Source organism: Rhizobium sp. P1_E6, assembly GCF_056405875.1.
Window position 1 is genome coordinate 54,774 of sequence record NZ_JBFUBG010000015.1, and the last position, 41,885, is coordinate 96,658.

Genomic DNA, 41,885 nt, shown 5'->3' on the forward strand with positions numbered 1-41,885 from the left:
TTGAGCCGGCCGATGCTGCCGACGCCACTTTCGCCACCGACAACCTGCTCGCCGGCAAGCTGATCGGCCAGTGGGCCAAGGAAACGCTTGGGGACAAGGTAAAGGACGCCAAGGTCGGCTTCCTCGACCTGACGCCGTCGCAGCCGACCGTCGACGTCCTGCGCGACCAGGGCTTCATGATGGGCTTCGGCATCGATCCGAAGGACCCGAACAAGATCGGCGATGAGGATGATCCGCGCGTCGTCGGCCATGACGTGACCAACGGCAATGAGGAAGGCGGCCGCAAGGCTATGGAAAACCTCCTCCAGAAGGATCCTGGTATCAACGTCATCCACACGATCAATGAACCGGCTGCCGTCGGTGCCTATCAGGCGCTGAAGGCCGTCGGCATGGAAAAGAACGTACTGATCGTATCGGTCGATGGCGGTTGCCCGGGTGTGAAGTCGGTCAAGGAAGGCGTTATCGGCGCCACCTCGCAGCAATATCCGCTGATGATGGCGGCACTCGGCGTCGAGGCGATCAAGAAGTTCGCCGATAGCGGTGAAAAGCCGAAGCCGACCGAAGGCAAGTCCTTCTTCGATACCGGCGTTTCGCTCGTCACCGACAAGCCGGTCTCCGGCGTCAAGTCGATCGACACCAAGGAAGGCACGGACAAGTGCTGGGGCTGAGCCCTGCCTGATTGACATCAGAATGGCCGGGGCTTGATCCCCGGCCTTTTTGGGCGGACGATACGTCGCCGCCCGCCAAACCGGCTCAGCAAAGACCGGAAGGATATCGGCGACGGCTTCCGCGTGGGTTCGGCGCGCGGATGCGAAGGAGGAACAATGACCGGAACACAGGAATTTGAACGCGTCCTCGACGACAGCGACAAGAGTGTTGCCTCGTTCGAGCACGAGAACGTCTCGCTGATCAAGCGCGCGCAGCATTTTCTGCACTCGACGCCGGCTGCCGTGCCGTTGATCGTGCTGGTGCTGGCAATCGTGATCTTCGGAATAGCGATCGGCGGACGTTTCTTCTCGTCCTATACGCTGACGCTGATCCTGCAGCAGATCGCTATCGTCGGCATTCTCGGAGCGGCCCAGACGCTGGTCATCCTGACCGCCGGCATCGATCTTTCGATCGGCGTCATCATGGTCATCTCGGCCGTCATCATGGGCAATGTCGCCATCACCTACGGCATACCGACACCGATCGCAGTGGTCGCCGGGCTTGTCGTCGGCGGGCTCTGCGGATTGCTGAACGGCTTCCTCATCGCCTATATGAAGCTGCCGCCCTTCATCGTCACGCTCGGCACCTGGAATATCGTCATGGCGACGAATTTCATCTATTCCGCCAATGAGACGATCCGCGACACCGACGTCGACGAACAGGCGCCACTGCTTCATCTTTTCGCCATAAGCTTCAAGCTCGGCAGCGCCGTGCTCACACTCGGCGTCATCGCCATGGTGCTGCTCGTCGTGCTGCTCTGGTATGTACTAAATCACACCGCATGGGGCCGGCATGTCTATGCCGTTGGCGACGATCCGGAGGCGGCCAAGCTCTCCGGCATCCAGACCAAGAAGGTGCTGCTGACCGTTTACGCCATATCAGGCGTCATTGCCGCCTTGGCCGCCTGGGTCTCGATCGGCCGCAATGGCTCGATCTCGCCGTCTTCGGCCGTCACGGACTTTAACCTCCAGGCGATCACCGCGACGGTGATTGGCGGCATTTCGCTGTTCGGCGGCCGCGGCTCCATTCTCGGCACGCTCTTCGGCGCGATGATCGTCGGCGTCGTGTCGATGGGCCTCAACATGCTCGGCGCCGACCCGCAATGGAAGGTTCTTTTGACTGGCGTGCTGATTATCGCCGCCGTTGCTATCGATCAGTGGATCAGAAAGGTTTCGGTATAATCATGGCTGTCGAACCCATTCTCACTGCACGGGGCCTCGTCAAGCGTTATGGACGCGTTACCGCGCTCGACAATGCCGATTTCGATCTCTATCCGGGCGAAATCCTTGCCGTCATCGGCGATAACGGCGCCGGCAAGTCCTCGCTCATCAAGGCGATATCGGGCGCGGTCACCCCCGATGATGGGGTGATCACCCTGGAAGGCCGGCAGGTGCAGTTCAGATCGCCGATGGAAGCGCGCGACGCCGGCATCGAGACCGTCTACCAGAACCTCGCCCTTTCGCCGGCGCTGTCGATCGCCGACAACATGTTCCTCGGCCGCGAGATTCGCAAACCGGGCATGCTCGGCTCCTTTTTCCGCATGCTGGACCGGCCGGCGATGGAAAAGCAGGCGCGCAACAAGCTTTCCGAGCTCGGCCTGATGACCATCCAGAATATCAATCAGGCGGTGGAAACGCTCTCCGGCGGTCAGCGCCAGGGCGTTGCCGTTGCCCGCGCCGCCGCTTTCGGTTCAAAAGTCATCATCATGGATGAGCCGACTGCCGCCCTCGGCGTGAAAGAAAGTCGCCGCGTGCTGGAGCTCATTCTCGATGTGCGTGCCCGCGGCATTCCGATCGTGCTCATCTCGCACAACATGCCGCATGTCTTCGAAGTCGCCGACCGTATCCATATCCATCGCCTCGGGCGCCGCTTGACGGTCATCGATCCCAAGGAATACACGATGTCCGATGCCGTCGCCTTCATGACCGGCGCCAAGGCAGTCCCTGCGGAGCCCGTTGCCGCATGAGTGCCCGGATTGACGACATTGTCGGCGAGGTGCTGAGCCGCGCCGGCGATTCCAGACGTTTCCTCATTGCCATCGCCGGTCCGCCCGGCGCTGGCAAATCCACCATGGCCGACAATGTGGCAAACGGCCTGAAGGCCAAGGGCGAGAGTGCCTCGGTGCTTCCCATGGATGGCTTCCATATGGACAACGCCGTTCTCATCGAGCGTGGTCTGCTGGCCCGCAAGGGCATTCCGGAAACCTTCGACGTGCGCGGCTTCCTCGATATCGTCAAAGCCGTGCGCCCCGCCGATCAGGAAGTCCTCGTTCCCGTCTTCGACCGCTCGCGCGAGCTTGCCATCGCCTCGGCCCGGCCGATCGATCCCAACGATCGCTTCATCATCATCGAAGGCAACTATCTGCTTTTTACCGAGGGCAAATGGGCCGAGCTCGACGGCATCTTCGATTACACGATCATGCTCGCCCCGCCCATGGAGGTTCTGGAGGAGCGTCTCTGGGATCGCTGGCGCGGCTATAAGCTGACTGAGGAAGAAGCGAGCGCCAAAGTCTACGGCAACGACCTGCCGAACGGCCGCCTGATCCTCGAAAATCGCCGTCCTGCCGATATGACATTGGAAATCGCGCTGGCCTGAACAGTTGTTTCCGGACCGGTCTTGATGCTATCGAGGCGAAACCCGCATCGCTTCGGAGGCTTCCATGCAATCGCTCACCATCCGCCGTCCTGACGACTGGCATCTGCATCTGCGCGACGGCGCCATGCTGGAAGGCGTGATTGGTGATACGAGCCGCATCTTCGCGCGCGCGATCATCATGCCGAACCTGGTGCCGCCGGTTGTCACGACAACGGATGCGGCAGCCTATCGCGACCGCATCATGAAGGCGCTTCCTGCCGGTCATCGCTTTCAGCCGCTGATGACGCTCTATCTGACCGAACATACGAGCGCTGATGACGTCGAGGAAGGCAAGAAGAGCGGCCTCATCACCGCCGTGAAACTCTATCCCGCCGGCGCCACGACGAATTCGCATGGCGGCGTGCGCGATATGGAAAAGGCGATGCCTGTGCTGGAACGCATGGCCAAGATCGGCCTGCCGCTCTGCGTCCATGGCGAGGTGACGACGCCTGATGTCGATATCTTCGATCGTGAAGCAGTCTTCATCGAGACGGTGCTGGACCCGCTGCGCAAGCGCCTGCCGGAACTGAAGGTGACGATGGAGCATGTCACCACCGCTGACGGGATCGATTACATCAAGTCGGCCAAGGCTAATCTCGCCGGTTCCATCACCACCCATCACCTGATCATCAACCGTAATGCCATCCTCGTCGGCGGCATTCGTCCGCATTATTACTGCCTGCCCGTCGCCAAGCGCGAGAACCACAGGCTGGCTCTCCGGGCTGCTGCGACGAGCGGTGACACCAGGTTCTTCCTCGGCACGGATTCTGCCCCGCATGTCGACCCACTCAAGGAATGCGCCTGCGGCTGCGCGGGGATCTATACCTCGATCAACACGATGAGCTGCCTTGCCCATGTGTTCGAGCAGGATGGCGCGCTCGACAGGCTGGAGGCCTTTGCCTCCCTGAATGGCCCTGCCTGGTATGGGCTAGCGCCCAACGAGGAACGCGTCACGCTGGAGCGGCAGGCTGAGCCCGTGACCTTCCCCGCCAGAATTGAAACCGGCGCCGGGCCGGTTACCGTCTTCGATCCCATGTTCCCACTGCATTGGCAGGTCAGGGCCTGAAAAAAAGACGTGTGTGCTTGAATATTTCTTCTTATGATTGCTGCAGAATGTTGAATTTGTAACATTCGGCCCGCGCAATCCATGATTTTTTAACGGAATGCATAAGACATTAGTCAGCAGTGACGAGATAGATTTTAGAACGTTATCGGCGCGGCAGGAGCCGCGGAGATCTAAAAGCATGATGCTTGACTACAATTCACTGCTGCTGGCGCTTGGCGTTTCAGCAACCTGCCTTGCCGTGACGCTCATGGGGAGCTGGATCGCGCGCCGGGCCGAGACATTTCTTCTCACCTGCACATTCGGCCTCGTTCTCGTCGTTGCCGGCATTTTTGCCTACGCCTTCTATGTGGAACAGCCCGGACGCATGCTTGGTGCTGGCAATTTCATGTTGTTTCATGCGGGGTTTGCGACCATCTGGGGCGCCGGCTATCAGTTCCGCACTGGCCGGATTCCGCTTTTCGGCATCGCCGTCCGCTCAATCGTCGCCATGGCGACTGCCGTTCCGCCGATGATCGCCGGGCTGGATGGCCTTGCTTTCATGGCTGATAACCTCGCCATCGCCTTCCTGCTCTTCACGACTGCCCGGCAATATTGGTTAGGCCGTGCCGAAGCACCTGCGCCGATCTCAGGCATTACCGCCCTCTACACATTGACGGCGATTTCCTTCGTGCTCTGCGCCGCTGTATTGATCTGGGATGGCAAGCTGGTGCTCGGAGCCGCGCCCAGCAATTGGGCGGAAGATCTGAGCCTTGCCATGTGCATTGCCGGCATGACCGGCATCGGCGCCCTGTCGCTGGCGCTGCATCAGTGGCGGCTTGCCGCCCGTCACCGCATCGACGCGATCACCGACCCGCTGACCGGCCTGCTGAACCGCCGCGCTCTGTTCGACCAGCACGGTACCCGCACCATGGGCGTTTCGACCGCGGTCATCGTCTTCGACATCGACCATTTCAAATCGGTGAACGACCGTTACGGCCATGCAGCCGGCGATCACGTCCTGAAGGTCTTTGCCGGCGAACTTTCGGCCAATTGCCGTAGCGGCGATACGGCCGCCCGCCTTGGTGGCGAGGAATTCGCTCTCGTGCTGAAGGAGATCATGCCCGGCCGCGCCGAGCTTGCCGCCGAGCGTATCCGCAAGGCCTTCGAGGACCGCGACATCTATATCGAAGACGAGGTTCTCAATTGCACCGTCAGTGCCGGCGTCGCCCCTGGCCGGTCCAAGCCACTGGATTTCGACGCCATGCTGGGCGAGGCGGATAAGGCGCTCTATGTCGCAAAAGGCGCCGGCCGAAATCGTGTCGAACTTGCCAGCCATCTGCATTCGGTGCCGTCAGGCGTCGTGCGCTCTGCCTCTTGATCCGTCTGCCGACCTTTCGTAAGCTGATCGTCGGCCGGATGCAGCCAGCCGCCCCGCGATGCGCAAGCATTATGGTGAATGCATCCAAATCCACCTTCACATCCTTGCTCCTGGCAAACGATGGCGAACGGGTCAGCAGACGCGGGCACTGATCTTCCTGTTTGCCGCCAACGGAAGGATGGATACATGCGCGATTTTCGCGATGCCAAGCTTATGGCAAAAACCCTGCGGCAGGCGCTTGCCGACCGCGATATTTCCCTTACCCACAGCGAAACGCTGGAGATTGTCGCCAAACAATTCGGCTTCGACCAGTGGAACATTCTCTCTGCTAAACTGGATGAGACCGAAGGCGCCCGATCTCCGATCGGCATAGAACCGCCGGTGCCGATCTTCCGCATTTTCTCGGTCGAGAAGGCCATGGAATTCTATTGCGGCTTCCTCGGCTTCACTCTGGATTGGGAACATCGCTTCGGTGAGAATTTTCCGCTTTATTGCCAGGTCTCGCGCGAGAACATGCAACTGCACTTGAGCGAACATTCGGGCGATGCAAGCCCCGGCGCTCGGGCTTTCGTGCGTGTGAAGGATATCGGCGCCTATCAGGCCGAGCTTGCCGCGAGGAACTACCGCTACATGAAACCGGGCATCGAGGAAGCGCCCTGGGGCCTGGAGATGGCCGTCATCGACCCCTTCAGCAACCGCATCACCTTCTGCCAGCAGAACTAGCGCAATTCCCGCAAATGCGGGAAGCAACGAAGGGGCGGAGTGTCATTCCCTCCGCCCTTTTCAGATGAGCATCAGCGCCCGGACAAATGCGATGGAAGCCAGCAGCGAGGCAATCGTACGCACATGGTTCCACCATGTCCAATCTTTGAGATAGGTCGTCCAGAGCTGCACCGCTTCCGGCCCGTTGCCGCTCACCTTTCCCAATGCATCGTTCATCGGCACGTTGAAGACGATGGTGGAGAGGAAGGATGCGGCGATATAGAGCGACACGCCGGCCAGCATCAGTGACGATGCGCCGCCGCGCCAGTTCGCGAAGGCCAATACCGCGATCACGATGCAGAGGATCGCGGTCGGCACGAAAAGCAGCATGAAGGGCGAGCGCACGATGGTCATGTTGATGGAATTCATCGCTGCGATGCCTTGCTCGGGCGGAATGCGCGCGAAGGCGGTCATGATGAAGGTCGAGAAGGCGAAGAAGATGCCGGCGACAAGACCGCTGCCAATGGCCGCAGCGACAAGGGAAATGACGAGAACGATCTGCATGGTCAGGCGCTCCATAGTCCGATTGCTGCGGTCTCCCGCGCATATTGGCTGAAATCGCTCGCCGGGCGGCCGAGAATGTCTGATACGCCACTCATAACCTGCGAATTGCGCCCGTCGAGCACCTCGCCGAAGAGCTCTTCCAGTAGCGCGATGACCGGCTCCGGCATTCCCGCGGCGGCGAGACCCTCCTTAAAATCCGTCATCGGGACCTGTTCATACTCGATCGACCGGCCCGAAGCGGCGGCGATTTCGGCCACGGCTTCGCGGAAGGTCAGGGCGCGAGGGCCGGTCAGCTCATAGATCTTGTTGCGATGCCTGATATCAGTCAAGGCTGCCACCGCCGCATCGGCGATGTCGCCGGCATCGATGAAGGGCTCCCTGATATTGCCGACGGGAAGCTGCAGCTTGCCGGAAAGCAATGGTTCCAGAAAAGCGCCTTCGCTGAAATTCTGGTTGAACCAGGAGGCGCGCAGGATCGTGTAGCCGATCCCGGATGTTTTGAGAGCTTCCTCGCTCTTTTGCGCACCCTCTTCGCCCCGGCCGGAAAGCAGCACGATATGCTGCAACCCGCATTCCCCTGCGAGCTTTGAAAGGGCTTCGATGGCCTCTGCCGCCCATGAGACGGCAAGGTCCGGCTGGAAGGCGACATAGGCGCTCGTTGCTCCCGTGAGCGCATTGCGCCAACTCGCGCGATCCTCCCAGTCGAAGGCCGGTATCGTGGAACGGGACGCCTTGCGCACGTTAAGTCCCAGCTTTTCCAGCCTGTCGGCAATGCGGCCACCGGTTTTGCCCGATCCGCCGATCAGAACGATTTCGGAATTCTGCATATCGAAACTCCTCTTCGATCAAAATAAGAGAGACTCTCTCATTTGCAAAATGAGATAAACTCTCTTATTTTCTTTGTCAACAGTCGAAGGAAGTGGAAGATGGCAGAAGAAGTGATCGCACGGCGCAGGCGCCAGCAGGAGTCGACCGGTCAGCCACGCCGCATCCCGAGCCAGCAGCGTGGCCGCGAGCGCTTCGAAAAAATCCTGACAGTCGCCTCCGAGCTCATCGAAAAGAAAGGCAGTGATGCTCTGAAGATGAGCGAGATCGTTGAAAAAGCTGAGCTTTCCTTCGGCGCCCTCTATCAGTATTTCCCGGACAAGACCTCGATCATCCGCACGCTAGCCGAGCGCTTCAACGAGCAGGGCCGACAATGCGTAGCCGACGAACTGGCCAAGGTGACGGACGCCGACAATCTGCGGACGGCTCTCTGCGTCATCGCCGATGAATATTATGCCTTCTTTCGCCGCGAGCCTGTGATGCGCGATATCTGGCACGCGACCCACACGGATAAGCTCCTCCAGGAAGTCGATGCCGAAGATATGGAATTCCACGCGCAGGCCCTGCTTTCAGTGCTAAAACAGCTATGGCCGGAGCGGACCGAGACGGAGCTTCTGGCCATCGCCCGGCTGACGATGCAGCTTCTTGCGGCCGCGGTCCGTTATGCCGTTTCGCTGGATGAGAAAGAGGGCGCGCAGGCGATCGCGCTCTTCAAGAAGATGCAGGTTGCGGATATCGGCCGCCTGCTCGGCTGACGGCCCTCTTCCATCTGGAAACCGGCCGCTCTTGCTGCTATTGCCGCTGGAACGTCAGCCGAAGGAGTAAGCCGCATGATCCAGACCACATTTCCCGACCGCGCCGTCATGGCAGAGCTGCTGGCAAAGATGCTCTGGGAGATCAAGGCGGTGCACTTCAGCCCCGAGACGCCCTACAAATATGCCTCCGGCATCATGAGCCCCGTTTATATCGACTGCCGCAAGCTTCTCTCCTTCCCGCGCGTCCGCTCCACGGTGATGGATTTTGCCGCCAGCACCCTCCTGCGCGATGCCGGTTTTGAGCAGTTCGATTGCATCGCCGGCGGCGAGACCGCAGGCATTCCCTTCGCAGCCCTGCTTGCCGATCGCCTCAGCCTGCCGATGATCTATGTCCGCAAAAAGCCGAAGGGCCATGGCCGCAATGCGCAGATCGAAGGCGACATGAAGGACGGCGCCCGCGTCCTCGTTATCGAGGATCTGACGACCGCGGGCGGCAGCATGTTCACCTTCATCGATGCCATCAGATCCGCCGGCGGTATCGTCGATCACGGCATCGCGCTCTTCTTCTACGGAATCTTCCCCGAGGCACATCAGCGCTTTGCCAATGGCAAGGTTCAGCTCCATTATATCGCCACATGGCGGGAGGTTCTGGCAATCGCCAGGCAGCAGAAGCTTTTCGATGACAAGACGCTGCACGAAGTCGAGGCCTTCCTCGATGCGCCGCTCGCCTGGTCGGCGAGGAATGGTGGCGTGAGTGAGCTTTCGCTCTAGCCTTTTGACAAAAGCTCGCTTAATCGATTGAAGAACGCGCAAGTCCTGTTGGGAGGAATTCGATGATTTTGTGCTGCGGCGAAGCCCTGATCGACATGCTGCCGAGGGACACGACCCTTGGCGAAAGGGGCTTTGCGCCCTATGCCGGCGGCGCGATCTTCAATACCGCGATTGCGCTCGGGCGCCTCGGCATACCCACGGCCTTCTTCACCGGCATTGCCGATGACATGATGGGCGAGATCCTGCTGGATACGCTGAAGGCAAGCAATGTCGATTACAGCCCTTGCGCCATCACCCCGCGCCCTTCGACCATCGCCTTCGTCAAGCTCGTCAACGGCCAGGCGACTTATGCCTTCTACGACGAGGGCACGGCTGGCCGCATGATCACGTCAGATGACCTGCCCGATCTCGGCGATGACTGCGAAGCCCTGCATTTCGGCGCGATCAGCCTCATCCCGAGCCCCTGCGGCGAAACCTATGAGGCGCTTCTCGACCGCGAAGCCGCTACGCGCGTCATCTCTCTCGACCCGAACATCCGCCCCGGTTTCATCAAGGATAAGCCGGCGCATATGGCCCGCATCAAGCGCATGGCCGCCAAGTCCGACATCGTCAAATTCTCCGACGAGGATCTCGAATGGTTCGGCCTGGAAGGCGACCATGATGCGCTTGCCGCCCACTGGCTGAACCACGGCGCCAAGCTCGTCGTCATCACCAAGGGCGCCGAAGGTGCCACCGGCTACACCAACGCGCGTAAGGTCACCGTACCGAGCGAGCGTGTGACTGTCGTCGACACGGTCGGCGCCGGCGACACTTTCGATGCCGGCATTCTCGCCTCGCTGAAGAAGGACAACCTGCTGACCAAGGCGCAGGTCGCCAATCTTGATGAGCAGGCCCTGCGCAACGCCCTGGCTCTTGGCGCCAAGGCGGCCGCGGTGACCGTCTCCCGCGCCGGCGCCAATCCGCCCTGGGCGAAAGAGATCGGCCTCTGAGCCTTAAGCGATCCGGTCGAGAAAAGCACGGACCTCGCGATTGAAGAGGTCCGGCTGCTGCAGCGGGGCGAAATGGCTGACACCGGGCAGCAGCACGAATTCCGCATCCGGGATCGTCCTTGCCAGATAGTCGGCATGCTCGGGCTTGATGAATTCGTCATGCTCACCGAGCACGATGGAGACCGGCACCTTGATGCCTGTCAGCTGCTCGGCCGAATAATTCGGCTCCGTCGCCATCATTTTCGAGACGTCGCCGACGAAAGCTTCGAACTGGTCAGGTGTCGCCGATAGGGCCTGATAATCCTTCCTGTGACGGCTGAAGCAACGGTCGATGACCGGCGTCGCCTTGAATTCCTTAGTGCCGGTGGAGTCCATGTTGCAGGCGAAGAAAAATACGCCGCAGACCCGGTCCGGCTGCTGGTCGGCCAGGATCAAGGACGTACAGGCGCCATCGCTCCAGCCGATGAAGGCCGCTTCTTCGATTCCGGTATGATCCATGACCGCAAGCACGTCCGAAGCCATCAGGTGATAGGTGTAGGGACGCTCGTCACGCGTGCTGCGGCCATGACCGCGGCTGTCGATCACCACGACCCGATGGCCGGCATCGACAAGCGCAGGAACCTGATAGCCCCAATTGCCGCTATTGCCGAGCCCGCCATGCAGAAGGATGACAGCGGGACCGGCGCCGTAACTCGCATACCAGACGCGGGCACCTTTGTTATCAACGAAGCCCTGCTCGTTCGAGGCCGGCAATGGCTGTGCCCCCTCGGCCTCGAATTTCACCAGCTCGTTATCCGTTGCAGTCATCAGCTCCTCCTCTGTCATTCTCTCTATAGACGACGAGATGCCCTGCAATTCGACAGGGTCAAACAAAAAAAGCCCACCCGTGTGACGGATGGGCTTCGATAGCAGCGAGATCGCCAGGATTACTTGGCGAGCTTTGCCAGCGCAGCGACAAGACCCTGCGTCGAGGAGTCGTGACCGGCAGCGCTTTCCTTGCCTTCGACGACGGGCAGCAGGCCGGTCGCCAGCTCCTTGCCGAGCTCGACGCCCCACTGGTCGAAGGAGTTGATGCGGAAGAGCACGCCTTCGACGAAAACGCGGTGCTCGTAGAGCGCGATCAGGCGGCCGAGCGCGTAGGGCGTCAGCTTGTCATAGACGAAGGTGATCGACGGGCGGTTGCCGTTGAAGACGCGGTGGGGCGCGATGAAATCGGCCTGCTTGTCTTCCATGCCCTTGTCGGTCAGCTGCTTCTTGGCCTCATCGAAGGTGCGGCCCTTCATGAGGGCTTCCGACTGGGCGAGAACGTTCGACATCAGCAGCTGGTGCTGATGGCGCAGCTCAGGCTCGAAGCCGTTGGCGGCGATCATGAATTCGGCCGGGATGATGCTCGTGCCCTGGTGGATGAGCTGGTAGAAGGCGTGTTGGCCATTGGTGCCGGGCTCGCCCCAGACGACCGGGCCGGAATTGCCTTCGACCGGCGTGCCGTCGATGGTGACGCCCTTGCCGTTCGATTCCATGTCGAGCTGCTGCAGATAGGCAGGGAAGCGGGACAGGCGCTGGTCATAGGGCAAGATGGCGCGTGTCGGGTAGCCCAGAACATTCCGGTGGTAGAAGCCGATGAGGCCGAGCAGGACAGGCAGGTTCTCGGCAATCGGCGCCTTGCGGAAATGATTGTCGATGGCATGTGCGCCATCGAGGAACTTGCCGAAATTTTCGGGGCCGACAGCGATCATCAGCGGCAGGCCGATTGCCGACCAGATCGAATACCGACCGCCGACCCAGTCCCAGAAACCGAAGACGCGTTCGCTTTCGATGCCGAAGGCGGAAACCTTCTCAAGCGCCGTCGAAACGGCGGCGAAGTGATGCTGAACGGCCGCCTCGCCGAGCGCGCCGGCGATGAACTTACGCGCCGTCTGCGCATTGGTCATCGTTTCGACGGTCGTGAAGGTCTTGGAGGCGACGATGAAGAGCGTCGTTTCCGGCTCAACCAGCTTCAGGATGTCGGCAATATGGGCGCCGTCGATGTTGGAGACGAAATGGGCGCGGGGGCCATCATGGAACGGTGCAAGCGCCAGCGTCGCCATGACAGGGCCGAGATCCGAACCGCCGATGCCGATATTGATGACATCGGTGATCTTCTTGCCGGTCGCACCCTTCAGCGCACCCGAGCGGACACCATCGGCAAACTTGCCCATGGCGGCGAGCACGGCGTTGACGTCAGGCATGACATCCTTGCCGTCCACCAGAACGGGTGTGTTGGAGCGGTTGCGCAGCGCCGTATGCAGCACGGCGCGATTTTCGGTAAAATTGATCGCCTTGCCGGAGAACATCTCATCGCGCTTCTCTGCAACACCGCCTTCTTCGGCGAGCTTCACCAGAAGCTTCAGGATCTCGTCGTTGACGGCCGTCTTGGAAAAATCCATCAGCAGGTCGTCAAGCGATGCGGAAAAGCGCGAGAAGCGCTGCGGATCATCAGCGAATGCGGCGCGCAGATCGGTGGCCTTGGTGGCTGCTGCGGTGCTCTTCAGTTGTTCGACGATGGCAGTCATGGGAGACTCCTTTGGAGGCGGAGAGGGTTGCGGAAACTATTCTCTTTCCGGCAGTCAAATCAAGTTCAGCCATCTGACGAAATATGAAAAAAGCCACCCGCGACAAGCGGATGGCCCTCAATTTCATGAGACCGTCAAATTCAGCCGCGCAGGTCCTTGCGCAGGATCTTGCCGACCGGGCTCTTCGGCAGCTCGGTGCGGAATTCGATGAAGCGCGGCCGCTTGTAATTGGTGAGATTGGCCGCGCAATGGGCCTTCACATCGGCTTCGGTGAGACCTGGGTCCTTGCGAACGATGAAGAGCTTCACCGCCTCGCCGGAATGCCCGTCCGGCACGCCGATCGCTGCCGCCTCCAGGATGCCGGGATGCATGGCGGCCACTTCCTCGATCTCGTTCGGATAGACGTTGAAGCCGGAGACGAGGATCATGTCCTTCTTGCGGTCGACGATCTTGGTGTAGCCGCGCTCGTCCATGAAGCCCATGTCGCCGCTGCGGAAATAGCCATCCGGCGTCATCACCCGCGCCGTCTCGTCGGGCTTGTTCCAGTAACCGGCCATGACCTGCGGGCCGCGGATGCAGATCTCGCCGATCTCGCCAAGCGGCAGCGAATTGCCGTCCTCGTCGCGGATGTCGAGTTCCGTCGAGGGAATGGGAAGGCCGATCGAGCCCGTGAATTCGGGGGAATCGAAACGGTTGGCGGTCGCCACCGGCGATGTCTCGGAGAGACCGTAACCTTCGGTAATATGCGAGCCCGTCACCTTCAGCCAGCGTTCCGCTACCGGCCGCTGCACGGCCATGCCGCCGCCGAGCGACATGACGAGCGAGGAGAAATCGAGCTTGGCGAAGTCGGCATTGTTGAGCAGCGCGTTGAACAGCGTATTCAGGCCGGGGAAAATGTGGATATCGGACTTCTGGAATTCCTGCACCAACCCCGGAATGTCGCGCGGATTGGCGATCAGCACATTACGGGCGCCGAGCGACATGCCCATCAGCGAATTCACCGTCAGCGCGAAGATATGGTAGAGCGGCAGCGCGCAGAGGAAGTTCAGGACTTCAGGCTGCTTCTTCTTGTCGAAGGCGGATTTCAGCCAGAGCTGCAGCTGCATCTTGTTGGCAAGCAGGTTCTGATGCGTCAGCACTGCCCCCTTGGCAATGCCGGTCGTCCCGCCCGTATATTGCAGGAAGGCGATGTCGCTGCCGGTGAGCGCAACAGGCGCGAGCGTCTTGCCCGCACCTTCGGACAGCACCTGCCGGAAGCTCTTATGCTGCGGAATGGACCAGGACGGGACCAGCTTCTTCACCCGGCGGACGATGAAGTTGACGATATGTCCCTTGGGGCCGAGCATTTCGCCGAGCGAGCTGACGACGACATGGCGCAGGTCGGTCTTGTTGATGACCTGTTCGACGGTGCGCGCGAAGTTTTCCAGAACGAAGATCGCCTTGGCACCGGAATCGTTGAGCTGGTGCTCGAGTTCGCGCGGCGTATAGAGCGGGTTGACGTTTACGACGACGAGACCGGCGCGCAGGATGCCATAGACCGCGACGGGGTTCTGCAGCACGTTCGGCATCATCACGGCGACCCGATCGCCCTTCTGCAGGCCGGCGCCCTGCAGCCAGGCGGCCACCTTGCGGGTCTGGCTTTCGAGCTCGCGATAACTCATCGACCTGCCCATGCTGGAAAAGGCTTTCCGGTCGGCAAAACGCGCGCAGCTCTTTTCCAGAAGATCCGGCAGCGATGTAAATTCCAGTGGGGGAATCTGGGCCGGAATGATGTCCGGATAGGTGGCAAGCCATGGTTTTTCCGATTTCGCACCACCAGGGTGGACGGAAATACTGTTCATTGTCTCTCTCTCCCATTCGGCTGCCAAAACCGGATGACACCGGTCGATCGGAAGATCCTCCATCCTCCGTCACGGCAGCTTATGCCATTGCTTGAGCGGTTCAAGCGGATTGAGGCTACAATAACCTTGACGTAAACGTCAATATCGCGAAGGCGGCATATGAACATGAGGCGATGGGGAACTTTGAAGCATAGGTCACGTTTTATTGGGGTGGATAAACCCACGACGAAACGATCAAAGGAGGTGCACAATGCTCAATCAGGATACTGACGCCACCCGCCGTGACCCGAATGTGAAGGATACGCCGACGTTGATCGCCAGCGACCGCGTTGAAGGCACCCGCGTCTATGGCGCCGATGGCAAGCACATCGGTTCCATCGAGCGCCTCATCCTCGGGAAGCAGGATGGCCGCGTGGCTTACGCGGTCCTGAGTTTCGGTGGCTTCCTCGGCATCGGCCACGAGCACTATCCGCTGCCATGGGCGAAGCTGAGCTACGACACCCAGTTGGACGGTTACCGCATTGATCTCACCAAGGAACAGATCGAAGGCGCGCCGAGCTACGCGGATGACGACGACACCTGGTACAACGATAATGGCCGCCGCGTTTACGATTATTATGGCGTGCCGCCCTACTGGATGTAACGTCGTCTGCGAGGACGAGCCGGATGGAGGCCCCGCGAGAGCGGGGCCTTTCAGTTTTTGCTCACGAGATCATTGGCGCAGCGCAGTATCGGTCCGACCGCGATGTCCTCGATCGACAGATGTTTCTCGGTCATGACGCGGAAGACATGGCTTTCACCGGGCATCAGCGTCACCAGCATCGAATCCACTACAGCCGCGGGATCGAGCCGATCCGCCATCAGGCAGAGATCCTTCAGAAAGCTCCGCGCAGTCACTGCGACATCCCAGCCATCGGCCGATCTCGTCAGGGATATGGCGAGTTCCGGTGAAGGAAGTTTCAGGTCGATATCCTCGACGAAATAATGGAAGGCGCGTTTATCCAGCATCTGGACGACGATGACTTCCTCATCCGCCGAACCTGATGTTGCGATATCCTCCGGCAGGGGAAATTCCTTCGCCTCGAAACGATCGCAGAGCAGCCGCCAGAATTCGAATTCCGCCAGCACCGTCCCATCAAGCCGCATCCGCTTGCCACTGATCTTCGAGCGCCAGAACAGCGTCTGCTCGTTGACAGCAATAGCCGAAAGGCCGCCGTCGCGCGGCTGGATCGTTAGCAGGCGTGGATGAAAAGCCTGCTGCATCGCATACCAGAGCGGCTTGCGCCGCCCGGCGGAATCGAGCGCTGCCCAGGAGGTGACCGGCCAGCAGTCATTGAACTGCCAGACGACAGCGCCCTTGCAGATGTCACGATGCGAACGCATGTGCTCGACCGCGAAGCGGATGGCGCGTGCCTGATTGAGCTGCGTTGCAAAATGCCAGTCGTCCATGCCCTGCGGCACAGGCAGATGCCCGGCAAGACCCTTGATCAGCTTGTCATTGCCCTGCGTCGCCTTCTGATGGTGGAAAACGCCGTGCGATTCCGGCGTCAGCGGTTCGTCATGCACACTTTCCTGAAGCGTCGCCCAGGCCGGCGGCGCCTGCCAGCCGAACTCGGAGCAGAAGCGCGGAATATAGTTGCGATAGACCTCGTAGCCGACGTCGTTCCAGACATCCCAGATATGCTTGCAGCCATGCCGGTCGTCATTCGGCTCGATCTCCATGGAACCGGAATAGGGGCTGCCCGGATAATAGGGCCGGTCAGGATCGAGTTCGGCACAAAGCGCCGGCAGCACATCGAGATAGTAGCCGAGGCCCCAGCTGACGCCGTCCTTGATGATCGGCCGCCAGCCCCATTCGTCGAAACCCCAGATATTCTCGTTGTTACCGTTCCAGATGATCAGAGATGCATGCGGCATCAGCCGCACGACATTGTCCCGCACCTCGGCGATCACCTCGCTGTGCAGCGGCTCTTCCTCCGGATAAGAGGCGCAGGCGAACAGGAAATCCTGCCAGACGAGCATGCCGGCCCGGTCGCAGGTCTCGTAGAATTCGTCCCGCTCGAAGATACCGCCGCCCCACACACGCAGCAGGTTGATATTGGCAGCCTTCGCCTCGTCGATGCGCGCTGCATAGCGCTCGGCCGTCACGCGCGAGGGAAAACAGTCATCCGGTATCCAATTGGCGCCGCAGGCAAAGATCGGCACCTCGTTGATAACGAAGGTGAAGGCCGAACCGTGTTCATCCGGGGATGTGTCGAGGCGCAGCGACCGGAAGCCGATCTGCTTCGAATAGCGATCGAGGATGTTCCCGCTCTCGTCCTGCAGCCGGATCTCCAGCGGATAAAGCGGCTGCGCACCGAGATGATGCGGCCACCAGAGCTGCGGCGAGGGGACGCGAACCTCGAAGGAAACCTCCTGCGCATCCGCTTCGACCGCGATCGTTTGCGTCACGCCGCCGATCTCGGCAACGAGCGTAGCGGGCGCCGTTTCGCCATGTTTCGCCAGCCGCGCATGCACCTTGACCAGACCATCGCCGCCCGCAAGCGTCGCCGAAACCCTTGTAGCGGCAAGCCGCACCCGATCCCAGCTCTCCAGCCGGACCGGCTTCCAGAGCCCTGCGGTCACCAGCGTCGGACCCCAGTCCCAGCCGAAGTTGCTGGCCATCTTCCGGACCAGGTTGCCCGGCCCGGGATAATTGTTCGGGCGGTAGCCGTAGTGCTGCTCCATCTCGGCGCCATAGGCATAGACGGAGCGGAAGGTGACGCTGAGTTCGTTTTCGCCCTTCCGCAACAGTGACGAAACATCGAAGCGGTAGGTGCGGTGCATGTTGAAGGTGCGGCCGATCTCCTCGCCGTTCAGGCGGATCGTCGCGATCGTGTCCATGCCCTCGAAGACGAGCTCCTGTATCCTGCCGTCATCGGGCGCGGCCTCGAAGCTTAGCCGATAGATCCAATCCGTCTTGCCGATCCAGTCGTTGGTGATCTCATTGATATCGAGGTAGGGATCGGGGATCAGCCTGGCGGCGAGAAGATCCAGGTGCACGCAGCCCGGCACGGTTGCAGGTATGGACGCTGGCAGATTATCTCTTCCTGTATCGTTACAGGAAAGCGTCCAGCCGTTATCGAAGTCTCTCTTCTCGATCATGTCAGCTCTTATGTCCTATTGAAAACGGCCGTGGCGCTGCAGCACTTCGATCTTGTAGCCGTCAGGATCGGTGATGAAGAAGAACAGCCCGAACAGCTTGCCGTCGCGGTTGAGTTCCACGAGCTTGCCGGGGTTGAGGCCGAGATCCGTCAGCCGCTTGTGCTCGACCTGCACTTCCTGGACGGAAATGGCGAGATGGCCGTAGCCGTCGCCGAGATTGTAGGGCTCGATGCGGCCCTTGTTAACCGTCAGTTCCAGCTCGAAGCCGGTCTCGTCATTGCTCATATAGATCAGCGTGAAAGTTTCGAAATCGACGCGGTCGGCGACCTCAAGCCCGAAGACCTTGCTATAGAAATCGACCGAGCGCGTCTCGTCCAGAACGCGGATCATGGAATGGATCATCTTGGCCAAGGCGGTCTCCCATCGCTCACTCTACCGCTGCCTTGGTAGCCGTCCTCTCAAGCCGGACGCAAGCCCATTCTGCGCGTGATCGCGCCTTCGAGCATTCCGACGACATCATAGATCAGCACCGCCATCAACCCGACGATCAACCCGCCCTGCAGGATGAAGGCGGTATTGTCGGAGATCAGGCCGGCGATGATGACCTCGCCGAGGCCCTTTGCCGCGACCGTCGAGCCGATCGTCGCCGTGCCGATATTGATGACCGTCGCGACCTTCAGCCCTTCGAGGATCAGCGGCAATGCGAGCGGCAGTTCGACCTGGAAGAGACGCTGCATCCCGTTCATGCCCATGCCATCGGCGGCGTCCAGCACCTGCGGCGACACCTGCTTCAGGCCTGCGACGGTATTTTCGAAGATCGGCAGCAGGCCATAGAGAAAGAGCGCAATCAGCGTCGGCGCAGCACCGAAACCGGTGGCGGGTACGGCAAGCGCCAGGACCGCAACGGGCGGAAATGTCTGGCCGGCATTGGCAATGGCGCGCGACAGCGGCAGGAAATCTGCGCCGCTCGGCCGCGTGACGAAGATGCCGCCGAGTACGGCCAGTACCGCGCTGCCGATGATGGAGATGAGAACGAGTTCCAGATGGCCGAGCGCCAGCGAAGCGAGGCTATTCTGTATATAGACCGGTGGGGCATTGTTGTTGGTGAGCGGCACCAGCATGAAGGAGAGCCACTCTGTCCTGAAGATCAGGATGAGTAGCAGCACCAATGCCAGCGCGCGAAAGAGATTGGCGATAATAAATTTCATGCCTTGCGGCCCAGTTCGATGAGCCGGTTCATCGAAATCGAACCCACCGCCGCCTTGTTCGCGTCCTGCACGGCAGCCTCGTCCACGCCCTGCCAGATCATTTCGGCCAGCGCATCGCGCAGATTGAGCGACTGTGCCAGCGAATAGGACAAGCCGGACTTGGCGGGCTCCATGCTGTCCTTCAGCGGCGTGAGCGACATCAGCTTCAGTGCCCGGTCGGAAGTGCCGGTCAATTGCTGCACGAAGGGATCGGCAGGCTCCGTCAGGATCTTTTCCGGCGTCGAGCATTGCAGCAGATTGCCCTCGCTCATGACGGCAATCTGATTGCCGAGATGGAAGGCCTCGTCCATGTCATGGGTCACGAGAACAACCGTCGTGCCGAACTGTTTCTGGATCGCCAGCAGATCGTCCTGCGCCTTGCCGCGGATGACGGGATCGAGCGCGCCGAAGGGCTCGTCCATCAACAGAAGTTCCGGCTCGGCCGCCAGTGCGCGGGCAACGCCGACACGTTGCTGCTGGCCGCCCGACAGTTGATGCGGATATTTCTCCGCGAATGTCGCCGGGTCGAGATTGAAGAGGCCAAGCAGTTCCGTCACTCGGCTGTCGGTGCGGGCTGCGTCCCAGCCGAGAAGCTGCGGCACAGTGGCAATGTTCTGAGCCACCGTCCGATGCGGAAAAAGCCCGTGCCCCTGAATGGCATAGCCGATCTTGCGGCGAAGCTCGGTCGCCGGCACGTCCATGATGTTCTGTCCGCCGACGAAGATCTGCCCTTCGGTGATCGGCACAAGCCGGTTGATCATCCGCATCAGCGTCGATTTGCCGGAGCCCGATGTGCCGACGACAACGGTAATCGAACCCTTCTCGACGCTCATGGAGACATTGTCGACGACCGTTGCCGAGCCGTAGCGCTTGGTGACGTTCCTGATCTCGATCTTGCTCATACGGCTGGCCCCTGGATGCTTTCGATGACCGCATCGAGGATGACGGCCGAGGAGAAGGCGAAGAAAACGGTCGGCACGGCGCCGAGCAGGACGAGGTCCATGGCCGTCTGGCCAAGCCCCTGGAAGATGAAGATGCCGAAGCCGCCCCCGCCGATCAGCGCGGCGATCGTCACCATGCCGATCGCCTGAACGAGCACGATGCGGATGCCGGTGAGGATGACCGGAAAGGCGAGCGGCAGGTCGATTCCAGCAAGGATCTGCCGGCGTGTCAGCCCCATGCCCGCGGCGGCATCACGCACCGAGGGATCGACGCCTTCAAGGCCGACAACCGTATTGGCGACGATCGGCAGCAGCGAATAAAGCACGAGCGCAATCAGCGCCGGCGCGGTGCCGATGCCGCGAATGCCGATATCGGCCGCGAGCGGCACGTTTGCGGCGAGATAGCCGAGCGGCAGCATCAAGAGGCCGAAAAGTGCCAGGCTCGGAATGGTCTGGATGAGGCTCAGGATCCGCAGCACGATGGCGCGCAGTTTCGGCACCCAGAAGCAGAGGATACCGAGCGGCAACCCGAGCACGATGGCGATGGCAAGTGAACCGAAAGCCAGCAGCAGGTGGGAGATTGCCTCGCTCCAGAACTGGTCGGCCCGTGTCGAAAACTCCCTCAGGATCGACAGGCTGTCGAGCAGGCCGGACGCGAGGCAGATCACGAGCAAAGCGGTGTAGGCGGCCAGTGACGCAACACGCATCCACGGTGTCAGCTTTATCTTCACCAACGCGTCGGAGATGATGAGGCCGATAACGCCGAGCAGCACCCAGAAGCTGCCGCCGGGCGTCATGCGCGCCACGGTGCTGCCTGACGGTGTCGAGGCGGTCGCCACCAGCCCGATAGCGGCAATTAGTGCGATAAGGCAGAGCGTGCCGAGAGCAAGCCGGATGAAGGCGCTTTTCAGAAAGAGCGTCGCCAAGGCAGTGGCAATCAGCAGGGCCAGCAGAATGACGACGGAAGGCTGGGGAAGAAGCTGTGTCAGCAGCATCGGCTTGCCGGCGGCGATACGGTTTGCCTTCACATAGATGAATGGCAGAAGCGCCGTCGCCACAATGCCGCCTGCCACCAGTACCACGCCGAGCCGGTCCAGCTTGCGGACCGCTAAGGTTTCTTCCATCGATCCTACCCTGTCCGGAAAGTGCCCCGCCCGAATGCCGGGCGGGGCAGCAGGCAATTACTTCAGGAAGCCTTTTTCCTTCAGATAGGCTTCGGCTACGGACTTCGCCGGCTCGCCGTCGACCTGGATCTTGGCATTGAGCTTGCGCAACTCGTCAGCTGTCAGGCTCTGGAAGATCGGAGTGAGGATTTCCTGGATCTTCGGGTTCGCCTGCAGCACGGCTTCGCGGATGATCGGGGTCGGTGCATAGACCTGCTGCACGCTCTTGTCGTCTTCGAGAACCGTCAGTTGGGCAGCTTCGATCGCGCCATCGGTGCCGTAGACCATGGCGGTGTTGACGCCGTTGGTCTGGTCAGCCGCAGCCTTGATCGTTGCCGCCGTATCGCCACCCGAAAGCACGACTTCCTGGTCCGGCTTCAGGGTGAAGCCGTAAGTCGTCTGGAAGGCAGGCAGGGCGCCGGCAGAATTGACGAATTCGGCGGAGGCTGCGAGCTTGGCGGCACCGCCACCCGAAACCCACTTGCCGAAATCGGACATGGTCTTGAGGTTATTCGGACCGGCGACGTCGCTGCGCACGGCAAGCGCCCAGGTGTTGTTGGCAGGTGAAGGCGTCAGCCAGACAATCTTGTTGGCATCGTAATCGAGCTTCTTGGCCGCCTGGTAGCCCTGTTCGAGATTCTTCCAGGCTGCGTCATCGGCCTTGTTGAAGAAGAAGCCGGCATTGCCGGTATATTCCGGATAGATATCGATTTCGCCCGCAGTGATCGCCTTGCGCACGACCGGGGTTGCGCCAAGTGCGATGCGGTCCTTCGTCTTGATACCGTTGGCTTCCAGCGCGAGCACGATGACGTTGCCGAGCAGCGTGCCTTCGGTGTCGATCTTCGACGAAACGACGACGTCTGCGGCGTGCGCCGCGCCGGCCGCAAAGGCGGAAAGCGTGACGGCAAGTGCGAATTTCCTAAGCATGATTATCCCCTTGGTTGAACACCGTTAAACGTCGCGAAGGCCCCGAACGCGAAGCCTGCGCGCATAAAACCAGCCGGCATGGTCAGCTCGGGCCATCATGCCGGAAATACGTGCGTCATGGAAATAGTGTGCATGCCCGAAAAATCGATGCCCGAAAATCGAAGCAGCCCCCTCCAGTATTCGCTCTCGCGGCGCGATTATGGCGGCGAATGCAGACCGTTGCGCGGAATTGCATTCCCTTTTCCACGGCCGGCGCGATTTGTTTTTATCCCCTTGCGTGTTTCCACGGTGTTCCGGTGCTTTTGATCGGTTTTGCCGCCGCCCGGATTTCTTGATTGGTTGAACGATAGCCCGCACCTCTGTGGACAGGGATATCTTTTTTCACGAACACGTCATATCCTCCGCCTTTTCAGTAGCTTCCGGAGAAGTCCATGCATCTCGGCGCTCTATTCATCGCAAGCCAAGTCCTGTCGTCAGGCTCCATGCGCGAGACTGCCCGTCGCTTCAACCTCTCCGTCTCGACCGTATCGTCCGCCGTCGATAATCTGGAAACGGAGCTTGCCCTGAAACTCGTTGAACGTTCTTCGGGAGAACTGGTCATTCTGCTTGCCGGCGGCAGGGTTCAGGAGGGATTGGCGCCGATCCTCGATGCAACGGAAGAGCTCGGCGAAATGCTTGGCCACAATGACCCGGAGGCTTATGGACAATGGGCTGCCCGCATCCCCGTAAAGCCGGCTACGATGGAGCGCTACCTGGAGGTTGCGGATCAGGGTAGCATCAATCGCGCCGCACGCCGCCTTCGCCTTGGTCAGCCGCAGCTGTCATTGCAGATTGCCAATCTTGAGAAATTCTTTGGCTGCCGCCTCTTCGAGCGCCAGGCGCAGGGGTCGGCGCTTACGGAAGAAGGCAGACATGCCTACACGCTGTTTTCCACGATCAGTCTCGCCTGGAACGAACTGAAATCGTCTGCCGATGAGCGTTATCAGCGCACGGCCCGCTCGCTGCGCATCGGCTCCATCATTCCCACCGGATCGGAAAGCTGGGTTGCTCGCTGCCTCGGCGCACTCGTTGCGCAATGGAATGCCGGCCGCAACAAGAATGCCCTGTCGCTGGTCTCGATGACCGCCGATGATCTGCGTGAAGCGCTGAAATCCGGGCGCATCGATGTCGCGATCCTCGATTCCGTCTTCGGCCTCGAAAGCTTTCGTCATCGCGAATTGCTGCGCACGGATATGGTGGCCATCGCCCCGCCCGACAGCATGGAAGCGACGGCGGCCGACCTTGTCGCCAGTCATCCGATCTGCACGCCGAGCCCGCGCACCGGCATCGGCCATGCCGCCATGACCTTCGGCTACGACCGCACCCTGCATCGTCGTTTGCGCGACCGCGACATTACCGCTGCGGATTCACTGCCCGTCATCGTCGATCTCGTCGCCAATCACGGCTACGTCTCTTTTCTCGGCCGCGTCAGCGCCATGCCGATCGCCGACCGGGTGCGCATCGTCGAACTCGCCGAGCCGATGCCCATGTCCTACCATGTGGCCTTCAATCACCGGAGAGCCGCGGCTGATGCTTGCGACATGTTGATTACGACCGCGGCAAAAATTGTCCCGGCACCTGTCGCGCAAAGTAAAGCCTTCGCTTAAACAGGCTGCGGCGGGCCGGGAACGATGAAGATGGGCACTATGTCTACGCAGTAGCTACCTCAGCCCAGTAGCGAGACTTATGCCTTGGCGGCGTTCTGTGCGGTCTCGAATACTTCGCGTGCGGACGTCGTACCCGCTACGTGCTCCGTATCCTCGGCTCCGAGGTCCATCCATCCTGCGTTCACGGCCTCAAACATTTCTTCGGCGGGCCCGGTGTGGCCCTTCGGGATGCCGAACTGCTCGAACGCTTCCGCCCACCCTGCACGCGGAACCGCAAAGGCTTTCACGTCGAGATTCAGGACTTCACCCAATTGCTCTGCGACTTCATCCGCGCTGACCATCGAACCAAGCTCGATGACGCGATGCCCTGGCCAAGCTGGCCCGGTCAAAAGGGTTGCGACCTCCGCGCCGATGTCGCTCGTCGCGACCATGGTCGATTTCCGGTTTGTCGGATTGTAGTAGACCGGTAGCATTCCACCTTGGGCGACGTGCAAGCCGTAAAGAAAATTTTCGAAAAATCCGCCTGCGCGCACAAATGCGATTGGGGATATCAGATCGCGAAAACCTTGCTCCAGAAGCGACAAGGCCGTGATCATCCCGAGCCCGCTGGTCCTGTTCGCACCCATCGACGAAAGCGCAACCACTCGCGGCGGCGCTGCCTTGGTGAACGCCTCGACATAGTTTGCAATCACGCCCTTTGCTTCTTTGTAATCGGGCGAGGGCGCCCAGACAGCCGGCAACATGACAAACGCGCCCTCGACGCCGTTGAGCGCTTGCTCGATGGCTGCCGAATCATTCCAATCGCCGTCTACCAGTTCCACGCCCTGGTTCGCCCAGTTAGCCGCCTTCTCGCGATTGCGGACCAGCGCACGTACCTCCCTGCCGTGCGCCAACAGATGTTTTGCCGCTGCGCCGCCCACTTTTCCCGTGATTCCTATTACTAAAAACATGCATTTTCTCCTGATCTTGAAGGACAGAGCACTGTCCTGTTGGTTCAACGGATGAGCGGCAGAATGGCCCGGATATGGGGATCGCGCAGATAGAGGCCGCCCCATGTCATCGCGCCCAGAAGCAGGGAAATGAGTTCCGGCGGCGACCCCAACTCACCGATGCGGACATGGGCGCAGATGGCGCCTCCCAGAAAGCCCGTCACCAGGATCGCGCCGAGGACGGCGGTGGCCGGGATGGCGTAGAGGATGGCGCAGGCGAGTATGATCGGACCCACGACACGGGTCAGGTCCATCGCGAACCCAGTTTCCTGCAACATGCTCGCGATCTGTGCCGGCGCGAAAAGCTGAATAGTGCCGTCTGCCACCAGAGCGACAGCGACAATCGCGCTCATTGTCCGGCCGGCCCATAGGGCGCGATGCGAAGTCATAGTTTCAGGCACCTGATGTAAGTCCACAGTTTCGGACATTTGTCATTCTCCGATGGGGGGATCCAATATTCGGAAGTTACTGTGTCTCTCAGGTATGATAAACACGGAGGAAATAAACTCACTGTTCTCTCTGTAGCGAACAATACCAAGGCACGAAAATGCAGAATCTCGAACCCATCCTCATTTTCGTAACGGTAGCGGAAATGGGGAGCTTCACCCACGCAGCCGATAGCCTGGGCATTCAAAAGGGAAGGGCCTCAACGGCGGTCCGGAAGCTGGAAGAAGATGTCGGTGTCAGGCTCCTGCACCGGACGACGCGCAGCGTGCAGTTGACGGAGGACGGACGCGCATTTCATGCCCGTGCCCGCGATCTGCTTGCTGAAGTCGATGACCTTCACTCGATGTTCGCAGGCGATCGCGTGGCACTTCGCGGGCGTTTACGGGTCGATCTTCCGACCGAGGTGGCGCGCACAACGATCGTGCCGGCCTTGCCGGATTTCATGGCGACTCACCCCGAGTTGGAGTTGGAGGTGTCGAGTACGGATCGGCAAGTCGATCTGGTTCAAGAGGGGTTCGACTGTGTGTTGCGACTTGGACTCATAAGGGACGAAACGCTGATTGCCCGCCCACTGGGCCTGTTGCGCATGGTCAACGCTGCCAGTCCCGCCTATCTGGCGCGCTATGGCGTCCCTCGATCGCTAGAAGATCTCCAGAGTCAGGAACATCGGGCAATTCATTTTTCGACGATTCTGGGCGCAAAACCCTATGGATGGGAATATCCTGACGGCGACAGCTACGCGACGCTTCAGTTGCCAGGTGCGCTACACGTCAACAGCGCGCAGACCTACGATGCCGCTGCCCTCGCCGGCCTTGGCCTGATTCAGGCGCCACTCTTGGGGATTGGCCAATACTTAAAGAGTGGAGCGCTGGTGGAAATTCTCCCCGATTTTCGTCGCCGGGCGATCGCCGTGTCCCTCGTCGTAGCACATCGGCGCAATCTGTCGCGCCGAGTCCGCGCATTCATGACTTGGATCGAAGATGTGCTGATGCCGTATCTGGAATCGCGAGGCGAACATCTTCATCCGCCCTCGAAATCAACATTCTGAAGTTATGTCTGCCGGTCGGCGGCCCGGCGGTCCGACAGAATGCAACACTGAAACCGGCGACCTTTGAAGTCCGACATGAGATATCCTCAAACTTTTCCGCCTTCTGTCTCCCCAGCGCCGTGCCAATGCAACAGAACCATTCCGTATCAGGTTCGGACATATCCGGGGCCGCCCGTCGATCTCCGTAAGGCAGCAAATGGGTAATCGGAACAAATGGCCGCTTGCGGGACGGCACACTTTGCCCGGGAACGGCGAGGATGAGGCGCATTGCTGCCGAAACCGTCCGTCAGCAAGCGCATAGAGAACGCCGATTTTACGATCCAGCCACCCTCGGCACGCTATACTACGCTAGAATGGTGGCGGAACGAGAGGGATTCGGAATATGGCGGTTTTGCTGGAAGTATGCGTCGATAGCGCTCAGGGCCTTGCGGCTGCAATCGAGGGCGGCGCCCGCCGCATCGAGCTCTGCTCGGCGCTGGAGCTTGGCGGGCTGACGCCATTGCCGAGCCTGATGCGAATTGCCGCCGAAGCGCCGATCCCCGTCTATGCAATGATCCGCCCGCATGCCGGCCCCTTCATCTTCGACGCAACGGATGAAAAGGCGATGCTGGCCGATATCGATGCTGTCAGGGCCGCAGGTCTCGCGGGCGTCGTCATCGGCGCGAACCGGCCGGATGGTACGCTCGACATGCCGCTCATTCATCGTTTGAAGGTGCACGCTGCCGGCCTCGGCTCGACGCTGCACCGCGCCTTCGATCTCGTGCCCGATCCGGATGCGGCGCTCGAACAGGCAGTCGAACTCGGCTGCGAGCGCATCCTTACCTCCGGCTGCGTACCGAAGGCGATGGACGGGCTCGAAACGCTGAAACGCATTTCCGCCAGGGCCGCCGGCCGTATCTCCATCATGCCGGGCAGCGGCGTGCGCCCGGCCAATGTCGTCGAGATCCTGCGGGCAACGGGTGCGCACGAGGTTCATGGCTCCTGCAGCTCTGCCGTTGCCAGCGCCGATCCGCGTGCCGTCTCCTTCGGCTTCGATGTGCCGACCTCGAACCGGACGGATATCGATGTCGTCAGGCAGATGCGTGCGGCAATCGACGCCGCTTAGTCCGCAACCTTGATCACGGCCTTGATGAGGCCGCTCTTTTCATGCGCCCAGCGGGCAAGATCACGCGGCGCATCGGCAAGCGTCGTGCGGTGCGTGATCAATTTGTCGACCGGCACGAGCCCCTTGGCGATTGAATCGGCGACATGCTCGAAGTCGACGCGTGTTGCGTTGCGGCTGCCGATGACCATCATTTCGCGCTTGTGGAATTCCGGATCGGAAAAGAGGATATCGTCCTTCACGACGCTGACCAGCACCAGCGCCCCGCCGTGAGCGACGAAGCTGAAGGCTTTCTGCATCGACGGCCCGTAACCCGTCGCATCGAAGACGACATCGAAACCGTCGCCATCCGTCTTGGCCTTCACGGCATCGAGGGTGCCTTCACTGGCGACGATGCCGGATGTGAAACCGAAGCGCTCCGATGCCATCTGCAACCGTTCAGCGCTCGTATCGAGCAGCGTCACCTCATGACCGGCGATGCGCGAAAAGATTGCCGCGCCGAGGCCGATCGGGCCTGCGCCGATAACGAGCGAGCGGGAACCGGCTGATGCCATGGACCGGCGCACGGCATGCGCCCCGATCGCCAGGAATTCGGTGGTCGCCGCGGCCTCCAGACTGAGGCCCTTGGCGGCATAGAGATTACCCGCCGGAACCACGATCTCCTCGCAGAAGGCGCCGTCCGTATGCACGCCGAGAACCCTGATGTTGGTGCAGCAATTCGGTTTGCCCTGGCGGCACGCAACACAGCTTCCGCAAGAGAGGTAAGGGTTGACGATAACGGGCGTACCGACCGCCATCGCTACCCCATCGCCGGCCTCCAGCACGGTCGCGGATATTTCATGACCCATGACGCGCGGATATTCGAGAAAGGGGTGCTTGCCTTCGAAAATATGATAGTCCGTGCCGCAGATGCCGACATGGCTGACGGCAAGCCGTACCCAGCCGGTAACAGGCCTTTCGGGAGAGGGACGCTCGACGAGATCGAGGACGCCGGGTTCGCGGCAGAGCACTGCTTTCATGATGGTTCTCGCATGGCTGAAATGAACGAAGCCGGCCCTTGGGCCGGCTTCGTTTCTCGTTTCGCTCAGCCTGTCCGGCGCCGGCGAAGCTGGTCGAAGTAGACGATGACGATGATCAGCAGGCCGGTGATGATGCGCTGCCAGAACGAGTTGACGTTCAACAGGTTGGCGCCGTTGTTGATGGTCGCCAGAATGAACGCGCCGATCAGCGGACCATGCACTGAACCGACCGCACCGAAGAGCGAGGTGCCGCCGATGACCGAAGAGGCGATCGCCTGCAGTTCCCAGCCGTCGGCCTGCGTGGCGTTGCCGATCGCGATGCGCGAGGCGAGCAGCACGCCGACGAAGGCCGCAAACGAAGCCGACAGGATATAGGCCAGGTAAATCATCCCCTTGACGTTGACGCCGGAAAGGCGCGCGGCTTCCGCATTCGAACCGACCGCGAAGAGATAGCGGCCCCAGCGGCTCAGATGCAGGAAGACGAAGGAGGGGATCGCCACCAGGATGACCATCCAGAACAGGCTTGGCACGCCAAGGAAATCGGCGCGGGCGAAGTTGCTGAAGCCCTCGTCAGTGATGCTGATCGTCGAGCCGTTGGTGATCAGCAGGCCGATGCCGCGCAGCGACGTCAGGGTCGCCAGCGTGATGATGAAGGGCGGCAGGCCCATATGCACGATGCCGAAGCCATGGAAAGAGCCGATCGCGACGCCGATTGCCAGCGTCAGCAGGATCGCCGCCCAGAGCGGGACGCCCGCCTGTAAGAGCCAGGCGATGATAACAGTGCAGAAGCCGACGATTGCGCCGACAGAAAGGTCGATGCCGGCGGTGATGATGACGAAGGTCTGGCCGAGCGCCAGGATCGCCGTCATCGAGCCTTGGCGCAACAGGTTGGAGATGTTGAGCGGCGTCCAGAAGCTGGCCGTAGAGAAGCCGAGCACGACCCAGAGGAAGATCAGCAAGCCGATCAGCGTCAGGCCGAACAGGATGTTCATCTTCCGGCGCGGCGGCGGCGCGACGATTTCGGTGGGGGTGACAGTCATGAATTTTCTCCCTCTTATTCTTCTGGCTCAGACGCCGATCGCTTCGCTGAGCACTTCTTCATGCGTCGCCGCGTGGAAATCATGGCTTGCAACGAGCTTGCCGCTGCGGAAGACGTGCAGCCGGTCGGCCAGTTCGTAGACCTCGGGCAGGTAGGAAGAGATCAGGATGATGCCTGCCCCTTCCTTCAGAAGCTTGGCGAAGAGCCGGTAGATTTCCGCCTTGGTGCCGACGTCGACGCCGACGGTCGGCTCGTCGAAAATGAAAAGCCGGGCGCCGTGGCTCAGCCACTTGCCGATGACGATCTTCTGCTGGTTGCCGCCAGACATGCTCGAGGCCGGAACGCGCCGGCTCGGCGTCTTGATGCTGAGATCGCGGATCTGCTTGTCGGCATTCGTCGATTCGCGCGAGTGATTGATGACCGGGCCCTGGCTGAGGCGTCCGAACACTGGCAGGTTGATGTTGAGGCCGATCGGCAGGTTGAGGCAGAGCCCCTGGTCGCGCCGGCTTTCGGGCGCCAGCGCAATGCCGAGCTCCATCGCTGTGCGTTCGTTCCTGATATCGACGCGCTTGCCCATCCAGTGGATTTCGCCCGCACTTGTCGGCTGGCGCCCGTAGAGCCCGAGAGCAAATTCGCTGCGCCCGGCGCCGATCAGGCCATAGAGCCCGACGATCTGTCCTGCCTTGACGCTCAGCGACACGTCTTCGAAGCCCGGACCGGTAAGACCCCTGACGTCGAGGATCGTCTCGCCGATCGGAATCTCTTCCTTATGGTAGATCTGCTCGATCGAGCGATTGATCATCAGCGCGATCAGTTCGGCGTCATTGGTTTCGCCAATGAGGCGCGTGCCGACATGGGTGCCGTCGCGCAGCACCGAGACACGGTCGGCAAGCTCGAAGACTTCCTCCATGCGGTGGCTGATATAGACGATGGTGACGCCTTCGCCCTGCAGACGGCGGATCAGCTTGAAGAGCTGGGCGGATTCCTGGCGGGTGAGATAGGCGGTCGGCTCGTCGAAGATCAGGAACTGCGTGCCGCGCATGGCCGCCCGCGCCGTGGCGACGAGCTGCTGCTGACCGATCGTCAGCGAACTCAGCAGCGCACCGGCAGGCAGGCCGAAGCCGAGATCATCGAGAACGGCCTGCGCCATCTTCTCCATCTGCTTCTTGCGCATGATGCCGAAGCGGTTGACCTCGTCGCCGAGGAAGAGATTGGCCGCAACGCTCAGGTGCCGGCAGAGCACGACTTCCTGGTGAACTGCATTGATGCCGCGGGCGATTGCCTCGTTCGGCGTCGACAGCCCCACCGGATGGCCGCACCACAGCACTTCGCCGGCCGTGCGCGTGATGACGCCGGTGAGCAATTTGATGAGGGTGGATTTGCCGGCGCCGTTTTCGCCGACGATGGCGTGGATTTCGCCTGCAAGGAAGGTCAGCGTCGCAGGCTTCAGCGCCTGCACGTGACCGTAATTCTTCTGCAGGCCTTTCAGTTCGAGGATGGGCGATCCGGCGGGAATTCGATTGGCTTCTTTTAGCGTCGCGCTGTCATCGTGGCGATGACTGATCTCTTCCAGTCCGACCATGGACCTCTCCTCCTCTTGTCACGTCTGTTCCATCCCCGGTGAACAATACCATGGAAGAAAAAGGCCGCGCCGGTTTTTGAAGCCGGCGCGGCCACCTGCCGTTTTACTTGATCTTCGGGTTCAGGAGCGCGTCGATCTTCGGATCGGCCATATTCGCCTTGGTGACGAGGTTTGCGCCGGTGTCGACGTTCTGCTCGACCTTCTCGCCCTTGGAGACGGCAAGAGCGGTCTTCACGCCGTCATAACCCATGCGATAGGGGTCCTGAACGACGAGGCCGGCGATCGCACCGTCCTTGAGGAAGCCGACCGTCTTGTCGTCGCTGTCGAAGCCGATGACCTTGATCTTGTCGCCGAGCTTGTTTTCGGCGATCGCCTGGCCCACGCCCTGCGCCATGATGAGGTTCGAGGCGAAGACGCCGACGAGCTTCGGGTTGGCCGTGATCAGGTCGGTCATCATGTTGAGGCCGGTCGTTGCCTGGCCGTCGCCGTACTTGTCGGCAATCACCTTCAGGCCGGGATGCTTGGTCTTCACCTGATCCAGGAAGCCTTCGCGGCGCTGTTCCAGCGAGCCGACGCCGGGAAGGTTGGTCAGGATGACGACTTCGCCCTCTTCCTTGCCGGTCGCTTCCTTGATGGCGGCGGCAAGACCGTCAGCAGCGATACGGCCGCCTTGGACGTTGTCGGTCGTCAGGAACGACTTGAATGCCTTGGAGTCGGCGCCGGAGTCGATGCCGATGATCGGAACCGACTTGGCGGCTTCATCGATCGGCTTGCCGAGCGCCTTGAACTCGGTCGGCGAGATGACGACGGCGGCCGGCTTGCCGGCAACGGCGTTCTCAAGAATGCTGATCTGGCCGTTGATGTCGGATTCGGCCTGAGCGCCGAGCTCCGGCACGTTGACGCCGAGATCCTTGCCGGCCTTGCGGGCGCCCGCCAGAACGATCTGCCAGTAGAAGGACGTCGTATCCTTCACGATGATCGGGATCGTCACGTCGGCAGCAAAGGACGTAGCCGGCATCGCCGTTGCAATGACGGCGGCGCCTGCCAGTGCCGTAAAGGCACGGCGAGACAAAAGGGATTTCACGATGCTCATAAGGGTTCTCCTCTCAGGGTGCGTTCTCCTCCAATGAAACCGGACCGCTGAACGCTGGCGGACGATTTTTATCGATAAAAAACATTTACGATGTGAAGCTAGCCGAGGCGAAAGCAAATTGCAAGCGTGCCGATTTTGCTTTTTTATCCGCTCAATTGCCCCCCAAGCAATTGTTTTCATTTCAAATACATAAGGACCTAAAATAAGGTCTTCAGTCGAATTGCACCTCGTGAGGATGCACTACGCCCTTCTTCAAAATCAGGTTGCCGTAGAGCCGGAACTCGGTGGTCGCGACGATATAGGCGGCCTTGCGTGCCATCTCGTAGAAGGCGAAGCGTTCGACAGAGGCGATGGAAAAATCGCCGGCGCGACGGGTGACGATCTCCTGGAATTCGGCGCAAACCTCCGGCACCGCCTTGGGGTCGCCAACCACCTCCATCCGCCATGCCGATTGCGGCACGAACGTATCGAGCGGCATATGCATGAGGATCGCCTCGGCCATGGCTGTCGCGCTGACGCCATCGGCCCGGATGACGTCGGGCCCCATGCTGCTCGATGGGAAATTGGCGTCGGCGATGACGATATCGTCGCCATGCCCCATGCTCTTCAGAGCATAGAGCAGATCGGGGCCAAGAAGCGGATGAATACCTTTAAGCATGGTGTCTCCTCAGACGCGGACAGCTTCTTCACCGAGCGGCGCAGCCACCAGCGTATGGGGCTCGAACTCGGGATAGATATCGTCGGGAAGCCGTGGTTCGAAATTTTCCATATTGCGCACGAGGCTCGAAGGCTTCGCCGTGCCGATCAGCACCGAGGAGACGACCGGATCGCGCAACGGGAACTGCAGGGCAGGGGCGGCAAGCGGCAGGCCGTGACGCTTGGCGACCTCTTCCATCGCGCCCACCTTGCCCAGCACCTCTTCGGATGCCGGCATGTAGTCGAAATGCGAGCCCGGCACCGGGCCGGTTGCGAGAATGCCGGAATTGAAGACACCGCCGACGACCAGCGACGTGCCCTTCTGCCGGCAAAGCGGGATGAGCTCGGCAACAGCAGAGCGGTCGAGCAGCGTGTAGCGGCCGGCCATCAGAATGGCGTCGATATCGGCGTTGCGCATCACGTCGAGGCAGACGGGCACTTCGTTGACGCCGAGGCCGAACGCCTTGATCGCGCCTGAGGACTTCAGCTCTTCCAGCGCCTTGATGCCGCTGTCGAGGAAACTCTTCAGATACACGGCATTCCTGGCGGCACCGTGCGTATAGGCGCCGATGTCGTGGACGTAGAGGATGTCGATGCGGTTGAGGCCAAGGCGCGCATAGCTGAAATCGACCGACCGCATGATGCCGTCATAGGAATAGTCGTAATCGGCATCGAAGGAGAGCGGATCGACATAGCTATAGTCGGGAACGGTGCCCGTCGGTACCGGGCGCAAGAGGCGACCGACCTTCGTCGACAGCACATAATCGTTTTCCGGCTTGCCGCGCAGAAAATCGCCGACATGCCGTTCGCCGAGGCCAAGGCCATACCATGGCGCCACGTCGTAATAGCGGATGCCATGGTTCCACGCCGTATCAAGCGTTTCCATCGCCTGCTCGCGCGGGCAGGCGCGATAAAGGCCGCCCAGCGCTGCCGCACCGAAACTGATTTCGGTGACCTCCAGCGCCGTCTTGCCGATCCTCCTCGTCTTCATCATTCCTCCTTGTGAAGACCCGAAATTTTTATAGGGATTATTTAGAGTGTGGCACCGAGATGCCACGGAACAAATTCGTTATCGCCATAACCGAAGATTTCACTTTTCGTCTTCTGGCCGGAGGCCGTGTCGACGATCAGATCGAAGATCTCGCGGCCCTTGCCACTGATCGTCGCATCGCCCGTAACGATCGTGCCGCAATCGATATCCATGTCCTCTTCCATCGAGGTGAAGAGCGCCGAATTGCTGGCGAGCTTCAGCGAAGGCGCGGGACGACAGCCGAAGCAGCTGCCGCGGCCGGTCGTGAATGCGATCATGTTCGCGCCGCCGGCAACCTGGCCGGTGGCAGACACAGGATCGTAGCCGGGCGTATCCATGAAGACGAGACCGGGTGCGGTGACGCGTTCGGCATAACCATAGACGGCGGTCAGCGGCGAGCGTCCGCCCTTGGCGACGGCGCCGAGCGACTTTTCGAGAATGGTCGTCAGGCCGCCGCGCTTGTTGCCGGGCGACGGGTTGTTGTCGAGCGAGGCGCCGTGCAGGGCGACATAGGCCTCCCACCAGGCGATCTTCTCATCGAGCTTCCTGGCGACATCGTCGCTGACGGCGCGGCTGCGCAGCAGGTGTTCCGCACCATAGATTTCGGAGGTTTCCGAAAGGATCGCCGTGCCGCCGGCTGCCGCCAAGAGGTCGGCTGCGACACCGAGCGCCGGATTGGCGGAAATCCCTGAAAAACCGTCGGAGCCGCCACACTGCAGGCCGATGATGATCTCACTGACCGACATCGGAACACGCTTTTCGCGGCCGACATCGGCGGCGATCTCGCGCAGCACGCCCATGGCGCGCTCGACCGCGCGGCGGGAGCCGCCGGCATCCTGAATGTTGAAATGCCGCTTGGAGGCGCCGGCACCGCTCTGGCCGTACAGCGTCAGCTGGTTGACCTCGCAGCCGAGGCCGATCATCAGCACGCCGCCGAAATTCACATGGCGCGTATAACCGGCAAGTGTGCGGTGCAGCACGTTCATGCCGTCGCCGGTCGAGCTCATGCCGCAGCCCTGGTCGTGAACGATCGGCACGAAGCCGTCGATGCCGTCATAATGCGGCAGGATGGTGCGGTTGGCCTCGTCGGCGATCGCCCGGCAGACCGTGGTGGAACAGTTCACGCTGGCAATGATGCCGATATAGTTGCGCGTTGCTGCCCGCCCGTCGGCGCGGCGATAGCCCATGAAGGTGCGCGCCTTGTCGTCAGCGCTCGCTTCTTCGGGAGCGGAGTTGGCCGTTGCGGCAAGACGGTCGTTTTCGAAATGCAGATTGTGGCTGTGAACGTGGTCGCCGGCTTTTACATCCGCCGTCGTGCGCCCGATCGCCTGGCCGTATTTCACGACCGGCATGCCCTGCGGAATGTCCGCTATGGCGACCTTGTGGCCGGGGTCGATCTTCTGCCGGGTTACCACACCCGCAACATCAGATCCCTCAGCGATTTGTGCCGTTGCGACCGCGACATTGTCACCGGTCGACAGGATGATCCAAGGCTGTCTGTCCAATCTCTTCTCCCTGACGAAACGCTCGCTACATCGGCGCCTGCTGCATCAACGAATGCGCATTGATTTTGTTTTTTATCTACAATAAACATTTTCAAGTCAACGGGAATTTGATCCTGTGGACGAGGGAGGCAAACAGCCGCAGGCGACCAAAAACTAAGATAAAGGTCGCTTGAAGGGGCTCCTGGTCCGGCTATGCCCGTTGTTGGCGGCGGGTATCATTGCCGTGTCGCTCGGGCGGAAAGCAGGGTCTGATGGCAAGGCAGAATACGGTCTTCAAGGAAGCGTATAATCGATATGCGGCAGCATTGCGCATGGATACGGCGTTGCCTTCCGAGCCGGAAATCGCTGCCCAGCTCGGCGTCAGCCGCAGCACGGCGCGCGCCATTCTGACCCGCCTCAGCGAGGAAGGCATCATCCGCTGGAACAAGCGCCAGAAGATCGTGCTGCGCCAGCCTGTTGACCGCGATTTTTTCCCGTCGGAAGAGACGGATTCGCTGCATGACATCATCGAACGAAGCTTCATGCAGCGCATTCTTTCGGATGAAGCCGCACCCGGCATGCAGATCAACGAACTGGAGCTTGCCCGCGAGATCGGCACAGGCACGACCAGCGTGCGTGAATTCCTCATCCGCTTCTCGCGCTTCGGGCTGATCGAGAAGCGGCCGAACAGCCACTGGACGCTGAAGGGCTTTACCCGCGAATTCGCGCTGGAACTTGCCGATGTGCGCGAAATGTTCGAGCTGCATTCGGCGGCCGAGTTTGGCAAGCTTCCCGCCGACCATCAGGCCTGGGCCGATCTTGCGGCGATCAAGGAGGAGCACGCTTTCGTACTCTCCGATATCAACAACCGCTTCAAGGAATTCTCGGCGCTTGACGAGCGCTTTCACCTGCTGATCCACCGCGCCTCGAAGAACCGCTTCATCGCCGATTTCTACGACGCGATCGCCATCATCTTCCATTATCACTATCAATGGAACAAGGCGGCCGCCCGTCAACGCAACGAGCGCGCGATCTACGAACATCTCGATTATATCGCAGCGCTTGAGGCGCGCGATCAGGGAAGGATCGATGCGACCTGCCGGATCCATCTTCGCTCGGCCCGCCAGACGCTGCTGCAGTCCATCCCGCAGAGCGTCACGGAAGGTGCCTGAGTTGTCATCATGAAGGGTGTGCCGTGTGGGGCCACACCCACCAACCCAACCGATCAGCTTATCTCTAGTGCGAGGCCGCTTCGCTCGCAGCACTCCCAGCACCACCCGTCTTCACGCCCCGCCCGATCGGAATAAGCCAGGTGGTCGCAAAGGTCAGCACTGCCACGACGACGACACCCCAGAAGCTCCAGTGCAGCGCCGCATCGAAGATGCCGCGCACAGCCGGATCACCGGCGAGTTCCGAAAGGCCGGTCGGTTCGTTCAGCACATTATGCAGGCCGGCCGCCGCGTCTCCCGTCGCATAGTGATTGATGCCGGCATTGAGGATTGCGCCGAGCACCGTGGCGCCCAGCGTATTGCCGAGGCTGCGGGCAAAGATGATCGAGGCCGTAGCACTGCCGCGCATCGACCATTCGACGCTGTCCTGCACCAGCGCGATGCTGGTCAGGTTGATGAGCCCCATGCCGAAGCCCATGAAGAACGAGCCCGCACCTGCGACAGCCGGATGGCTTTCAGGCGTGAGGAAAAGCAGGAAACAGGCGCCGAAGGGAAACATGAAGCTGCCGACCCGCAGCGTATTGCGGATGCCGAACGCCTTGAAGAGACGGCCTGATAGCATCACCGACATCGGCCAGCCGACCACCAGCATGGTGAGCGTGAAACCGGCAACGATCGGCGAGCGGCCGAGCACGCCCTGCACATACATCGGCAGGATCGTCGAAAGGCCGATCAGCGCCATGCCGGCCAGCAGCATGCAGGCATTGCTGGTCGCGACCAGCCGCCGGCTCCAGAGCGCGATGGAAATGATCGGCTCCGGCGTGCGCTTCTCCTGCATCACGAACAGGATGCCGGTCACGACGAAAACGGCGGCAAGCGAGAGAAGGACCCAGGCCGGCGCATTCGTTTCCGTCAGGATCGTCAGCAGTGCTGTGATGGAAATCGAAAACAGGATGGCGCCGAGATAGTCGATCTTGGCATCCTTGTGCGCCACGTCTTCCTTCAGGAAGATCGTGAAGGCGATGATCGAGAAGATGCCGATCGGCAGGTTGATCCAGAAGATCCAGGCCCAGGAGATCGTATCGACGATGATGCCGCCGGCAAGCGGCCCGACGACTGCCGAGGTCGCCCAGACGGTCGCCATCACGCCCTGCACCTTGCCGCGTTCCTCCAGCTTGAACAGGTCGCCGATGATGGTCATCGTCACCGGCTGGATCGCACCGGCGCCAAGGCCCTGCACCAGGCGAAAGACGATGAGCGAGGCCATCGACCAGGCAAGCCCGCAAAAGAGCGAACCGACGAGGAAAATGAGGATGCCGCCGATCAGCACCGGCTTGCGGCCGAAAATGTCGGAAAGCTTGCCGTAGATGACAGTCGTCGTCGACTGTGCCAGCAGGAAGGCGGAAAAGACCCAGCTGTAATAGGAAAAGCCGCCGAGCTGGCCGACGATGTGCGGCATGGCGGTCGCCACGATCGTGGCCTCGATCGCCACCATGAAGGTCGCGAGCATGATCGTCGCAACCACGAGCGTGCGTTTGGATTGCTTCGATGGTGCGGACATGATGAACCTTTCGGGACTTTCTCCGCGATACGGGAAAACCACTGTCGGCTGGTGGGGCCATTGTCGGTTGGTGGGGCAACGCGGGGTGTCGGCAGTCTTTTATGCTCCTGCTGATAGCAGGTAAAGCGCAAGTGATATGCTTTCTTCGATGTCGACGCTTAAACCGCTTCCGGCGCTCGCAAATTTAAAATACAAGGCACTTAGCGAAGGAAGTTCCGGTGGGTAGCCGCCGGAAAAGGAGATCCGGCAGGCTGCCGGGGCTCTTGGATGTCAGGATTGCATTTCCGCCAGGTTATTCCCAATTGTAACCTGATGCAGGCCTGTGAACCGCTCCATCGCGGATGCGAAGGGTTTCGGATCCGGGCACGGAAATGGCGAGATACGATGGCGCATGTTTTGGCTGCGAGCGGCGGCGTTAAACAGGTAATCTGCATCAATTGGGGTACGAGATACGGGCCGACTTTCATCAACCGCCTGTATGCGATGGTGGCGCGCAACATTACGCCGCCCTTTACCTTCACATGCTTCACCGACTGCCGCGACACTCTCCATCCCGCCATCCTGTGCGAGGATCTGCCGCCGCTGGATGTCGAAATGCCCGTCAATACGAGGGGCATCTGGCCGAAGGCAAGGCTCTGGGGACCGAGGCTCGGAAGCCTTGATGGGCCGGTCCTCTATCTGGACCTCGACCTTGTTATCGTCGCCTCCCTCGATGACTTTTTCGAGGTCGGAGGGCCTGACGACGTCGTCATGGCCCGCAACCAGACAACGCCTTTCGAAAGGCTCGGCCAGAGCTCGCTCTTTCGCTTTCCGGTCGGCAAGCTCCTGCCGCTGCAGGAAAAGTTCAGGGCCAACCCGCAGAAAGTGGCCGATGAATATCAGTACGAGCAGCGTTTCGTCACCCGCAATGCGCCCGGCGGCGTAAAGTTCTTCCCGCGCAGCTGGGTTTTGCATTTCCGGCAGGACTGCCACTGGGCCTTTCCGCTGAACTACTTCCTCGCCCCGCGCCTGCCATCCAGCGCCCGCGTCGTCCTCTTCCCGCGCGGCTTCCACCCGCAGAACGCCATCGAAGGGAAATTCGGCCCGAAAGGCCGCGCCGAAACGCGGCTCGAGCACATCAAGGGCGTCTTCGACGCCAGCAAACGCGGCGGCAAGCAACCCTTCCGCTACCTGCGCCACTATATCCTGCCGACACATTGGGTGGCCGATCATTGGCATGAATAAGAACGCAAGTTCAGGATTTAGCACGCGGAATAAGCATTTTGTTAACGCGCAAAATTCAAAGTTGTGACAAGTAATATCTCGTATCTGGGTTGCTCAGGCATGATGCCCCAAGCTCTTCCGTGCCGCGAATTCCGATGGAGGGAGTTCCGGTACCAGAGGAACGAAGATGACCGCTATCTCTTCAGCGAACAATGCGGCGCTGCTCATCCTGCAGCAGACGAACGCATCGTTGCTTCCCACCAAACAGCAAGCCGGGAAATCGGCTGCCGACACTATCGCAGCTATCGCTAACGGCATTTCCAGCCAAACGAGCGCCGTAAAGACCCAAGCCTCATCGACAATCGACAGCGCGCTGCTCGACGTCAAAGAGAGCAACGACGGGATTGTGTCGAGCGCGCTCGATTTCCTGGATTCGGACAATTTCAAAACCAGCGATGCCGGTGTTACCGACGTCATCAAGAAGCTCATCAATGACGATGGGGACAAATTTGCCTCGCTGGTCAAAGCCGAAAAGGCGAAGAATCCCGGCATCAGCGATGACAATGCGATGGCCAACGCCATTCAGCGCCTGATCCGGGACAACAGATCCAAGTTCGGCGACGGCGAATTTGTGATCGGCTTCAAGCTTGGAAACGGTGGCAAGATCATCTCGAACATCGAAGACAAGAATGGAAACAGCACCAGTAATACCCTTATGGCGGGATTGAAGACGGCCCAATCCTCACTGATCGAGGCGGGGATGATCATCAGCAGATCGGATGGTAGCAATACGGATGAGTTGAAAATGGCATCCGCAATGCTGAACAACAGCAATTTTGGCAAAGCCTCGAACGACTTTGCGGCTTGGAACGACAAGTGGCGGGATGCGTTTGGCTTTTGAGGCCGGCTACAATTCCTATACCTGCGAAGAGGCCAAGATCGAACCTCGATCTGGGCCGATTTCGTTCAGTTCCGTTTATGCAAAAAGCAGATCGGAGCCATCGATCGCGTCGAACTCCAGGAGTGCCGAGGCGCCGGAGTTGTAGAGGTTCACGAGCGTGACGGACGAGCCGACGACGATTTTGTCGATACCGTCGGCCCAGTCATAGACCGTGTCGATACCTTGGGTTGCCGATCACTGGCACGAGTGACTCTAACGGAACAATTTCCCACGCCGAATGTTGTCCGCCCAGGGAAACGTTGGGTGCTCTCATGCGTCCTCATCTGATCGCAACATTGCTCTCGCTTTCATGCCTGTCTGCCAACGCGAATGCGGCCGACACCGACTTTCTGAACTCGCTGGCAGGCGACTGGGATGGAGGCGGAATGGTCCTGACCAAGATCGGCGGCACGAAGGTCAATGTCTCCTGCAATCTGAAATCCAACGCGAGTGCTTCCGCAGTGTCCATGAATGGCAGCTGTCGCGCTCTCGCCATCGTCACGAGAACCTTTTCGGCAAATGTAAAGGCGGCCGGTCAACGCTACACCGGCAACTACACGGGGCCATCGGGCCAGCCTTCCATGCTTGTCGGCAGCCGGAAAGGCGATGCTCTCAACTTCAATGTCACCTGGGCTCACATCACCAATGGCGACCGAAAAGCAAACTTGATGATCGAAAAGGTCGGGCAGAACGGGCTTCGCCTGCAGACTGTCGATCGGGATCCCGCCTCAGGCCGATCCGTGGTGACCAGCCGCATCGATCTGCAGCGGCAATGACGGCCGGATCGTTTCCTCAAACAGTCGTTTCGATCCTGTAGTCTCGCATCCATCGGCGCGCATCGCATTGAAATGCATTGCGTTTATATAAACAACCGTCATCGCCCATACTGCCTCTAGCCTGAAAACGAGAGGAATGAGCATGACCGGCAGCGCAATCTCCTACACACTTTTAAGCACCAGCGACGTTTAGAAGATTGCCCCGGTTTCGAACGTGACGCTCTGGCGCTGGGTGAGAGATGGCAAGTTTCCCGCCCCCATACAGGTCGCGAAAAGCAATTTCTGGAGGTCTGACGAAGTCGCCGCCTGGATGGATGAAATGTCCTCCAGGCGCGCCGCGCCAGATCGGAAAGCCCTTTCGCAGAACCGCAGCTAGCCGCCGGCTTCCACATTTCATGCGGATATCAAATGGATAGAATATCGGAATACGCGCCGTCGTCGAGGACGGGCGTCTCTAGCGATGTCGAACGGCTGCGCCGCGATATGTCCCTGTCTTCGACAGCAGCGCAATACGGCTACAAGCTCACCCGCAACGGGCAGGAGTTCGCAACATGCTGCCCGTTCCACGCCGAAGACACCCCGTCATTCACGATCTTCATCGGGCAGGATGGCGTCGAGCGTTTCCATTGCTTCGGCTGCGCCCCCCTTCGCAAAATGTCTAGATTCAGGAAGAGAAAGCGTCCCTTATGCGTCCAAATGGGCGCTCTGTGCTCTCGGTGGAGGGGGCGAACGCCCAAATGGAGGGTGCTGGAGGGACCCGCACCCTCCGATTCAAATAATTGAAATATATAGGTATAAATGAATGGAGGGGGCGGAGGGAGCGAATTGCTCAAACATGCCGGAAGCCACTTATGCCGGCATTGATACAGGCGGTA

General features: G+C 60.4%; 40 protein-coding genes (1 of these 40 only partly in view). 19 read left to right on the plus strand and 21 right to left on the minus strand.

The window, feature by feature from the left end:
• From AC1D35_RS10805 to AC1D35_RS10835, 7 genes are all read left to right on the plus strand, one after another.
• On the plus strand, positions 1 to 668 hold the 3' portion of the coding sequence (locus AC1D35_RS10805; protein WP_113298405.1) for a sugar ABC transporter substrate-binding protein. 352 nt of this gene lie to the left of the window's left edge; the window shows 668 of its 1,020 coding nt (coding positions 353-1,020); its start codon lies off the left edge, out of view; the stop codon is at positions 666 to 668.
• Between the two features lie 156 nt (positions 669 to 824).
• Positions 825 to 1,889, plus strand: a complete 1,065-nt coding sequence (locus AC1D35_RS10810) for an ABC transporter permease (protein ID WP_113307033.1) — start codon at positions 825 to 827, stop codon at positions 1,887 to 1,889.
• Positions 1,890 to 1,891: 2 nt separating this feature from the next.
• On the plus strand, positions 1,892 to 2,674 hold the full coding sequence (locus tag AC1D35_RS10815; protein WP_113298407.1) for a sugar ABC transporter ATP-binding protein: 783 nt from the start codon (positions 1,892 to 1,894) through the stop codon (positions 2,672 to 2,674).
• Positions 2,671 to 3,303, plus strand: coding sequence for a nucleoside triphosphate hydrolase (locus AC1D35_RS10820; RefSeq protein ID WP_113298408.1), 633 nt, complete (start codon positions 2,671 to 2,673; stop codon positions 3,301 to 3,303). Before AC1D35_RS10815 ends, AC1D35_RS10820 begins: the two co-directional genes overlap by 4 nt.
• A gap of 64 nt (positions 3,304 to 3,367) precedes the next feature.
• Positions 3,368 to 4,408, plus strand: a complete 1,041-nt coding sequence (gene pyrC / locus AC1D35_RS10825; protein WP_113307032.1) for a dihydroorotase — start codon at positions 3,368 to 3,370, stop codon at positions 4,406 to 4,408.
• A gap of 178 nt (positions 4,409 to 4,586) precedes the next feature.
• Complete coding sequence (locus tag AC1D35_RS10830; RefSeq protein WP_477832357.1) at positions 4,587 to 5,765, plus strand: GGDEF domain-containing protein; 1,179 nt, start codon at positions 4,587 to 4,589, stop codon at positions 5,763 to 5,765.
• A gap of 186 nt (positions 5,766 to 5,951) precedes the next feature.
• Positions 5,952 to 6,488, plus strand: coding sequence for a bleomycin resistance protein (locus AC1D35_RS10835; protein WP_113307031.1), 537 nt, complete (start codon positions 5,952 to 5,954; stop codon positions 6,486 to 6,488).
• 60 nt (positions 6,489 to 6,548) lie between these two features.
• Here the strand turns inward: AC1D35_RS10835 and AC1D35_RS10840 are convergent, their stop codons facing one another.
• Together AC1D35_RS10840 and AC1D35_RS10845 are read right to left on the minus strand one after the other, a co-directional pair.
• On the minus strand, positions 6,549 to 7,031 hold the full coding sequence (locus AC1D35_RS10840; protein WP_113307081.1) for an anthrone oxygenase family protein: 483 nt from the start codon (positions 7,029 to 7,031) through the stop codon (positions 6,549 to 6,551).
• A 2-nt stretch (positions 7,032 to 7,033) separates the two neighbouring features.
• A complete protein-coding gene (locus AC1D35_RS10845; protein ID WP_113307030.1) occupies positions 7,034 to 7,858 on the minus strand; it encodes an NmrA family NAD(P)-binding protein in 825 nt (274 codons plus the stop codon).
• Between the two features lie 99 nt (positions 7,859 to 7,957).
• Between AC1D35_RS10845 and AC1D35_RS10850 the strand changes: the two genes are divergently transcribed.
• The 3 genes from AC1D35_RS10850 (at position 7,958) to AC1D35_RS10860 (ending at position 10,371) form a co-directional block, all read left to right on the plus strand.
• On the plus strand, positions 7,958 to 8,611 hold the full coding sequence (locus tag AC1D35_RS10850) for a TetR/AcrR family transcriptional regulator (RefSeq protein WP_113307029.1): 654 nt from the start codon (positions 7,958 to 7,960) through the stop codon (positions 8,609 to 8,611).
• 75 nt (positions 8,612 to 8,686) lie between these two features.
• Positions 8,687 to 9,382, plus strand: a complete 696-nt coding sequence (locus AC1D35_RS10855; RefSeq protein WP_477938579.1) for an orotate phosphoribosyltransferase — start codon at positions 8,687 to 8,689, stop codon at positions 9,380 to 9,382.
• A 62-nt stretch (positions 9,383 to 9,444) separates the two neighbouring features.
• A complete protein-coding gene (locus AC1D35_RS10860) occupies positions 9,445 to 10,371 on the plus strand; it encodes a carbohydrate kinase family protein (RefSeq protein WP_113307027.1) in 927 nt (308 codons plus the stop codon).
• A 3-nt stretch (positions 10,372 to 10,374) separates the two neighbouring features.
• Here the strand turns inward: AC1D35_RS10860 and AC1D35_RS10865 are convergent, their stop codons facing one another.
• The 3 genes from AC1D35_RS10865 to AC1D35_RS10875 all read right to left on the minus strand — a co-directional run bounded on the left by AC1D35_RS10865 (position 10,375) and on the right by AC1D35_RS10875 (position 14,764).
• On the minus strand, positions 10,375 to 11,178 hold the full coding sequence (locus tag AC1D35_RS10865; protein WP_113307026.1) for an alpha/beta fold hydrolase: 804 nt from the start codon (positions 11,176 to 11,178) through the stop codon (positions 10,375 to 10,377).
• 119 nt (positions 11,179 to 11,297) lie between these two features.
• Positions 11,298 to 12,923, minus strand: coding sequence for a glucose-6-phosphate isomerase (gene pgi / locus AC1D35_RS10870; protein ID WP_113307025.1), 1,626 nt, complete (start codon positions 12,921 to 12,923; stop codon positions 11,298 to 11,300).
• A gap of 140 nt (positions 12,924 to 13,063) precedes the next feature.
• Complete coding sequence (locus AC1D35_RS10875) at positions 13,064 to 14,764, minus strand: long-chain fatty acid--CoA ligase (RefSeq protein WP_113307024.1); 1,701 nt, start codon at positions 14,762 to 14,764, stop codon at positions 13,064 to 13,066.
• Between the two features lie 250 nt (positions 14,765 to 15,014).
• Here AC1D35_RS10875 and AC1D35_RS10880 point away from each other — a divergent pair, with 250 nt between their 5' ends.
• The gene (locus AC1D35_RS10880; RefSeq protein ID WP_113298421.1) at positions 15,015 to 15,407 is read left to right on the plus strand and encodes a PRC-barrel domain-containing protein; all 393 of its coding nucleotides are present in this window, start codon (positions 15,015 to 15,017) and stop codon (positions 15,405 to 15,407) included.
• A 50-nt stretch (positions 15,408 to 15,457) separates the two neighbouring features.
• Here the strand turns inward: AC1D35_RS10880 and AC1D35_RS10885 are convergent, their stop codons facing one another.
• Genes AC1D35_RS10885 through osmF form a run of 6 tightly spaced genes read right to left on the minus strand, consistent with a single transcriptional unit; the run spans position 15,458 to position 22,186 of the window.
• Positions 15,458 to 17,908 (minus strand): glycoside hydrolase family 2 protein, encoded by a 2,451-nt coding sequence (locus tag AC1D35_RS10885; RefSeq protein WP_113307023.1) that lies wholly within the window; start codon positions 17,906 to 17,908, stop codon positions 15,458 to 15,460.
• 15 nt (positions 17,909 to 17,923) lie between these two features.
• Positions 17,924 to 18,319 (minus strand): VOC family protein, encoded by a 396-nt coding sequence (locus AC1D35_RS10890; RefSeq protein WP_113307022.1) that lies wholly within the window; start codon positions 18,317 to 18,319, stop codon positions 17,924 to 17,926.
• 47 nt (positions 18,320 to 18,366) lie between these two features.
• Positions 18,367 to 19,116 (minus strand): ABC transporter permease, encoded by a 750-nt coding sequence (locus AC1D35_RS10895; protein WP_113298424.1) that lies wholly within the window; start codon positions 19,114 to 19,116, stop codon positions 18,367 to 18,369.
• Positions 19,113 to 20,057, minus strand: coding sequence for an ABC transporter ATP-binding protein (locus tag AC1D35_RS10900; protein WP_113307021.1), 945 nt, complete (start codon positions 20,055 to 20,057; stop codon positions 19,113 to 19,115). The genes AC1D35_RS10895 and AC1D35_RS10900 overlap by 4 nt, the downstream gene beginning before the upstream one ends.
• Positions 20,054 to 21,220 (minus strand): ABC transporter permease, encoded by a 1,167-nt coding sequence (locus AC1D35_RS10905; RefSeq protein WP_113298426.1) that lies wholly within the window; start codon positions 21,218 to 21,220, stop codon positions 20,054 to 20,056. The genes AC1D35_RS10900 and AC1D35_RS10905 overlap by 4 nt, the downstream gene beginning before the upstream one ends.
• 57 nt (positions 21,221 to 21,277) lie before the next feature.
• On the minus strand, positions 21,278 to 22,186 hold the full coding sequence (osmF, locus tag AC1D35_RS10910; RefSeq protein ID WP_113298427.1) for a glycine betaine ABC transporter substrate-binding protein OsmF: 909 nt from the start codon (positions 22,184 to 22,186) through the stop codon (positions 21,278 to 21,280).
• Between the two features lie 431 nt (positions 22,187 to 22,617).
• On the opposite strand from osmF, the gene AC1D35_RS10915 reads away from it, so the two are divergent.
• Complete coding sequence (locus AC1D35_RS10915; RefSeq protein ID WP_113307020.1) at positions 22,618 to 23,832, plus strand: LysR family transcriptional regulator; 1,215 nt, start codon at positions 22,618 to 22,620, stop codon at positions 23,830 to 23,832.
• Between the two features lie 77 nt (positions 23,833 to 23,909).
• Here the strand turns inward: AC1D35_RS10915 and AC1D35_RS10920 are convergent, their stop codons facing one another.
• Both AC1D35_RS10920 and AC1D35_RS10925 read right to left on the minus strand, forming a co-directional pair.
• On the minus strand, positions 23,910 to 24,782 hold the full coding sequence (locus AC1D35_RS10920) for an NmrA family NAD(P)-binding protein (protein ID WP_113307019.1): 873 nt from the start codon (positions 24,780 to 24,782) through the stop codon (positions 23,910 to 23,912).
• Between the two features lie 44 nt (positions 24,783 to 24,826).
• Positions 24,827 to 25,249: a DoxX family protein gene (locus AC1D35_RS10925; protein WP_113307018.1), complete on the minus strand. Its 423-nt coding sequence runs from the start codon at positions 25,247 to 25,249 to the stop codon at positions 24,827 to 24,829.
• 119 nt (positions 25,250 to 25,368) lie between these two features.
• Between AC1D35_RS10925 and AC1D35_RS10930 the strand changes: the two genes are divergently transcribed.
• Positions 25,369 to 26,316, plus strand: coding sequence for a LysR family transcriptional regulator (locus tag AC1D35_RS10930; protein WP_113307017.1), 948 nt, complete (start codon positions 25,369 to 25,371; stop codon positions 26,314 to 26,316).
• Positions 26,317 to 26,698: 382 nt separating this feature from the next.
• Positions 26,699 to 27,421 (plus strand): copper homeostasis protein CutC, encoded by a 723-nt coding sequence (locus tag AC1D35_RS10935; protein WP_113307016.1) that lies wholly within the window; start codon positions 26,699 to 26,701, stop codon positions 27,419 to 27,421.
• On the opposite strand, the gene AC1D35_RS10940 is transcribed toward AC1D35_RS10935, so the two are convergent.
• The 7 genes from AC1D35_RS10940 to AC1D35_RS10970 all read right to left on the minus strand — a co-directional run bounded on the left by AC1D35_RS10940 (position 27,418) and on the right by AC1D35_RS10970 (position 35,382).
• Positions 27,418 to 28,437 (minus strand): zinc-binding alcohol dehydrogenase family protein, encoded by a 1,020-nt coding sequence (locus tag AC1D35_RS10940; protein WP_113307015.1) that lies wholly within the window; start codon positions 28,435 to 28,437, stop codon positions 27,418 to 27,420. The two genes, AC1D35_RS10935 and AC1D35_RS10940, sit on opposite strands and share 4 nt — an antisense overlap.
• Positions 28,438 to 28,502: 65 nt before the next feature.
• Positions 28,503 to 29,477 carry an ABC transporter permease gene (locus tag AC1D35_RS10945; RefSeq protein ID WP_113298434.1) on the minus strand — a complete coding sequence of 325 codons (975 nt, stop codon included), beginning with the start codon at positions 29,475 to 29,477 and terminating at the stop codon, positions 28,503 to 28,505.
• Between the two features lie 27 nt (positions 29,478 to 29,504).
• Positions 29,505 to 31,058, minus strand: coding sequence for a sugar ABC transporter ATP-binding protein (locus AC1D35_RS10950; RefSeq protein ID WP_113298435.1), 1,554 nt, complete (start codon positions 31,056 to 31,058; stop codon positions 29,505 to 29,507).
• A 103-nt stretch (positions 31,059 to 31,161) separates the two neighbouring features.
• The gene (locus AC1D35_RS10955; protein ID WP_113307014.1) at positions 31,162 to 32,151 is read right to left on the minus strand and encodes an ABC transporter substrate-binding protein; all 990 of its coding nucleotides are present in this window, start codon (positions 32,149 to 32,151) and stop codon (positions 31,162 to 31,164) included.
• 211 nt (positions 32,152 to 32,362) lie between these two features.
• Positions 32,363 to 32,809, minus strand: a complete 447-nt coding sequence (locus AC1D35_RS10960; protein WP_113298437.1) for an RbsD/FucU domain-containing protein — start codon at positions 32,807 to 32,809, stop codon at positions 32,363 to 32,365.
• Positions 32,810 to 32,818: 9 nt separating this feature from the next.
• Complete coding sequence (locus AC1D35_RS10965; RefSeq protein WP_113307012.1) at positions 32,819 to 33,838, minus strand: aldo/keto reductase; 1,020 nt, start codon at positions 33,836 to 33,838, stop codon at positions 32,819 to 32,821.
• Positions 33,839 to 33,879: 41 nt separating this feature from the next.
• Positions 33,880 to 35,382: an altronate dehydratase family protein gene (locus AC1D35_RS10970; RefSeq protein ID WP_113307011.1), complete on the minus strand. Its 1,503-nt coding sequence runs from the start codon at positions 35,380 to 35,382 to the stop codon at positions 33,880 to 33,882.
• 251 nt (positions 35,383 to 35,633) lie between these two features.
• On the opposite strand from AC1D35_RS10970, the gene AC1D35_RS10975 reads away from it, so the two are divergent.
• Positions 35,634 to 36,533 carry a GntR family transcriptional regulator gene (locus AC1D35_RS10975; protein ID WP_113298440.1) on the plus strand — a complete coding sequence of 300 codons (900 nt, stop codon included), beginning with the start codon at positions 35,634 to 35,636 and terminating at the stop codon, positions 36,531 to 36,533.
• Between the two features lie 64 nt (positions 36,534 to 36,597).
• Here AC1D35_RS10975 and AC1D35_RS10980 read toward each other — a convergent pair whose 3' ends face one another.
• Positions 36,598 to 38,091, minus strand: a complete 1,494-nt coding sequence (locus AC1D35_RS10980) for an MDR family MFS transporter (RefSeq protein ID WP_113307010.1) — start codon at positions 38,089 to 38,091, stop codon at positions 36,598 to 36,600.
• Positions 38,092 to 38,475: 384 nt separating this feature from the next.
• On the opposite strand from AC1D35_RS10980, the gene AC1D35_RS10985 reads away from it, so the two are divergent.
• The 4 genes from AC1D35_RS10985 to AC1D35_RS11000 all read left to right on the plus strand — a co-directional run bounded on the left by AC1D35_RS10985 (position 38,476) and on the right by AC1D35_RS11000 (position 41,793).
• Entirely contained in the window at positions 38,476 to 39,315 is an 840-nt protein-coding gene (locus tag AC1D35_RS10985; protein ID WP_113307009.1) for a glycosyl transferase, read from the plus strand.
• 166 nt (positions 39,316 to 39,481) lie between these two features.
• On the plus strand, positions 39,482 to 40,195 hold the full coding sequence (locus AC1D35_RS10990; RefSeq protein ID WP_113307008.1) for a hypothetical protein: 714 nt from the start codon (positions 39,482 to 39,484) through the stop codon (positions 40,193 to 40,195).
• 311 nt (positions 40,196 to 40,506) lie between these two features.
• Positions 40,507 to 41,010, plus strand: a complete 504-nt coding sequence (locus AC1D35_RS10995; protein ID WP_113510752.1) for a hypothetical protein — start codon at positions 40,507 to 40,509, stop codon at positions 41,008 to 41,010.
• 408 nt (positions 41,011 to 41,418) lie between these two features.
• Complete coding sequence (locus AC1D35_RS11000; RefSeq protein WP_113307005.1) at positions 41,419 to 41,793, plus strand: CHC2 zinc finger domain-containing protein; 375 nt, start codon at positions 41,419 to 41,421, stop codon at positions 41,791 to 41,793.
• Positions 41,794 to 41,885: the final 92 nt, after the last annotated feature.

Excerpts from the sequence above, each read along its gene's own strand:
- AC1D35_RS10835 (WP_113307031.1), top strand. The coding sequence starts at position 5,952 with ATGCGCGATTTTCGCGATGCCAAGCTTATGGCAAAAACCCTGCGGCAG.
- AC1D35_RS10880 (WP_113298421.1), top strand. The coding sequence starts at position 15,015 with ATGCTCAATCAGGATACTGACGCCACCCGCCGTGACCCGAATGTGAAG.
- AC1D35_RS10845 (WP_113307030.1), bottom strand. The coding sequence starts at position 7,858 with ATGCAGAATTCCGAAATCGTTCTGATCGGCGGATCGGGCAAAACCGGT.
- AC1D35_RS10940 (WP_113307015.1), bottom strand. The coding sequence starts at position 28,437 with ATGAAAGCAGTGCTCTGCCGCGAACCCGGCGTCCTCGATCTCGTCGAG.
- AC1D35_RS10950 (WP_113298435.1), bottom strand. The coding sequence starts at position 31,058 with ATGGTCGGACTGGAAGAGATCAGTCATCGCCACGATGACAGCGCGACG.
- AC1D35_RS10975 (WP_113298440.1), top strand. The coding sequence starts at position 35,634 with ATGGCAAGGCAGAATACGGTCTTCAAGGAAGCGTATAATCGATATGCG.
- AC1D35_RS10990 (WP_113307008.1), top strand. The coding sequence starts at position 39,482 with ATGACCGCTATCTCTTCAGCGAACAATGCGGCGCTGCTCATCCTGCAG.
- AC1D35_RS10995 (WP_113510752.1), top strand. The coding sequence starts at position 40,507 with ATGCGTCCTCATCTGATCGCAACATTGCTCTCGCTTTCATGCCTGTCT.
- AC1D35_RS10865 (WP_113307026.1), bottom strand. The coding sequence starts at position 11,178 with ATGACTGCAACGGATAACGAGCTGGTGAAATTCGAGGCCGAGGGGGCA.
- AC1D35_RS10915 (WP_113307020.1), top strand. The coding sequence starts at position 22,618 with ATGCATCTCGGCGCTCTATTCATCGCAAGCCAAGTCCTGTCGTCAGGC.
- AC1D35_RS10840 (WP_113307081.1), bottom strand. The coding sequence starts at position 7,031 with ATGCAGATCGTTCTCGTCATTTCCCTTGTCGCTGCGGCCATTGGCAGC.
- AC1D35_RS11000 (WP_113307005.1), top strand. The coding sequence starts at position 41,419 with ATGGATAGAATATCGGAATACGCGCCGTCGTCGAGGACGGGCGTCTCT.
- AC1D35_RS10955 (WP_113307014.1), bottom strand. The coding sequence starts at position 32,151 with ATGAGCATCGTGAAATCCCTTTTGTCTCGCCGTGCCTTTACGGCACTG.
- AC1D35_RS10885 (WP_113307023.1), bottom strand. The coding sequence starts at position 17,908 with ATGATCGAGAAGAGAGACTTCGATAACGGCTGGACGCTTTCCTGTAAC.
- AC1D35_RS10875 (WP_113307024.1), bottom strand. The coding sequence starts at position 14,764 with ATGAACAGTATTTCCGTCCACCCTGGTGGTGCGAAATCGGAAAAACCA.
- AC1D35_RS10930 (WP_113307017.1), top strand. The coding sequence starts at position 25,369 with ATGCAGAATCTCGAACCCATCCTCATTTTCGTAACGGTAGCGGAAATG.
- AC1D35_RS10905 (WP_113298426.1), bottom strand. The coding sequence starts at position 21,220 with ATGGAAGAAACCTTAGCGGTCCGCAAGCTGGACCGGCTCGGCGTGGTA.
- AC1D35_RS10900 (WP_113307021.1), bottom strand. The coding sequence starts at position 20,057 with ATGAGCAAGATCGAGATCAGGAACGTCACCAAGCGCTACGGCTCGGCA.
- AC1D35_RS10810 (WP_113307033.1), top strand. The coding sequence starts at position 825 with ATGACCGGAACACAGGAATTTGAACGCGTCCTCGACGACAGCGACAAG.
- osmF (WP_113298427.1), bottom strand. The coding sequence starts at position 22,186 with ATGCTTAGGAAATTCGCACTTGCCGTCACGCTTTCCGCCTTTGCGGCC.
- pgi (WP_113307025.1), bottom strand. The coding sequence starts at position 12,923 with ATGACTGCCATCGTCGAACAACTGAAGAGCACCGCAGCAGCCACCAAG.
- AC1D35_RS10855 (WP_477938579.1), top strand. The coding sequence starts at position 8,687 with ATGATCCAGACCACATTTCCCGACCGCGCCGTCATGGCAGAGCTGCTG.
- AC1D35_RS10935 (WP_113307016.1), top strand. The coding sequence starts at position 26,699 with ATGGCGGTTTTGCTGGAAGTATGCGTCGATAGCGCTCAGGGCCTTGCG.
- AC1D35_RS10925 (WP_113307018.1), bottom strand. The coding sequence starts at position 25,249 with ATGTCCGAAACTGTGGACTTACATCAGGTGCCTGAAACTATGACTTCG.
- AC1D35_RS10980 (WP_113307010.1), bottom strand. The coding sequence starts at position 38,091 with ATGTCCGCACCATCGAAGCAATCCAAACGCACGCTCGTGGTTGCGACG.
- AC1D35_RS10830 (WP_477832357.1), top strand. The coding sequence starts at position 4,587 with ATGATGCTTGACTACAATTCACTGCTGCTGGCGCTTGGCGTTTCAGCA.
- AC1D35_RS10820 (WP_113298408.1), top strand. The coding sequence starts at position 2,671 with ATGAGTGCCCGGATTGACGACATTGTCGGCGAGGTGCTGAGCCGCGCC.
- AC1D35_RS10895 (WP_113298424.1), bottom strand. The coding sequence starts at position 19,116 with ATGAAATTTATTATCGCCAATCTCTTTCGCGCGCTGGCATTGGTGCTG.
- AC1D35_RS10945 (WP_113298434.1), bottom strand. The coding sequence starts at position 29,477 with ATGACTGTCACCCCCACCGAAATCGTCGCGCCGCCGCCGCGCCGGAAG.
- AC1D35_RS10920 (WP_113307019.1), bottom strand. The coding sequence starts at position 24,782 with ATGTTTTTAGTAATAGGAATCACGGGAAAAGTGGGCGGCGCAGCGGCA.
- AC1D35_RS10860 (WP_113307027.1), top strand. The coding sequence starts at position 9,445 with ATGATTTTGTGCTGCGGCGAAGCCCTGATCGACATGCTGCCGAGGGAC.
- AC1D35_RS10850 (WP_113307029.1), top strand. The coding sequence starts at position 7,958 with ATGGCAGAAGAAGTGATCGCACGGCGCAGGCGCCAGCAGGAGTCGACC.
- AC1D35_RS10965 (WP_113307012.1), bottom strand. The coding sequence starts at position 33,838 with ATGAAGACGAGGAGGATCGGCAAGACGGCGCTGGAGGTCACCGAAATC.
- pyrC (WP_113307032.1), top strand. The coding sequence starts at position 3,368 with ATGCAATCGCTCACCATCCGCCGTCCTGACGACTGGCATCTGCATCTG.
- AC1D35_RS10960 (WP_113298437.1), bottom strand. The coding sequence starts at position 32,809 with ATGCTTAAAGGTATTCATCCGCTTCTTGGCCCCGATCTGCTCTATGCT.
- AC1D35_RS10815 (WP_113298407.1), top strand. The coding sequence starts at position 1,892 with ATGGCTGTCGAACCCATTCTCACTGCACGGGGCCTCGTCAAGCGTTAT.
- AC1D35_RS10985 (WP_113307009.1), top strand. The coding sequence starts at position 38,476 with ATGGCGCATGTTTTGGCTGCGAGCGGCGGCGTTAAACAGGTAATCTGC.